Annotated in this window: 56 protein-coding genes and 1 tRNA gene (2 of these 57 running past the window's edge); 21 read left to right on the top strand and 36 right to left on the bottom strand. The window is 66.7% G+C overall.

Annotated features, from left to right (window positions below; translation table 11 throughout):
* Nucleotides 1–846 carry the 5' portion of an AMP-binding protein gene (locus BLQ10_RS04305; RefSeq protein ID WP_091558753.1) on the bottom strand. 843 nt of this gene lie to the left of the window's left edge, so only the first 846 of its 1689 coding nucleotides appear in the window; its start codon is at nt 844–846; the stop codon falls past the left edge of the window.
* Between the two features lie 111 nt (nt 847–957).
* On the opposite strand from BLQ10_RS04305, the gene BLQ10_RS04300 reads away from it, so the two are divergent.
* Nucleotides 958–1236, top strand: coding sequence for a putative quinol monooxygenase (locus tag BLQ10_RS04300; protein ID WP_091558751.1), 279 nt, complete (start codon nt 958–960; stop codon nt 1234–1236).
* Between the two features lie 131 nt (nt 1237–1367).
* Here BLQ10_RS04300 and trxA read toward each other — a convergent pair whose 3' ends face one another.
* From trxA to BLQ10_RS04285, 3 genes are all read right to left on the bottom strand, one after another.
* Nucleotides 1368–1781 carry a thioredoxin gene (trxA, locus tag BLQ10_RS04295; protein WP_091558749.1) on the bottom strand — a complete coding sequence of 138 codons (414 nt, stop codon included), beginning with the start codon at nt 1779–1781 and terminating at the stop codon, nt 1368–1370.
* A 78-nt stretch (nt 1782–1859) separates the two neighbouring features.
* Nucleotides 1860–2405 carry an acyl-CoA thioesterase gene (locus BLQ10_RS04290; protein ID WP_091558748.1) on the bottom strand — a complete coding sequence of 182 codons (546 nt, stop codon included), beginning with the start codon at nt 2403–2405 and terminating at the stop codon, nt 1860–1862.
* Nucleotides 2406–2473: 68 nt separating this feature from the next.
* On the bottom strand, nt 2474–3199 hold the full coding sequence (locus BLQ10_RS04285; protein WP_091558745.1) for a Type 1 glutamine amidotransferase-like domain-containing protein: 726 nt from the start codon (nt 3197–3199) through the stop codon (nt 2474–2476).
* Nucleotides 3200–3364: 165 nt separating this feature from the next.
* Between BLQ10_RS04285 and BLQ10_RS04280 the strand changes: the two genes are divergently transcribed.
* Nucleotides 3365–3799, top strand: coding sequence for a DUF7144 family membrane protein (locus BLQ10_RS04280; protein WP_175558463.1), 435 nt, complete (start codon nt 3365–3367; stop codon nt 3797–3799).
* Between the two features lie 33 nt (nt 3800–3832).
* Here BLQ10_RS04280 and BLQ10_RS04275 read toward each other — a convergent pair whose 3' ends face one another.
* The 4 genes from BLQ10_RS04275 to BLQ10_RS04260 form a co-directional block, all read right to left on the bottom strand.
* On the bottom strand, nt 3833–4267 hold the full coding sequence (locus BLQ10_RS04275) for a VOC family protein (protein ID WP_091558744.1): 435 nt from the start codon (nt 4265–4267) through the stop codon (nt 3833–3835).
* Nucleotides 4267–4809 (bottom strand): GNAT family N-acetyltransferase, encoded by a 543-nt coding sequence (locus BLQ10_RS04270; RefSeq protein ID WP_091558743.1) that lies wholly within the window; start codon nt 4807–4809, stop codon nt 4267–4269. The genes BLQ10_RS04275 and BLQ10_RS04270 overlap by 1 nt, the downstream gene beginning before the upstream one ends.
* Nucleotides 4810–4881: 72 nt before the next feature.
* Nucleotides 4882–5295, bottom strand: a complete 414-nt coding sequence (locus tag BLQ10_RS04265) for a DUF1801 domain-containing protein (RefSeq protein WP_091558740.1) — start codon at nt 5293–5295, stop codon at nt 4882–4884.
* The gene (locus tag BLQ10_RS04260; RefSeq protein ID WP_091558738.1) at nt 5279–6010 is read right to left on the bottom strand and encodes an MgtC/SapB family protein; all 732 of its coding nucleotides are present in this window, start codon (nt 6008–6010) and stop codon (nt 5279–5281) included. The genes BLQ10_RS04265 and BLQ10_RS04260 overlap by 17 nt, the downstream gene beginning before the upstream one ends.
* A 149-nt stretch (nt 6011–6159) precedes the next feature.
* Here BLQ10_RS04260 and BLQ10_RS04255 point away from each other — a divergent pair, with 149 nt between their 5' ends.
* Nucleotides 6160–6636, top strand: a complete 477-nt coding sequence (locus BLQ10_RS04255; protein WP_091558736.1) for a DUF1810 domain-containing protein — start codon at nt 6160–6162, stop codon at nt 6634–6636.
* Here the strand turns inward: BLQ10_RS04255 and BLQ10_RS04250 are convergent.
* The 3 genes from BLQ10_RS04250 to BLQ10_RS04240 all read right to left on the bottom strand — a co-directional run bounded on the left by BLQ10_RS04250 (nt 6633) and on the right by BLQ10_RS04240 (nt 8726).
* On the bottom strand, nt 6633–7784 hold the full coding sequence (locus tag BLQ10_RS04250) for an EAL domain-containing protein (RefSeq protein ID WP_091558733.1): 1152 nt from the start codon (nt 7782–7784) through the stop codon (nt 6633–6635). The genes BLQ10_RS04255 and BLQ10_RS04250 overlap by 4 nt on opposite strands.
* On the bottom strand, nt 7781–7957 hold the full coding sequence (locus BLQ10_RS04245) for a DUF1059 domain-containing protein (protein ID WP_091558731.1): 177 nt from the start codon (nt 7955–7957) through the stop codon (nt 7781–7783). Before BLQ10_RS04245 ends, BLQ10_RS04250 begins: the two co-directional genes overlap by 4 nt.
* A gap of 175 nt (nt 7958–8132) precedes the next feature.
* Nucleotides 8133–8726, bottom strand: coding sequence for a DinB family protein (locus BLQ10_RS04240; protein ID WP_091558729.1), 594 nt, complete (start codon nt 8724–8726; stop codon nt 8133–8135).
* A 120-nt stretch (nt 8727–8846) separates the two neighbouring features.
* Between BLQ10_RS04240 and BLQ10_RS04235 the strand changes: the two genes are divergently transcribed.
* Nucleotides 8847–9422, top strand: a complete 576-nt coding sequence (locus BLQ10_RS04235; protein WP_091558727.1) for a LysM peptidoglycan-binding domain-containing protein — start codon at nt 8847–8849, stop codon at nt 9420–9422.
* A gap of 104 nt (nt 9423–9526) precedes the next feature.
* On the opposite strand, the gene BLQ10_RS04230 is transcribed toward BLQ10_RS04235, so the two are convergent.
* Nucleotides 9527–9608, bottom strand: a tRNA-Tyr gene (locus tag BLQ10_RS04230).
* Between the two features lie 161 nt (nt 9609–9769).
* Nucleotides 9770–10024 (bottom strand): hypothetical protein, encoded by a 255-nt coding sequence (locus tag BLQ10_RS04225; RefSeq protein WP_091558879.1) that lies wholly within the window; start codon nt 10022–10024, stop codon nt 9770–9772.
* Between the two features lie 199 nt (nt 10025–10223).
* Here BLQ10_RS04225 and BLQ10_RS04220 point away from each other — a divergent pair, with 199 nt between their 5' ends.
* A complete protein-coding gene (locus tag BLQ10_RS04220) occupies nt 10224–10715 on the top strand; it encodes a YajQ family cyclic di-GMP-binding protein (protein WP_018773569.1) in 492 nt (163 codons plus the stop codon).
* Between the two features lie 125 nt (nt 10716–10840).
* Here BLQ10_RS04220 and htpX read toward each other — a convergent pair whose 3' ends face one another.
* Both htpX and BLQ10_RS04210 read right to left on the bottom strand, forming a co-directional pair.
* Complete coding sequence (htpX, locus tag BLQ10_RS04215) at nt 10841–11710, bottom strand: zinc metalloprotease HtpX (protein WP_091558724.1); 870 nt, start codon at nt 11708–11710, stop codon at nt 10841–10843.
* Nucleotides 11711–11774: 64 nt separating this feature from the next.
* Nucleotides 11775–13046, bottom strand: coding sequence for an MFS transporter (locus tag BLQ10_RS04210; RefSeq protein WP_091558721.1), 1272 nt, complete (start codon nt 13044–13046; stop codon nt 11775–11777).
* Nucleotides 13047–13145: 99 nt separating this feature from the next.
* Between BLQ10_RS04210 and BLQ10_RS04205 the strand changes: the two genes are divergently transcribed.
* From BLQ10_RS04205 to BLQ10_RS04195, 3 genes are all read left to right on the top strand, one after another.
* A complete protein-coding gene (locus BLQ10_RS04205; protein ID WP_091558720.1) occupies nt 13146–13613 on the top strand; it encodes a Fur family transcriptional regulator in 468 nt (155 codons plus the stop codon).
* A 22-nt stretch (nt 13614–13635) separates the two neighbouring features.
* The gene (locus BLQ10_RS04200) at nt 13636–15135 is read left to right on the top strand and encodes a catalase (protein ID WP_091558717.1); all 1500 of its coding nucleotides are present in this window, start codon (nt 13636–13638) and stop codon (nt 15133–15135) included.
* Between the two features lie 175 nt (nt 15136–15310).
* Nucleotides 15311–15946 (top strand): DUF2461 domain-containing protein, encoded by a 636-nt coding sequence (locus tag BLQ10_RS04195; protein ID WP_091558716.1) that lies wholly within the window; start codon nt 15311–15313, stop codon nt 15944–15946.
* A gap of 8 nt (nt 15947–15954) precedes the next feature.
* Here the strand turns inward: BLQ10_RS04195 and BLQ10_RS04190 are convergent, their stop codons facing one another.
* The 6 genes from BLQ10_RS04190 to BLQ10_RS04165 form a co-directional block, all read right to left on the bottom strand.
* The gene (locus tag BLQ10_RS04190) at nt 15955–16560 is read right to left on the bottom strand and encodes a TetR/AcrR family transcriptional regulator (RefSeq protein ID WP_091558713.1); all 606 of its coding nucleotides are present in this window, start codon (nt 16558–16560) and stop codon (nt 15955–15957) included.
* A gap of 124 nt (nt 16561–16684) precedes the next feature.
* On the bottom strand, nt 16685–18256 hold the full coding sequence (locus tag BLQ10_RS04185; RefSeq protein ID WP_091558711.1) for an amino acid permease: 1572 nt from the start codon (nt 18254–18256) through the stop codon (nt 16685–16687).
* 205 nt (nt 18257–18461) lie between these two features.
* Nucleotides 18462–18869 carry a DUF779 domain-containing protein gene (locus BLQ10_RS04180; RefSeq protein ID WP_091558708.1) on the bottom strand — a complete coding sequence of 136 codons (408 nt, stop codon included), beginning with the start codon at nt 18867–18869 and terminating at the stop codon, nt 18462–18464.
* Nucleotides 18870–18950: 81 nt separating this feature from the next.
* Nucleotides 18951–20474, bottom strand: coding sequence for an acetaldehyde dehydrogenase ExaC (locus BLQ10_RS04175; RefSeq protein ID WP_091558707.1), 1524 nt, complete (start codon nt 20472–20474; stop codon nt 18951–18953).
* A gap of 199 nt (nt 20475–20673) precedes the next feature.
* Nucleotides 20674–22053, bottom strand: a complete 1380-nt coding sequence (locus BLQ10_RS04170) for a GAF domain-containing protein (RefSeq protein ID WP_091558704.1) — start codon at nt 22051–22053, stop codon at nt 20674–20676.
* A gap of 143 nt (nt 22054–22196) precedes the next feature.
* Nucleotides 22197–23633 (bottom strand): FAD-dependent oxidoreductase, encoded by a 1437-nt coding sequence (locus BLQ10_RS04165; RefSeq protein WP_091558703.1) that lies wholly within the window; start codon nt 23631–23633, stop codon nt 22197–22199.
* A 130-nt stretch (nt 23634–23763) separates the two neighbouring features.
* Here BLQ10_RS04165 and rarD point away from each other — a divergent pair, with 130 nt between their 5' ends.
* The 4 genes from rarD (at nt 23764) to BLQ10_RS04145 (ending at nt 27699) form a co-directional block, all read left to right on the top strand.
* Entirely contained in the window at nt 23764–24789 is a 1026-nt protein-coding gene (rarD, locus tag BLQ10_RS04160; protein WP_091558701.1) for an EamA family transporter RarD, read from the top strand.
* Nucleotides 24790–24873: 84 nt separating this feature from the next.
* Nucleotides 24874–25278, top strand: coding sequence for a DUF7793 family protein (locus BLQ10_RS04155; protein WP_091558700.1), 405 nt, complete (start codon nt 24874–24876; stop codon nt 25276–25278).
* On the top strand, nt 25265–26797 hold the full coding sequence (locus BLQ10_RS04150; protein ID WP_091558698.1) for a putative bifunctional diguanylate cyclase/phosphodiesterase: 1533 nt from the start codon (nt 25265–25267) through the stop codon (nt 26795–26797). The genes BLQ10_RS04155 and BLQ10_RS04150 overlap by 14 nt, the downstream gene beginning before the upstream one ends.
* Entirely contained in the window at nt 26794–27699 is a 906-nt protein-coding gene (locus BLQ10_RS04145) for a class I SAM-dependent methyltransferase (protein WP_091558695.1), read from the top strand. The genes BLQ10_RS04150 and BLQ10_RS04145 overlap by 4 nt, the downstream gene beginning before the upstream one ends.
* Here the strand turns inward: BLQ10_RS04145 and BLQ10_RS04140 are convergent.
* Nucleotides 27666–28538: a universal stress protein gene (locus BLQ10_RS04140; RefSeq protein WP_091558694.1), complete on the bottom strand. Its 873-nt coding sequence runs from the start codon at nt 28536–28538 to the stop codon at nt 27666–27668. The genes BLQ10_RS04145 and BLQ10_RS04140 overlap by 34 nt on opposite strands.
* A gap of 188 nt (nt 28539–28726) precedes the next feature.
* Between BLQ10_RS04140 and BLQ10_RS04135 the strand changes: the two genes are divergently transcribed.
* Entirely contained in the window at nt 28727–29497 is a 771-nt protein-coding gene (locus BLQ10_RS04135) for an AMIN-like domain-containing (lipo)protein (protein ID WP_091558691.1), read from the top strand.
* A gap of 204 nt (nt 29498–29701) precedes the next feature.
* Here BLQ10_RS04135 and gabT read toward each other — a convergent pair whose 3' ends face one another.
* A complete protein-coding gene (gene gabT / locus BLQ10_RS04130; protein ID WP_091558688.1) occupies nt 29702–31057 on the bottom strand; it encodes a 4-aminobutyrate--2-oxoglutarate transaminase in 1356 nt (451 codons plus the stop codon).
* A gap of 81 nt (nt 31058–31138) precedes the next feature.
* A complete protein-coding gene (locus BLQ10_RS04125) occupies nt 31139–32569 on the bottom strand; it encodes a gamma-aminobutyraldehyde dehydrogenase (protein WP_091558876.1) in 1431 nt (476 codons plus the stop codon).
* Between the two features lie 146 nt (nt 32570–32715).
* On the opposite strand from BLQ10_RS04125, the gene BLQ10_RS04120 reads away from it, so the two are divergent.
* The 5 genes from BLQ10_RS04120 (at nt 32716) to BLQ10_RS04100 (ending at nt 40302) form a co-directional block, all read left to right on the top strand.
* A complete protein-coding gene (locus BLQ10_RS04120) occupies nt 32716–34158 on the top strand; it encodes a PucR family transcriptional regulator (protein WP_091558685.1) in 1443 nt (480 codons plus the stop codon).
* 112 nt (nt 34159–34270) lie between these two features.
* Nucleotides 34271–35584, top strand: a complete 1314-nt coding sequence (locus BLQ10_RS04115) for an MFS transporter (RefSeq protein WP_254785394.1) — start codon at nt 34271–34273, stop codon at nt 35582–35584.
* Complete coding sequence (locus BLQ10_RS04110; protein ID WP_091558680.1) at nt 35581–36261, top strand: FadR/GntR family transcriptional regulator; 681 nt, start codon at nt 35581–35583, stop codon at nt 36259–36261. The genes BLQ10_RS04115 and BLQ10_RS04110 overlap by 4 nt, the downstream gene beginning before the upstream one ends.
* A gap of 413 nt (nt 36262–36674) precedes the next feature.
* Complete coding sequence (gene ppk2, locus BLQ10_RS04105; protein ID WP_091558677.1) at nt 36675–37505, top strand: polyphosphate kinase 2; 831 nt, start codon at nt 36675–36677, stop codon at nt 37503–37505.
* A gap of 28 nt (nt 37506–37533) precedes the next feature.
* Nucleotides 37534–40302: a cation-translocating P-type ATPase gene (locus tag BLQ10_RS04100; protein WP_254785393.1), complete on the top strand. Its 2769-nt coding sequence runs from the start codon at nt 37534–37536 to the stop codon at nt 40300–40302.
* 77 nt (nt 40303–40379) lie between these two features.
* On the opposite strand, the gene BLQ10_RS04095 is transcribed toward BLQ10_RS04100, so the two are convergent.
* Nucleotides 40380–40916 carry a hypothetical protein gene (locus BLQ10_RS04095; RefSeq protein ID WP_091558675.1) on the bottom strand — a complete coding sequence of 179 codons (537 nt, stop codon included), beginning with the start codon at nt 40914–40916 and terminating at the stop codon, nt 40380–40382.
* Between the two features lie 192 nt (nt 40917–41108).
* Here BLQ10_RS04095 and BLQ10_RS04090 point away from each other — a divergent pair, with 192 nt between their 5' ends.
* Together BLQ10_RS04090 and BLQ10_RS04085 are read left to right on the top strand one after the other, a co-directional pair.
* Nucleotides 41109–41399: a hypothetical protein gene (locus tag BLQ10_RS04090; RefSeq protein ID WP_091558673.1), complete on the top strand. Its 291-nt coding sequence runs from the start codon at nt 41109–41111 to the stop codon at nt 41397–41399.
* A gap of 37 nt (nt 41400–41436) precedes the next feature.
* Complete coding sequence (locus BLQ10_RS04085; RefSeq protein WP_091558671.1) at nt 41437–42264, top strand: DUF1206 domain-containing protein; 828 nt, start codon at nt 41437–41439, stop codon at nt 42262–42264.
* 15 nt (nt 42265–42279) lie between these two features.
* On the opposite strand, the gene BLQ10_RS04080 is transcribed toward BLQ10_RS04085, so the two are convergent.
* The 4 genes from BLQ10_RS04080 to BLQ10_RS04065 all read right to left on the bottom strand — a co-directional run bounded on the left by BLQ10_RS04080 (nt 42280) and on the right by BLQ10_RS04065 (nt 46808).
* On the bottom strand, nt 42280–43281 hold the full coding sequence (locus tag BLQ10_RS04080) for a DNA topoisomerase IB (protein WP_091558669.1): 1002 nt from the start codon (nt 43279–43281) through the stop codon (nt 42280–42282).
* A 152-nt stretch (nt 43282–43433) separates the two neighbouring features.
* On the bottom strand, nt 43434–44897 hold the full coding sequence (locus BLQ10_RS04075) for an FAD-dependent oxidoreductase (RefSeq protein ID WP_091558667.1): 1464 nt from the start codon (nt 44895–44897) through the stop codon (nt 43434–43436).
* Nucleotides 44898–44985: 88 nt separating this feature from the next.
* Nucleotides 44986–46272 (bottom strand): uroporphyrinogen-III C-methyltransferase, encoded by a 1287-nt coding sequence (cobA, locus tag BLQ10_RS04070; protein WP_091558664.1) that lies wholly within the window; start codon nt 46270–46272, stop codon nt 44986–44988.
* Nucleotides 46273–46511: 239 nt separating this feature from the next.
* Nucleotides 46512–46808 (bottom strand): putative quinol monooxygenase, encoded by a 297-nt coding sequence (locus tag BLQ10_RS04065; RefSeq protein WP_091558662.1) that lies wholly within the window; start codon nt 46806–46808, stop codon nt 46512–46514.
* Between the two features lie 301 nt (nt 46809–47109).
* Here BLQ10_RS04065 and BLQ10_RS04060 point away from each other — a divergent pair, with 301 nt between their 5' ends.
* Entirely contained in the window at nt 47110–49068 is a 1959-nt protein-coding gene (locus BLQ10_RS04060) for a hypothetical protein (protein ID WP_175558462.1), read from the top strand.
* 72 nt (nt 49069–49140) lie between these two features.
* Here the strand turns inward: BLQ10_RS04060 and BLQ10_RS04055 are convergent, their stop codons facing one another.
* The 7 genes from BLQ10_RS04055 to BLQ10_RS04025 form a co-directional block, all read right to left on the bottom strand.
* A complete protein-coding gene (locus tag BLQ10_RS04055; RefSeq protein ID WP_091558660.1) occupies nt 49141–50079 on the bottom strand; it encodes an ABC transporter permease in 939 nt (312 codons plus the stop codon).
* Complete coding sequence (locus BLQ10_RS04050; protein ID WP_091558657.1) at nt 50069–50794, bottom strand: ABC transporter ATP-binding protein; 726 nt, start codon at nt 50792–50794, stop codon at nt 50069–50071. Before BLQ10_RS04050 ends, BLQ10_RS04055 begins: the two co-directional genes overlap by 11 nt.
* 44 nt (nt 50795–50838) lie before the next feature.
* Nucleotides 50839–52017: an ABC transporter substrate-binding protein gene (locus BLQ10_RS04045; protein ID WP_091558656.1), complete on the bottom strand. Its 1179-nt coding sequence runs from the start codon at nt 52015–52017 to the stop codon at nt 50839–50841.
* Between the two features lie 282 nt (nt 52018–52299).
* On the bottom strand, nt 52300–53724 hold the full coding sequence (locus BLQ10_RS04040) for a sulfate adenylyltransferase subunit 1 (protein ID WP_091558653.1): 1425 nt from the start codon (nt 53722–53724) through the stop codon (nt 52300–52302).
* Nucleotides 53724–54686: a sulfate adenylyltransferase subunit CysD gene (gene cysD, locus BLQ10_RS04035; protein ID WP_091558871.1), complete on the bottom strand. Its 963-nt coding sequence runs from the start codon at nt 54684–54686 to the stop codon at nt 53724–53726. The genes BLQ10_RS04040 and cysD overlap by 1 nt, the downstream gene beginning before the upstream one ends.
* An 89-nt stretch (nt 54687–54775) precedes the next feature.
* On the bottom strand, nt 54776–55486 hold the full coding sequence (locus BLQ10_RS04030; RefSeq protein WP_091558651.1) for a phosphoadenylyl-sulfate reductase: 711 nt from the start codon (nt 55484–55486) through the stop codon (nt 54776–54778).
* Nucleotides 55483–55652, bottom strand: partial view of a nitrite/sulfite reductase gene (locus tag BLQ10_RS04025; RefSeq protein WP_091558648.1) — the 3' end only. The gene runs 1576 nt beyond the window's last position; the window shows 170 of its 1746 coding nt (coding positions 1577–1746); the start codon falls outside the window, past its right edge; it ends in the stop codon at nt 55483–55485. Before BLQ10_RS04025 ends, BLQ10_RS04030 begins: the two co-directional genes overlap by 4 nt.

Below are 55652 nucleotides of genomic sequence, written 5' to 3'. Positions count from 1 at the left end.
CGAGGCCGGCGAGAACGCCCGGCCCGGGATGATGGTGGCGGCCCCGTGGCTGAGGGCCGCCAGGTTCCCGATCACCATGCCGAAGCAGTGATAGAAGGGCACCGGGATCACCACGCGGTCGTGTTCCGTGTAGCCCAGCTGCTCACCGATCGAGTAGCCGTTGTTGAGGATGTTGTGGTGCGTCAGCGTGGCGCCCTTCGGGAAACCCGTGGTGCCCGAGGTGTACTGCAGGTTGATGGGATCGTGCGGATCCAGCTCCGCCATGCGCGCCTTTAGGGCGGAATGCCCGACGTCGTCAGCCCGCTTGAGCAGCTCGGCGTACGTGCGCTCCGCCTCGTTTTCGGGCTCGCCCGCCGCCAGCCCGTCCAGTCCGGCATTGGGGAGGAAGATAAGCTCGCGCAGGTCCGGGCACACCGCCAACGCCTGCCGCGCCATCCCGGTGTAGTCGCTGTTCCGATCCGACGGCGCGGTGACCAGCATCCGCATGCCGTTCTGCTTGACCACGAACTCGAGCTCGTGGCTGCGGTAGGCAGGGTTGACGTTGACCAGGATCGCCCCGATCTTCCCGGTGGCGTACTGCAGGATGGTCCACTCGGCGCAGTTGGGGCTCCAGATGCCGATCCGATCGCCCTTCGCGACGCCCAGGGCGAGGAGCGCACGCGCCAGGCGGTCGACGTCGTCGTTCAACTTCGAATAGCTCCACCGCCGGGCCTCTTCGCCGGGCACCGCGGCCGCCTCGATCAGGGCGTCCTGGTACGGGAACCGCGCCGCGATCCGTTCGAAGTTCGCGCCAATGGTTTCCTCGAGCAGCGGAACGTCAGTGTCCCCGGCTGTGTAAGCAAGCATGGTGTGACGCTACCAACTGACCGGAGGCAAAAGAAGTGCAAAGCTTGGAAGTCCTATGAAATCTTGGGTCATCTTCCGGCGCCGGCGCGGCGGCCCGGTAGGGTAATTGCCATGAGTGCACCCGTTGACCTTCAGGCCATTTTCATCCCCAACGACGGCGAATTCTTCCGCGTGAAGCTCGCCTTGGACATCGCGATTGACGAGGTGGCCAATGAGCCCGGCTGTATCCGCTACGAGCTCACCGAGGCCAGCGAGGACAAGCTCGTGCTGACCGAACGGTGGGCCAGCCAGGCGGACCTGGACAAGCACTCCAAGGGCACGGCAGTCCAGGACCTGAACGAATCCCTCAGCGCGCTGCTGGCCGAGCCGGTCAAGCTGGAAACGCTCTAGGCATCCGGTCTATAACCAGCGTCTGGTAAAAACGCGCAAAAAACGCGGGGTCACGCCGCGCCCAATCCCGGAGGGATTTATGGGTGCGGAGTGACCCCGCGCTTTTAGGCCGTGGAATTAGGCCGTGGGGTTCAGGCTTCCGGGATCTGGGTCCCGTCCTGGGTGGCCGCAGCGGCGGCGGCCTCGGCCTGGGAGCGGGCCACGTGGGCGTGGACTTCTTCCATGTCCAGGGCCTTGACGGCGTCGACCACCTGCTCGAGCTGCTGCGCGTTCAGGGCGCCGGGCTGCGAGAATACCAGGACCTTTTCGCGGAAGGCCATCAGCGTGGGGATCGAGGTGATGCCCGCCTCGGCAGCGAGCTGCTGCTCGGCTTCGGTATCGACCTTGGAGAAGACGACGTCCGGGTGCTTCTCGGAGATCGCTGAGTATGTGGGGCCAAACTGCTTGCACGGGCCGCACCATTCGGCCCAGAAATCGACGAGGACGATGTCGTTATCCTCGACTGTCGATGCGAACTGTTCACCTGTGATGTCTACGGTAGCCATGAGTCAACGGTACGGGAGCAGGCGGGGATTGTCCCCGGCATTTCGCTGTTGGCACATCCGGGCAGGCGGGCCCGGATGTCACGCCCAGGCGTGCGGGGCCGGACGCCTCGCGCCGGGCAGGGCATTGGTTTCACGCCATTCGTGGATCCACTCGGGCAGCTCCAGATCCGCCGGCGGGGCGCCGAATTCGCGGATGATTTCTTCCTGGCTGACGGGTTTGCCCTTGCTGACCAGCCGGGTGGCGATGTAGGCGCGCGCGTAAACTTCGCCGTCCACCACCATCCGCTGCTCGAAGTAGATGGCCTTCGAATCGAGGCCGATGATCTTGGATTCGATGGTGTACTGCTGCCAGAGCTGCAGCGAGCGGCGGAAGGCGATGGTCTCCCCGGCCGCTACCGGGGTCCAGCCCCGCTGACGCATCTTTTTCCAGGTTCCGCTGCGGGCCATGAGATCGAAGCGCCCGAGGTCCATGAGCGAGAAGTACATGCCGTTGTTTACGTGCATGGCGATGTCGATATCTGTGGGCAGGACCCGCAGCGGCAGCGAGGAGTTGGCCCAGATGCTCAGGGGCGAGCGGCGCGAGGACGTGAACAGCAGCAGGAGGGTCCGGAAAAGGAGGTGCATGAGTCAATGTTACCCACGAGTAACAAACGTGCCAAGGGCTGGTGCCTGGTGGTCAAAGCGCGCCAGGGCTATCTGTGTGCGGACAGAACCGAAACGGTGGCCTTGGGGCCGGCGCCCCGAATCGTCCAGCAATGCCCGGCGCCGATCACGTCCAGCTCGTCCAGGTCCGCATGGTGCAGGACCAGGGCGGTGTTCTCATCCACGGCAGCCGCGCGGTCCAGGAGGCCTTTCGCCACCGCCCCGACCACCCTGCTAAGTGTTCCGGCCTGCGCGGTGTGGACGTCGACGGCGAAGGGCACCAGGCCCAGTCCGTCGCGGATCTCAAGTTCGTCGAGACCCTCCGAACATTCCTCCGAGCACACCTCGGTGCCCCTGATCCGGTAGCCGCCCACGATTGCCCGTGCCGGCGCCACCATCGCGCCGGCGGAGAACCCCATGTACGGCACGCCCTCGGAGACCGCGCGGCGGATGGCCTGCGCGGACCGCAGCAAGCCCGACAGGTAGCCCGGCGTCGGGCCGCCGACGACGATCCCGTCGACGCCGTCGAACGCGGCCGGATCCGCGTCTTTGTTGACACCGAGCAGGACCGGTAGCACCTCGCAGACGATGCGGGATTCCAGCGGCCCCACATAGGCGGGCAGGAACCATTCCGAGCTGCCCTCATGGTCAACGAGAACCACGGCGACGCGGGGAACCCTGCCGCCGGCCCGGATCCGGAGCTCCCTGACAAACCGGTCGAAGACAGCGGGAGTGGTCACGGTATCCGGGCCGCCGCCGACAAGGATGATGGTCATGGCTTCACAGTACCCGGGCCGATCGTCGCGGCGGATCCAAAGTTCCTGTGGCGATTGACGGCCCTGGGGGTGAGGAACATAATCGGAATCGGTACTAGATTCATGACACGACTGCGCCGACCATGAGGCCGACGGCAGAGCATTCAACGGAAAGCGGTCGGCACTATGAGTACTGCCCATCATCCTGTCGCTTCAACTGGGTGGACCGGTTGGGTCAGTTTCGCCGGAGTCATTCTGATCATCAACGGCGTCTTCAGCGCCCTTCAGGGCCTCGTCGCGCTCACCGGGCCCGACACCTACTATTTGTCGACCCCCGGCACGCTGTTCCTCTTTGATGCGAAGGGGTGGGGCTGGTGGAATGTGGTCCTCGGGGTGCTCTTGATCCTGACCGCCGTCGCGCTCTTCTCCGGCGCAACCTGGGCGCGCGTCGTTGCGGTCGTCCTTGCGGGCCTCAGTGCCGTCGTTCAGTTGATGCTCATTCCGGAGCAGCCGTGGTGGTCCTTCATCGTCATCGCCATCGACGTGTTGATCATCTTCGCGATCATCGCCCACGGCGCGGAACTGAAGGCTGAACAAGCGCCTCCGCCAACCAGCCAGTAGGGCACCGACGCAGCCGGTAGGGCGCCGACGCGATCAATCGGCTGCAATCAGCTCCACTTCGTAGCCGTCCGAATTCACGAGGTAGGCGGCGAAGTGGCCGGGACCGCCCGCGTGCGGATATGTGTCCGGAAACAGTTCTGCCCAGCCGTGATGGAAGCTCTCCCCCGCCATCTCGTCCACCTGTTCCCGGGTCCCCGCGCTGAAGGCGAGATGGTTCAGGCCGGGGGCGGTGCGCAGGTGCGCGCTTCCGCTCAAGGCCGGGGACTGCTCGACGACGATATACGTGGGCCCGCGGCGCCAGCTGCAGCCGTGGGCCCAGTCCTGGTAGGCCTCGTAGCCGAGCCGGCCCAGCAGCCACCCCCACTGGTCCTTGGCCCGTTGCAGGTCCGGCACCCAGAGTTCAATATGGTGCAGGGCACCAAAGTCCGCAGGCGCAATCGGAACAGCTGCATCCGGAACAGCCGCCATCAGTACAGGATCCGCTGAAAAAGGACGTGGTCCTGCCAGGAACCGGCAATCCGGAGGTACAGGGGGGCCAAACCGATCTCCTCAAAGCCGGCCCGCTTCAGAATCCGTTGCGACGCGGAGTTGTGCGGGAGCGTGGCGGCCTGCAGCCGGTGCAGGCCCAGCTCGTTCCGCGCGGTTTGGACGGCGAACTCCAGCGCAGCCGAGCCAATCCCCCGCCCGGCCATGTCCTTGTCCACCCAGTAGCCGAGGTGGGCGCTGAGGAACGGCCCCCGGACAATCCCGCTGAGGTTAATCACCCCGATGATGCGGGAGCCTTCCACGAGAACCCATGGCACGTCCGATCCCGCGATGAACAACCCGAGCTTGGATTCGATGCTGGCGGCCTGTCCCTCTACGGTGAAGAATTCCTCGTCCCGCACCGGCTCCCAAGGCGCCAGATGCTCCCGGTTCCGCAGGTAGGCATCGGCCAGGGGGCCGGCGTCGGGCCTGCGCGGCACGCGCACACGCACAGTCTCCGTCAGGGCGATGCTGTTCTCGGTCATCCGGAGACTCTAACGGTCATCCCGAACAGCTTCAATCAGCGTGCGCGGCAATTCGAGAATGGTCATCCTGCTTCATTGGCCCTGCTTCAGTTTCCGCCAGCCGCCGGCCCGGTTGTCCGCAATGATCTGCCGGAACATCGCCGTGAGGGCCTGGCCGGGGATGGCTTCTCCCTGGGCGATGGCGACCGTGCGTGCTGTCTTGTTGTTGTGCCCGCCGGTGATGATGCCCTCCGGGTCCGCGACGATCCCGCCGTCGTAGAGGAAGACGTTGACGTGATCCTTGGCCGCGAGCAGGGCGCAGATGTTGCCGTCGAGGACGAAGTACGGCTGCGTGGTGCGTTTGATGGTCTCCTCGACCGCCGGGTCGGCGGCATGGACAAGTTCACGCACCTGAGCGCAGATATGCTGCTGCCACTCCGGCAGTGCCGCGATGAACGCGTCAACCCGGGCGTCTCGTCGCTCCAGGTTCTCAGGCGCTGTCGTCATCGTCGTCCTCGTTCGGATCCGAGCCGAGCACGGTGACACTTTTCACGCCGGGCACTTCCAGGAGCGACGGGACGAGCTCCCGCAGCGGAAGATGACCGTGGAAACGGATGTTCATGAGAACGATCGGTTTTTGTACATTGCCCGATTTCTTGGTGCTCAGGATTGATGAGCTGAACCCCATGTTGGTGGCCAGCTCCAGCACTTGCCTCAGCACGCCTTGATTGTCCGCGTAGCCCACGTGCAGGACCCGGTTGGTGTCCGGCGTCGGTATCTTCCTCACCGCAGGCGACACCACATACAAGGTGATGAGATGGAAGGCGGTCAGCGAAATTGCCAGAGAAAGCATCCCGGCCCCGCAGGCCATGCCGACGGCGGCGGAAACCCAGATACTCGCGGCCGTGGTGAGGCCCCGGACAACGTTCCGCCCCTTGAAAATCACCCCAGCGCCGAGGAAGCCGATGCCGCTGACAATTTGGGCTGCAATGCGGGACGGGTCCAAGGTGCCCCCGGGTCCCTGAACGGCAGCGAAGCCGTAGGCGGAGATAAGGGTGAAGGTGCACGATCCCAGGCCAACCAGAACGTGGGTGCGGTAACCCGCGCTCTTCTGCCGGACCTGCCGTTCGACGCCGATCAGGGAGCACAGGACAAATGTCGCCAGCAGGAGTCCGATTTCCACCAGTGTGGACCTGGTGAACAGCCCAAATGCGTCGTCCATCCCGCCCTCCGACTCGGCAGAGCGTGGCGCCGGGTCAACTCTGAAGTGCGCCAGCGACTCTCGGAGTTGATCCTACCGCCGCCCCTTGCTGGGGAGTAGTGGCGGGGTTGGGTAGCAGCTTCGCGACCCGGCGACGTAGCCTAGCGAGCATGGAAGACCCTTACGATCTTGAACGCTTCGTGATCGCCCAAGATGCCGGCGGGACCTATGGGCACGCCCTGGCGGAGTTGAGGTCGGGCATGAAGCGGAGCCACTGGATGTGGTTCGTTTTCCCCCAGCTCGCAGGCCTGGGCCACAGCGAAACCGCCCGCAGATATGCCATTTCCTCCATGGACGAGGCCCGGGCCTTCATCCGGCACGACGTTCTTGGGCCCCGCCTGCGAGAGGTGGCCGCCGCAGTGGCTTCCCTGGAGGGCCGGTCCGCGGTGCAGATTTTTGGCAGCATCGACGCGCGGAAGCTGCACTCGTCCATGACGCTGTTCCGGCTTGCCGCCCCCGGCGAATCCGTGTTCCGCGATGTCCTGGACCGTTACTTCGATGGCCTGGAGGATCCCGGCACGGGACGGCTGCTGGAAGGACAACATCTGGAGGGCAAGCCAGGCGATCCGGACCCGGCGGACGGCTAGCCGTCCGCCGTGGCCAGGGCCGTGATCATCCGTTCCATGCGAGCGACGCCGGCAAAGCGGCCGGCGTTGTCCGTCACCAGCAAGGGGTCAAACCGGCTGGCCTGAGTACGCGTCATGGAGCGCGCCAGGGCCTCGCTGATCGGCGTGTCAAGGTTGACCCGCATTCCCGGGCTGACCACGCCCAGGGCCGCCGCGGCGGGGTCGAGCACCGCAACGGGCCGCGAGTGCTCGCCCATCAGCACCACCGACTGCAGGGCGGGGTTGTCATCAAACGCGGCCGCCGCCGTCGCCGTCGTCGCGGCCGTCGTCGCGGGTTCCACGATGTCCCGGATAATGCCCCGGTGCGTCACCGGTGGTTTTGACGCCAGGCGGTGGGCAACGTCAAGGTCGATCGGTTCCCATGCCGGCCCGGGCCGGGCCAGGCAATACCCCTGCACCAGCGGTACGCCGAGCGCGACGAGGGCGTCCAGTTCCTCCACCCGTTCCACTCCTTCGGCCAGGATCCAGGCATCCACCCGGCTGGCAAAGGTTCCGAGCATGGAGATCAGGGCGCGCTTGGCTTCGTCACGGTCGACATCCTGGATGAGTTCACGATCGATCTTGATCAGCGAGGGCCGCAGCGCCAGGAGGTGACGGAGTCCCGCATAGCCGGCCCCGGCGTCGTCGACGGCAATCAACGCACCCGCAGCGCGGAGCTGGTTGAGGTCAGGCTCAAGCTCCAGATAGGAGTCGATCGGGGTTTGTTCCGTAAGCTCAACCACCAGCCCGCCAAGGTTTCCCTGGCCGCGCCAGATTTCACGGATCCCATCCGTCAGCAGCAGCTCCGGCGAGACGTTGAGGGTCAGGAAACAGTTCGCGGGCAAGGTGGGGCGAGCCGCGAGCGCCGCCCGCAATGCTGCGGCCTCGAGCTCGGCCGCCAGGCCATGCGTGCGCGCGGCGGCAAACCACACTTCAGGATTTTTTTCGGCGAACCCCGGAAATCGCGCCAGGGCCTCATAGCCCACCACTGTGCCGCGGGCAGTATCAACAATGGGCTGGTAGGCCGCGGAAAGGCCAACACCTCGGCAGGCGGCCGCCAGATGCTCGTTCCAATCGGGGCCCGAAGCTGCCCCGGAATCGGGCCGGAGGCCGCCTGCCTCGTGAATCAACTAACGGAAACGATGGCTTTGTGAACCGACCGCACGACGTCGGCCGGCAGCTCCTCCAGCCCGTGTGCGGACGCAGCATGGGCCGCCACATTGACCAGAATTTCATCTTCCGTGCTGCACACCCAGCGGGCTTCGCAACCGGGAACCACATCACCACAGGCAAACGACTTCACGAGTGCTCCTTCTTTTTCAACAGCGGACCCTTTTTCAACAGCGGACCGGTCAACCCTACGTTGGCTCTGCGTCGAAAACTGAGATTTTGCTCGCAGAACAATGGAATGTTGCCGGCAGCCTTTCGCCGGTTATGTCCGCCGGCTGTCGTTGACCCGCTGTCGGTCCGGGGCCGGGCTACCGGCTTGGCGCCCCTGCTTCGGCCGCGACGGCGGCCGCCTCGATGCGGGCCCGGTGAACAGCCCACGCCTCGGGTGTGCGCACCGGCAAGTTCGGATCCCCCGGGCGCTGGCCGGCCCTGCCGTCGATGAGCTCGCGCAAGATGTCCGCGTGGCCGAGGTGATGGGCCGTTTCCACGCACATGTGCACAAGAATCTGATGCAGGGTCACGTGCTTCCGCTCGTCCGGCCACCACGGCACCACGCCGGGCGCGTCCAGGGCGAGTTCATCGATGGTGGCGTCGCTGTGCACGGCAGAGAGCCGGTGCAGCTCCGCGATCTGCTCCCGCGTCTCGCTGGGGGCAGCCCACATGTCGGCGTCCGGCTCCGCGTCGTCGGCAAACCATGGCAGTTCCAGGTCGCTGGGCCGGCCAAAAACCTCGCCAAAGTAGCCGAGTTCAACGCTGGCCACATGCTTGATTAGGCCCAGCAGGTTGGTGCCCGTGGCAGTGAGGGGCCGGCGCGCGTCGTACTCGCTGAGCCCGTCAAGCTTGGCCAGCAGGCTGGCCCGCCGGGTGCGCAGGTAGGTGTGCAAGATCGCCTTTTCGTCCATGACCGGCACTATACCGAACCCGAGGAGCCCCTCCCTGCGGAATGAGACTTCATCAAACGTATGGAATAATTGGGCCCAACGGGCCTCGGGGGGAGGCCCCGAAATGACAGGACACCCAGCGTGAGTCACGGTTCCGGTGTAAAACGCGTCCGGCCGGCCGCCGCAGTTGTTCTGGCCGTGGTTCTCGCCGGCTTGCTGGCCGCCTGCGCATCGGGCGCGGACGCCCCGGGCGGAACCCCGGCGGCCGCTGCTCATGGAACATCCCCGACGGCCGCCGCAACCTCCCCGGCGCCCCCGGGCCTGCTGGGGACGACCGAAATAAACGGGTTCTTCCAGCCCATGCGCTACACGGCTGTCGACGGCGACACTTGGGAGGGCATCGCCGCCCACTTCCGGATGACTCCCGAGATCCTCAGGAGTTTCAACGAATCGGCGTCCGTTGCCGCGGGAAAGGTCATCGACCTCAGAGGTGTGGACGTGCCGCAGCTCGGCGCCGGCGGTAGCGTGACCGGCCAGGACGGGCGGGGGCAGCTTCTGTACAGGACGCGCGCCGGAGATACTCCCGCCGGCATCGCGAGCCGCTACGGCGTACCGCTTCATGCATTGCGGATAGCCAATTTGAATTATCTGACCGGCGGAGAATGGATTCCGCCCGCCGGCACAACGGTAGCTATCCCCAATCCGCCCCTCGATTGAGCCGCGGACTATCGTGGGTGGGCCCCAAACCTGGGTGGGCCCGAGGACCCGCGGGCAAAGGAAAAGCCTCCGGAACCGATTGGTTCCGGAGGCTTTTCCAAGGGTGGCAGATGAGGGATTCGAACCCCCGTAGGCGTTGCCAGCTGATTTACAGTCAGCCCCCTTTGGCCGCTCGGGTAATCTGCCGAACTTCAAAAGAAGATCACTCGCGGTTTCCAGTCCCGGAACGCCTGTTTCCAGTCCGTTCCGCTTCCAGCACCCGCGGGCAAGACAACTTTACAGAACTTCCGCCGAAGAATCGAATCGGCGCTTCAATAGGCTAAAGATGGGTCAAAATGCCCGGAAATTCAGGCCTCTCCGAGAATGCGCCCGGCCAGCCGTGCCTCGAATCGTGCCGCCTGCTCCGGGGTGACCTGGTTCAGCTCGACCGCCCGGGCCAGGTCCGCGTGGACCCCGTCCATGCGGGCTGAGGCATCGGGGGCCGGGCTCAGAATGATGGAGGCCGCCAGTGCGGCGGCAGCAACGGAGGTCGCCGTCGCGGCCAGCGTGCTGGCAGCGGCGGCGGTGGTGCGGGTGACGTAGCGGACGGCGTTATGGTGCATGTTCTTGCCTTTCAGCAGCGGTTCCAACTCTTGCAACTCTTCCGAGCCTGGCTTCGTTCCCGCCGTGATTGAGCTATGAGCGGACTGTGAAACGTAGTCCCGCCCGGCCGCCCTCCAGAACGGGGGCATCCGTACTAGGCTGGAATGCAGACATCCCGGCCTCACATCAGGCACCCGGCTAACCATCAGGAGGAAAGTCATGGCAGGCGAATCCACGTTCGACGTCGTCAGCAAGGTAGACAAGCAGGAGGTCGCCAACGCGCTGAACCAGGCTCAAAAGGAAATTGCCCAGCGCTACGACTTCAAGGGCGTCGGCGCCGAAGTTGATTTCAGCGGCGAGAAGATCCTGATGAAGGCCAACTCAGAGGAGCGGGTGCTGGCGGTGCTCGACGTGCTGCAGTCCAAGCTCATCCGCCGCGGCATCTCGCTTAAGTCCCTCGACACTGGCGAGCCCTACGCCTCCGGCAAGGAATTCCGGCTCGAGGCCTCCATCAAGGAGGGCATCGCCCAAGACCTCGCCAAGAAGATCAACAAGCTGATCCGGGACGAGGCCCCCAAGTCCGTCAAGTCGCAGATCCAGGGCGACGAGCTCCGGGTGACGTCGAAGTCCCGCGATGACCTTCAGGAGACCATGAACCTGCTCAAGGGCTTCGACGAGGCCGACCTGCAGTTCGTCAACTTCCGCAGCTAGCGGCTCGCTAGCGGCGCGGGTTTCCTCGCGTCACGCAAAAGCGCTGGCGACACCTGTATTCGGGTGTCGCCAGCGCTTTTGCGCGTCACGGAACTGTTCGCGCGTCGCCAGAGCCGCAGCTAGCTTTAGCTGAGCGGCCGGCCGGCCATCCGCTCCAGCCGGCCGATCCGCTCGGCCATCGGCGGGTGGGTGGAGAACATCTTGGCCACACCCCCGCCGCGGAACGGGTTGGCGATCATCATGTGGGAGGCGTTGACCAGCCGCTGGTCCTGCGGCAATGGCGCCAACTGCACACCCTGCTCGATCTTGCGCAGGGCGGAGGCGAGCGCCAGCGGATCTCCGGTGAGCGCGGATCCGTCCTCGTCGGCGTCGTACTCCCGCGTCCGCGAGATGGCCATCTGGATCAGGGACGCGGCGAACGGGGCCAGCAGCGCCATCGCGATCGCGGCGAACGGGTTTGCGTTGCGGCGGTCCCCGCCGCCGAACAGCAGCATCATCTGCGCCACCGAGGTGATGACCCCGGCGACGGCGGCGGCCACCGACGCCGTCAGGATGTCCCGGTTGTAGACGTGCATCAGTTCATGGCCCAGGACCCCGCGCAGTTCGCGGGCGTCCAGCATCCTCAGGATGCCTTCGGTGCAGCACACCGCCGCGGTCTGCGGATTCCGGCCGGTGGCAAAGGCGTTCGGCGCCATGGTGGGCGAGACGTAGATCCGCGGCATCGGCTGGTTGGCCCGGCCGGACAATTCCCGGACGATCTGGTACAGCTGGGGCGCCTCGGCTTCCGTGACCGGATAGGCCTGCATGGACCGGATGGCGAGCTTGTCGCTGTTCCAGTACCCGTAGGCGGTGGTGCCGATGCCGATCAGGGCCATGATCCAGATCGGCGCGGCACTGCGGGTCCCGGCGGCGATGAATGCCCCCAGACCAAGCAGGACCGCCCACAGGACTCCGAACAGGGCCGCGGTTTTCAGTCCGTTGTGATGCTGGTGCACGGTTCCTCCTGATGCCTTTTAGTTCATGGCCTGTACTTCAATGAACTACCAAGAAAACGAACCGCTACGGTACCGGGTTCCGCGCGTCGTAGCGCAGGAATCCCGACTGCAGTCGGGCTAATGTCCACGCCACGGCGATGCACAACACGCCACCAAGCAGCAGGACCCATCCCTCGTTCAAAAATTTAGTCGCGCCGCCGGCCAGCATGTCCCCGATCCGGGGTCCGCCGGCCACCACCACTACAAACACGCCCTGCAGCCGGCCGCGCAGGTGGTCCGGGGTGGAGGCCTGCAGAATGGTGGTGCGGAAGACGGCGCTGACGGAATCCGCGATCCCGGCGAGCGCGCAGCACAGGGCGGCGGGCAGCAGCCACATGGTCACGCCGTCGCCTCCGGAATGACCGGCGAGGACCACCACCAGGCCGAAGGCCGCGACCGAGGCGCCCCAGCCCATCACGGACCACACCACCGCGGCTCCCTGCCGGCGGACGCCGCCCAACGGGCCGGAGAACAGGCCGGCCAGGAACGCCCCCACGGCCATCGAGGCCAACAGGATCCCCACCGTGGCCTCGCCGCCGCCGACCATCACCGCACCAATGGCGGGCAGCAACGCCCTTGGCTGGGCAAAGATCATGGCGACGAGATCGATGACGAAAGTCATGCGGAGGTTGGGCCGGGTGCCAAGGAAGCGGAATCCCTCGAGCACGGAACGCAGTCCGGCCGGCCTGGCGTCCTTTCCGGGCGGCATTGGCGGCAGCTTCAGCAGCGCCCAGAACGCAAACGCAAAGCTGACGACGTCGATCGTGTACGTCCAGCCGAACCCGATCCACGCCACGAGCACTCCGGCCAGCAGCGGGCCGGCCGTCATGGTCAGGCCGAAGGTCATCATGTTCAGGGCATTGGCGGCCGGCAGGAGCTCCTTGCGCACCAGGACGGGGATGATCGCGCTGCGGGCCGGCTGGTTGATGGCCTGGGCGCCGCTCTGCACCGCTACGATCGCGTACAGCAGCCACACGTTGCCCACCTGCAGCCACGCCTGGAGCGCCAGGGCGACGGTGCTGAGCCAGAGGACGGAGGACGCCAGCAGGGCCACTGTGCGGCGGTCGTGGGCGTCGGCGATCGATCCGCCCAGCAGGCCGCCGAACACCAGCGGCACGAGGGCGAAGATGCTCAGCAGCCCCACGTAGAAGCTGTCCTGGGTCAGCCGGTAGACCTCGAGGCTGACGGCCACGAGCGTCAGCTGGCTCCCCAGCGCCGAGACGGCTGAGCCGAGCCACAAACGGCGGAAGGCGGGGCTTTCGCGCACGGGCGTGATGTCCGCCAGAAGATTCTCCACCGGGCAACTCTAGTGGCGAACTGCGAGCGCCTTGGACGCGGCCGGAAATGTTTGCCCGCCTTATTGTGATGCAGTCATAATAAGTGCTTGAATGAGGGTATGACGGATTCCTCGGGCACCCTCGACGCATGGGCATCCGCCCTGCGTGCCCACGGCCGGCGCGTGACCAAGCAGCGCCTGGCCGTGCTGTCCGCCGTCGAACATCACCCGCATTCGCCGGCGGAGGCGATCCTTGCCGCCGCCCGGCAGGAATTGCCGGACCTGACCGCCCAGTCCGTCTATGTGGTCCTGGGGGATCTCACCGATCTGCACATGCTGCGCCGTTTCGAACCCCCGCACTCCCCCGCGCTGTACGAGACGCGGGTGGGAGATAACCACCACCATGCCGTGTGCATCAGTTGCGGCCGCGTGGAGGACGTCGAATGCGCCGTGGGCCACGCGCCCTGCCTGACCCCGCACTGGGACGCGGACGCCAAACCGATGACCATCCAGATCGCGGACGTGCTGTACCAGGGCATCTGCCAGGACTGCCAGCGCACCCAACAGCTTCCTTCCGAACGAAACTAAGAAACCCAACCAAAGGAGAACGATGACTGAGATCATCTCTGCGCCCGCCGTGTCCACGACACAGTCCGGTGCTCCCGTCACTTCCGACGCCCACTCCAAGTCCGTCGGCGCCGACGGCGCCATCATCCTGACCGATCACTACCTGATCGAGAAGCTCGCGCAGTTCAACCGCGAGCGTGTCCCGGAGCGCGTCGTGCACGCCAAGGGCGGCGGCGCCTTCGGTAGCTTCAAGACCACCGAGGACGTCTCGAAGTACACCAAGGCCGCCCTGTTCCAGCCCGGAACGGAAACGGACATGCTCATCCGCTTCTCCTCCGTCGCCGGCGAGAACGGCTCCCCCGACACCTGGCGCGACCCCCGCGGCTTCGCCGTGAAGTTCTACACCACCGAGGGCAACTACGACCTCGTCGGCAACAACACCCCGGTCTTCTTCATCCGCGACGGCATCAAGTTCCCGGACTTCATCCACTCCCAGAAGCGCCTCCCCGGCACCCACCTGCGCGACGCCGACATGCAGTGGGATTTCTGGACCCTCTCCCCCGAGTCCGCCCACCAGGTCACGTGGCTCATGGGCGACCGCGGCCTGCCGGCCTCCTGGCGTGAGATGCAGGGCTACGGCTCGCACACCTACCAGTGGATCAACGCCGAGGGCGAGCGGTTCTGGGTCAAGTACCACTTCAAGTCCAACCAGGGCGTCAAGTCGATGACCGGTGACGAGGCCGAGGCCCTGGCCGGGGCTGACGCCGACTTCTACATCCGCGACCTCCAGGAAAACATTGCCGCCGGCAACTTCCCGTCCTGGGACCTGCACGTCCAGGTCATGCCGTACGAGGACGCCAAGACGTACCGCTTCAACCCCTTCGACCTCACCAAGGTGTGGCCGCACGCGGACTACCCGCTGATCAAGGTCGGCACCATGGAGCTGAACAAGAACCCGGAGAACTACTTCGCGCAGATCGAGCAGGCCACCTTCGCGCCGTCGAACTTCGTGCCCGGCATCGCCGCGTCCCCGGACAAGATGCTGCAGGCCCGCATCTTCTCCTACGCCGACGCGCACCGCTACCGCGTCGGCACCAACCACGCGCAGCTCCCGGTGAATGCGCCCCAGAGCCAGGTCAACAACTACAGCCAGGACGGGCAGGGGCGTTACACCTTCAACGCTCCGTCCGTTCCGGTGTACGCACCGAACTCCGTCGGCGGCCCGGCTGCCGTGGAGCCTGGCATTGCCGGCGGCGGCTGGGAGAACGACGGCGAGCTCACTCACTCCGCGCACTCCCTGCACCCCGAGGACAACGACTTCGGCCAGGCCGGCACGCTGTACCGCGAGGTGTACAACGACGGCGAGAAGGCCCGCCTGCTCGAGACCGTCACCGGCGCCGTCAGCGGCGTCAAGAACCCCGGCATCAAGGAACGGGCCATCCAGTACTGGACCAACGTCGACGCCGAGTTCGGCGCCAAGCTGCGCGCCAACCTCGGTGCCGGCCAGGTTGAGTCCGACGCCGAGGCCGCCAACAAGGTCTGATAGCTGCGTCGAGGGTTGCCTGAACGGCCGGCTGCTTTGAAGCTTGCTGAACCGGTGACCGTCTGAGCCAATAGAACGCCCCGCCACGGACCTCCGTGGCGGGGCGTTCTGCCGTTATCCACATGGGTGCGCGTGCCCCTCGCCACCGTGTACTGCGGCTCCGTAGGATTTGGACATGACCGCATTTGCAGGCATTCCGGATGACGCCTTCCGGTTCTACGCCGATCTTGAACAGAACAACAACCGGGACTGGTGGCTGGAGCACAAGCCGGTCTACGACGCCGCGGTGAAGGGGCCGCTAACCCAGCTGCTGGCCGAGCTGGAGCCACGCTTCGGCCCGGCCAAGCTCTTTCGCCCCAACCGGGATGTCCGGTTCTCGCCGGACAAGTCGCCCTACAAAACCGCGCAGGGGGCCTTCGCGGCGCTGGACGAAGGGGTAGGTTTCTATATCCAGCTCAGCGCCGACGGCCTGCTGATCGGCGGCGGCTGCCACACCCACACCCCGGCCCAACAGGCACGCTTCCGCGGTGCCGTGGACGACCCCGCCAGCGGCGAGGCCCTGCAGGGGATCGTGCGCAAGGTCGAGGCAGCGGGGTTCGCAGTGGAAGGCGAACGCCTGAAGACGGTGCCGCGGGGCTTCGAGAAGGACCATCCCCGGGCTGAGCTGCTCAAGCACAAATCCCTCACGGCCGGGGTCAACGTGGGCCAGCCCGGCTGGCTTGCCGGACCCGGAGCGGTGGAGGAAGTGGCGCGGCGCTGGGAAGATTTGCGCCCCCTCGTCGACTGGGAGGGCCGCTACGCCGCTCCCTGAGATTCAGCTCAGATGTGCTGGCCGTCGGTGGCCAGACGCCTGTCGAGGTTGTTGAAGAAGACCAGCATCATCAGCTCAAAGGCCTTGGTGGCTTCCTCGGGCTGGTTGTTGACGACGAAATCGAACTGGAGCCCATAGAACGCTGCGGTGAACAGGCGGGCGTCGGTGTCCGCGAACTCCGGCTGGATCCCTTGGATGATCAGCCAGTCCCGGGACTTCTCGTGCAGCATCCGGAAGTGCTCCTGGGCGGTGCCGCGCGGCGCCGCGGCCACTACGTCCTGCGCTGTCGCCTCAAATTCGAGCCGGGCCAGGTGCCGGTTGCGCTGCGCCATGGTCCACTGCCAGGACTCGAGGAGGAAGGCCCGCCACGCGTCCCTGTCGATGTCCCTGACGTCGGTGGCACGGATGCTGTCCAGCCGGGATTCGATGCCGCGGATGATCTCCTTGATCAGCTGTTCGCGGTGGCCGAAGTGGTACACCAGGACGTAGCTGCTGACGCCCAGCCCGTCGGCGAGGCTGCGGAACGTCAGCTCCGCCAGCGTCTTGTCCATGAGGTAGTCGAGAATCGCCGACAACAACTCTGATTTGCGTTCCGGTCTTGCTGGGCGGGCCATGTGTCCATCTTAGGGAGCGCATGCCAAACGCCGAAGTCGCCGGAACCGTGCGAGCACGCCGGAAATTTCCAGCGAATTCACACGGTTCCGGCGACTTCGAATATCGGGACCGACTGCTCCCCGGTCAGGAGCGGATAAGCGCGTCCTCGTCGTTCTCCGCGGCCGGTTCGGCCGCGTTGACGGCGCTTTCCGTGCCCGGGCCGTTCACGGAGGCGCGGGCCGCCGCGAACTTTTCGTTCAGCCGGGAGTGGCGCTGGCCGTAGGCGAAGTAGATCGCGATACCGATCACCAGCCAGATCGCGAAGAAGATCCAGGTTTCCACGGCGAGGTTCGTCATGAGGTACAGGCACAGGACGGCAGAGACGATCGGGAGTACCTTGCCGAACGGGACGCGGAAGGCCGGCTTCAGGTCGGGACGCTTCTTGCGCAGCACCAGGATGCCGAGGCTGACCATCACGAAGGCGGACAGGGTCCCGATATTGATCATTTCCTCCAGCAGGTCCACGTTGGTCAAGCCGGCAACGAGCGCCACTCCGGCGCCGCAGATGATCTGGAGGCGGGCCGGTGTCCCGCGCTCGGCGCTGGTCTTGGACAGGGAGCGTGGAAGCAGGCCGTCGCGGCTCATCGCGAGGACCACGCGGGACAGGCCCATGAGCAGCACCATGATGACGGTGGTAAGGCCCACCAGTGAGCCAAAGGCGATGACCTTGGCGGCGTCGGTATTGCCGACGGCCTCGAAGGCGGTGGTGAGCGTCGGGTTCTTGGCCTCAGCCAGCTGCGTGTAGGACACCATGCCGGTCAGTGCCAGCGACACCAGGATGTACAGCACCGTGACGATCGCCAGGCCACCGAAGATGCCGCGGGGCAGCGTCTTCTGCGGGTTCTTGACCTCTTCGGCCGAGGTGGCGACGACGTCGAAGCCGATGAAGGCGAAGAAGACCAGGGCGGCGCCGGCGAAGATTCCGAGGGTTCCGTACTGGGCGGGGGCCGCACCGGTCAGGAAGCCGAAGAAAGACTGCTTGAGGACATCCGCGGTTCCGGTGCCTCCGGTCGGCTCGGACGCCGGGACGAACGGAGTGTAGTTCTCGACCTTCAAGTAGGTGAAGCCGACGACGATCACGAAGAGGACCACCGCGATCTTGATGAGCGTGAAGATGTTGCCGACGCGGGCAGAGAGCTTGGTCCCGAGAACCAGCAGCACCGTGAAGATAGCAACAATCAGGAAGGCGCCCCAGTAGAGGTCGACGCCGCCCAGGGAGATCGATGGCGGAATGTCCACGCCCATGAGCGCAAAGACTTTGCTGAGGTAGATGCCCCAGTACTTCGCGATCACGGCGCCGGCCGTGAAGAGTTCGAGGATCAGGTTCCAGCCGATAATCCACGCGAGGATCTCACCCATGGTCGCGTACGTGAAGACGTAGGCGGAGCCTGCCACCGGGATCGCCGTCGCAAACTCGGCGTAGCACATGATGGCGAGCGCACAGGTGACGGCGGCGATCGCGAAGGAGATGGTCACGGCCGGGCCGGCAAAATTCGCGGCGGCCTTGGCGCCGACCGAGAAGATCCCGGCGCCCACGGCAACCGCGACCCCCATGATCATGAGGTCCCACGTGCTTAGCGAGCGCTTCAGCTTGCGTCCGGGTTCATCGGCGTCGGACATGGACTGCTCGATGGATTTGGTCCGGAAAAGGTTCATAGGAAAGTCCGCAATCTCGATAACTGGTTTGGAAACAGACCTATTAATAGTAGTGTCCATCCAGTGGGCGGCCCGATTTGTCCCACATAGTGAGACGCCATTCCGGGCGGGGGCGTCCGCGGACCAGCCTCAAAACACCCCGGATCCGGCCCGGATCCGGCCCGGATCCGGCCCGGAACCGGCCCGGATGGGCCTCGGATGGGCCTCAGACGGGCCAGTCCATCAGCGTCGAGCGGATCAGGAACCGCTTGCCTTCCGGGGCTTCGACGGAGAACCCACTCCCCCGGCCCGGAACGACGTCGACAGTCAGGTGCGTGTGGCTCCAGTAGTTGAACTGCTCCCGCGACATCCAGAATTCCAGCGGCTGGGGCTGCAGCCCGTCAGAGACGTCGAACAGGCCCAGCAGAACGTCCGAGTCCCCCGTGATGAACTCCCCTGCCGGATAGCACATCGGTGAGGAACCGTCGCAGCAGCCCCCGGACTGGTGGAACATCAGCGGCCCGTGCTGGAGCCACAGGTTGCGCAGCAGGTCCACGGCCTCCGGAGTGAGCGCCACCCGGGAGAAGTCCTCGCCGGGGCGGGTGACGGCGGCGTCGAGCCTGGTTTGGGTCATCGGGGGTCTCCCTGGCTGGTCCGGAAAGTGGTGCGGGCGGGGCGGATCACTGCCGATCCGCCCCGCCCGGGTCAATGCGGCTTAGAAGAAGCCGAGCTTGTTTTCGTTGTAGCTGACCAGGAGGTTCTTGGTCTGCTGGTAGTGATCCAGCATCATCGCGTGGTTCTCGCGCCCGATGCCGGAGGACTTGTACCCGCCGAACGCGGCACCGGCCGGGTAGGCGTGGTAGTTGTTGACCCACACGCGCCCGGCCTGGATCTCGCGGCCGGCACGGTAGGCGACATTGCCGTTGCGGGACCAGACGCCGGCGCCGAGGCCGTAGAGGGTGTCGTTGGCGATCCCCATGGCGTCGCTGTAATCACTGAAGCGCGTCACCGACACGACGGGTCCGAAGATCTCCTCCTGGAAGATGCGCATCTTGTTGTGGCCTTCGAAAATGGTCGGCTGCACGTAGTAGCCGCCGGCCAGGTCTCCGGACAGCTCGGCGCGGGCGCCGCCGGTGAGGGCTTTGGCACCCTCCTGCTTTCCGATGTCGATGTAGGACAGGATCTTCTCAAGCTGGTCATTGGAGGCCTGGGCGCCGAGCTGGGTCTCGGTATCCAGCGGGTTGCCCTGAATAATCTTCTGGGTGCGGGCCAGTGCGTCGGACATGAACGAGTCGTAGATGCCTTCCTGGACCAGGGCGCGGGACGGGCAGGTGCAGACCTCGCCCTGGTTGAAGGCGAAGAGCGTGAAGCCTTCAAGGGCCTTGTCGTAGAAGGCGTCATTGTTCTCGGCAACGTCGTTGAAGAAGATGTTGGGGCTCTTGCCGCCGAGTTCCAGGGTGACCGGGATCAGGTTCTGGCTCGCGTACTGGCTGATCAGGCGGCCGGTGGTGGTTTCGCCGGTGAAGGCGATCTTGCGGATCCGCGGGCTGGAGGCCAGCGGCTTGCCGGCCTCCACACCGAAGCCGTTGACCACGTTGACCACACCGGCCGGCAGGATGTCGCTGATCAGTTCCATCAGCACCAGGATCGAGGACGGCGTCTGCTCGGCCGGCTTCAGCACCACGGCGTTGCCCGCGGCGAGCGCCGGGGCGAGCTTCCAGACGGCCATGAGGATCGGGAAGTTCCAGGGAATGATCTGCCCGACGACGCCGAGCGGCTCGTGGTAGTGGTAGGCGGTGGTGTCGTCGTCGAGCTGGGAAAGGCGGCCCTCCTGGGCGCGGACGGCGGAGGCAAAGTAACGAAAGTGGTCCGCGGCGAGGGGAATGTCCGCGTTGAGGGTCTCGCGGATCGGCTTGCCGTTGTCCCAGGATTCGGCGACGGCGAGCATCTCGGTGTTCTCATCGATCCGGTCGGCAATCTTGTTCAGGATCGCGGCGCGCTCGGCCACGGAGGTCTTGCCCCAGGACGGCGCGATCTTGTGGGCGGCGTCCAACGCCAGTTCGATGTCCTCGGCGGTGCCGCGGGCCACCTCGCAGAACGCCTTGCCGGTCACCGGGGTGATGTTCTCGAAGTACTGGCCCTTGACCGGGGCAACCCATTCGCCGCCGATCCAGTTTTCGTAGCGGTCCTTGAACGTGACTTTCGAGCCCTCGGTACCGGGCTGGGCGAAAACAGTCATTGCTAGCTCCTTTGCTGTGCAAGATGGGGGCAGCAAGGCGCTTCCGGCCCCCGTTGCACTCAGCGTAGGGGCGCTAAGGTTGCAGTCAGGTTGCAACCGTCCCCACCTGCCCCCTAACCTCGCAAGCTCGGCCAGGGAACCCGGCAGGCGTGGGCCCATGCCTGGTCACCACCCGGATGTCCCGGCACGCTGCAACGGCTCAGGCGCGCAGCTCCCGGTCCAGTCGTTCCAGATCGGCGACGACGGCGGCCCGCTTGGGCGAGCGGGGCGCCAGCAGCTTGAGCGCGGCGGTCCGGACGTCGACGTCGTCCCTTGCCTCGGGCAGCTCGGCGTACTTCAGCAGCGATTCGGGACTGCCGTCGGTCAGCAGGACCTCGCGCATAAGCGCGGAGACCCTGGCCCGAAGTTCCACGATGCCAGGGGCTTCGGAGCGCGGCAGGACGGCGCCGCGGTAGATTTCCAGCGCGATCCGGTGTGCTCCGCGCTGCAGGCAGTTCAGCACCTGCCCGGAGTCCGGAACGAGGTCCAGCGGCAGCCGGTAGGGGCGTGATTCCGGGACGGCGCCGGGATTGAGCTGGTGCAGGACCTTGCGCAGGCGCACCATTTCCGCACGCAGCGTCATGGTGGAGGCTTCCCCGGGGTACAGGAGGGCGCACAGCTCCTCGGCGTTCAGCCCTCCGGGGTGGGTGCTGAGCAGGGCCAGGATCTCACTGTGCCGTGCGGACAGGGCCACGGTGCGGCCGTCGATGCTGAGCAGTGCCTGATCACGGCCGAGCAGCTGCAGGCTGTTGCGGTACAGGCTGTTGGCAGCCGGCACCCCCACCGTTTTCGGCGCGGCCGGGCTTCGTCGCCGGGACGGCGAGGACTGGCCCGCGGCCAGCTGCAGCCGTTCCACCCGCAGGTGCGCCTGGGCCGCGGCGACCGTCGCTTCAACTAGCGACAACGTATGCGGGGCCACCGCCGACTCCGTACCGGTAATGTCCACGACCCCCAGCAAGGCGCCGGAATCCGGATCGTGGAAGGGCACAGCCGTGCAGCTCCACGGATGCACCGAACGCTTGTAGTGTTCTGCACCGGAGATCTGGATGCCCCGGCCGAGGGCCAGCGCGGTGCCCGGGGCGCTGGTGCCGACTGTCGCCTCGGACCAGTCGGCGCCCGGGACAAACATCATGCCCTCGGCCCGACGCTGCAAGGCGGCGTCGCCTTCCACCCAGAGCAGCCTGCCGACCTCGTCCCCCACGGCCACCAGCATCCCGCTGTCATGGCTCGGCAGGACGAGGAGCTTGTGGATCACGGGCATGATGGCCGCGAGCGGATGCTGGCGGCGGTACTCTTCGAGTTCTTCGCGGTCCATGGCCAGCGGCGCCTCGGGGTTGTCCGGGTTGGCCTGCAGTTCCACCGACCGCCGCCACGACTCCTGGACCAGGCTGCTGAGTCCGCGCAGGTGCAGGTCCGCGGGGAAATCGGGTCCCCGCAAGTCCAGTTCCTCGTGCCCGGCACTGGCATGCTGCTGGCGCAGCGCTGCGGAGACCCCGCCTGCTGGCGGTAACAGTGCTGCCGGATGGACCAGATTCCTCATTGAACTCCCACCGGACGGGCTCGACGGCGTGCCGGAGGCCGCCACGTCCGGCCCAGTCTAGTTCCGGGCGGGAAGTTTGGAAACGCACGTCTCTGTTCCTCAGCCAGCACAGCCGGCCGCCTCAGCAGCGGCCCCGGCACGGGCTAGTCGCGCGAAATCTCAATCATGTGTTCGCGCGGCACAACCTTGATGCGCTCCCGTTCGATCCCGTTGGCGGATGCCGCCGCGGACCACTCCGCTCCGAGGGCGAGCTCGTGGGCGTCGAGCTTGATCCACCCTTCCCACGTGGTGTACTCGATGCCCCGCTCCTGGAGCAGGTCGATGATGGCCTGCGGGTCCGGGTTCTGCGCCGGCGGCAGGGTCAGCCGGTCCTCCAGCAGGAAGCCGATGGTCTCCAGCGCGTCGCCCTTGGTGTGGCCGATCAGCCCGACCGGACCGCGCTTGATCCAGCCCGTGGCGTAGATCCCGGGCACGGCGTTTCCCTCGGCATCGAGCACCCGGCCGCCCTCGTTCGGGACAACGCCGCGGCGTGCATCGTATTCCAGCTCATCCAGCGGCGAACCGTGGTAGCCGATCGCCCGGTAGACGGCCTGGACCGGGTAGTCGATGAACTCCCCGGTGCCCTTGACATTCCCGGTGCCGTCCAGCTGCATGCGTTCGAACTTGATGCCGGCGACCTTGCCGGGGTTCGCGGCGTCGTCATGGATCTCGACGGGGCTGTGCAGGAAGTGCAGGTGCAGCCGGCGCGAGGACGGTTCCTCGGCCTCGGCATGCTCCTCGACGAGCCAGTTCGTCAGGGTGTTGACCATGGTCCGTACCTGGTTGTTGCTGCGGATGGCCTCGTCCGAGGCCTCGTCGAAGTCGAAATCCTCCGGGTACAGGACGATGTCCACGTCTTTGGCGTGGCTGAGTTCGCGCAGCTCCAGCGGCGTGAACTTCACCTGGGCCGGGCCGCGGCGGCCAAAAACGTGGACGTCGGTGACCGGCGAATCCTTCAGGGCCCGGTAGACGTTGTCCGGGATTTCGGTGACCAGGAGTTCATCAGCGTGCTTGACCAGCATGCGGGCCACATCGAGGGCCACGTTGCCGTTGCCGATCACCGCAATCTCCTTGGCCTCCAGCGGCCAGTCCCGCGGCACATCGGGGTGGCCGTCGTACCAGGAGACGAAGTCTGCCCCGCCGAAGGAACCCTCCAGGCCGATCCCGGGAATATCCAGGTCCGCGTCCTTGATGGCGCCGGTGGAGAAGATGACGGCGTCGTAGAACGCCCGGAAGTCATGCAGCGTCAGATCCTGGCCATAGGTGACGTTGCCGAGGAACCGGATGTCGCCGCGATCCAGGACCTTGTGCAGCGCGTTGACGATCCCCTTGATCCGCGGATGGTCAGGAGCCACCCCATACCGGATAAGGCCGTACGGTGCCGGATATGCCTCGAAGAGATCGATGCTGACCTGGAAGTCGCCGTCTTTGACCTCATTGGACTTCGTCAGGATGTCCGCGGCGTAGACGCCGGCCGGACCGGCGCCAACAATCGCGACACGGAGGGGACGAGTGGATGGGGATTCGGCCGAGTTGGACACCGGGAGCCCTTCTGAGTCTTAGGGACAGCGCCAGTAGATACAGCGCACAGGCCCCTATTCTAAATGTCGCCGGCTGGCTCGCGCTCCGATCGGCAGGAATAGTCGCCGCACAGGTGGTGTTATTGATCTTGTGCCTAAGCCCGATGGATCCTTCTCCCCCGCCCCACTGACAGCGACGAGCGCCGCAGCCGCTGCAACAGGGTCTGCGCCGGCCCGGCCGGCTGGACCGGCGCAGGTAGACAAGGACACGACGGCGGGGATCCTGTTCGGCATCGGCGCTTACGGGCTCTGGGGACTGCTGCCCCTGTATTTCTTTGTGCTGGCACCCGCCGGCGCCGTCGAGATCGTGGCCAACCGGGTGGTCTGGTCACTTCTGTTTTGCACCCTGCTGATCACCGTCACCCGCTCCTGGCGGGTGCTCGGCGCCGCATTCCGCAACCGCACGGTGATTGGCCCGCTGTCCATCGCCGCAGTTCTGATCGCGGTGAACTGGCTGACGTATACCTACGGCGTGACCACCGGCCAGGCCGTCGAAGCCTCTTTGGGCTATTTCATCAACCCGCTGGTCTCCGTGTTGCTGGGAGTCTTTGTCCTGAAGGAGAAGCTGCGGCCGCTGCAGTGGGCCGCCGTCGGCATCGGTTTCGTTGCCGTCGGAGTGCTGACGGTCTCCTACGGCAAGCTCCCCTGGATCGCGCTGACGCTGGCGCTGAGCTTCGGACTGTACGGATTTGTCAAGAAGCATGTTGGCCCGCGGGCGGACGCGATCACGAGCCTCACCGTGGAGACGATCGTGCTGGCGCCAGTGGCCGCGGCCACGATGATCTTCCTCGCGGTCAGCGGGGCGGCAAGTCTGGCCTCGAACGGTGCGGGGCATTTTTGGCTGCTGGTGGCGTCGGGCGTCATCACCGCGGTCCCGCTGCTGTTCTTCGGGGCCTCTGCCCGCCGGCTGCCGATGACAACGATCGGCCTGCTGCAGTACTTCGCACCTGTCCTGCAGTTCATCGTCGCGCTCGTCGTGTTCAAGGAAACCATGACCCCGGACCGCTGGGTCGGTTTCGGCGTCGTCTGGCTGGCGCTGCTCGTGCTGACGGTGGACATGCTGCACACTGCCCGGAAGAACTCCGTGACCCGAAAATTGGCCCGCGCCGCCGCCTAGCGCTACTACACCGACGGGTTACTGCCTGCGCCCCCTGTGCATTAGTGTCATCATGAGTGCAAACCGTTGGGGCGACATTGAGGATTGCTGGTGCCAGAAGAGGATCGTGAAACTCCGGGCAGGCGCGACATCTCGTCCCTGGACTTCGACAGCAGCGGCATCCTGCGCCTCGAGTGGGCCCGGGACGTCGTGATTGATGCTCCCAACGCCCAACTGGCCATGGATCGTGTCAATGAAGTGTGCGGCGGCCGGCCCACGCCGCTGCTGATCGACATGGCCACCACTGATTCCGTCAGCAGGGCCGCGCGGGCCGTGTTCGCCAAGCGCTGCGACGCCTCGGCAATCGCGCTCCTCGGCTCGTCCGCCGTGGACCGGGTTCTCGCCAATTTCTTCCTGGGCGTGAATTCGGCGCCGGTTCCGACACGCTTTTTCACCAACAGCGATGAGGCGGTCCGCTGGCTGACCGCGCAGGGTCATGACAGGGCGTGAGGATGACCGCCGCCTCGAGGAACTCGTGGACGGCATCGTCGTACTGTCCTCGGGCGATCTGTCGAACCGCCTGCCAGTCTCACCGGCACGGGACGGCATTGACGCCGTCACCACCGGCATCAACCTGCTGGCCGAAGAGCTCCAAAGCATGTACGAGGACCTGGAAGTCCGGGTCGCCGAGCGGACCGCTCTCCTCGAGGCGGCCAAAGCCGAACTCCGGCGCGTCATCAACACCGACGAGCTGACCGGCCTGGCGAGCCGCTCGCTGCTGCAGGAAAAAGCGGCCGAAGCCGTTGCCGGGGCCGGCGCGGGACACCAGCCGGCCCTCATCCTGCTGGACCTCGATTCCTTCCGGCTCATCAACGACAGCCTCGGCCACGCCGCGGGGGACGCCGTGCTGCGCGAAGCGGCCCAGCGGCTTAGCCAGGCGGCCGGGGCCGGCCACCTGATCGCACGCCTCAGCGGCGACGAGTTCGCCGTGCTCGTCGCGGACCAGGACACGGAGGCCGTGCTGCAGATCGCGGCCCGGCTCGGCGAATCGCTGAAGGACAGAATCGTCGCCGGCGGGGTCGCAGTCGGCCTTACGGCAGGAACCGGTGTCCGGCTGGGGGAACCTGGCCTGCGCAGCGAGGAACTCATCCGTGATGCCGACATCGCCATGCATGAGGCCAAGAAACGCGGCCGGGACACCCTCCTGGTCTTTTCCGCGGCCATGCACGATGCCGCCAAGCAGCGCGTCCACCAGGTGGCGGAGCTGAGGACGGCGCTGGCGATGGACCAGCTCGAGCTGGAATACCAGCCCATCATGGACCTGCGCACCGGAGCCATTGCCGGCGCCGAGGCCCTGATCCGCTGGCGCCACCCCGCTTTGGGCCTGCTGGCGCCGGATACCTTCCTCGACGCCGCCGACGAGGCCGGGCTCACCGTGGAAATCGGCCACTGGGTGCTCCGGAACGCCATCGCGCAAACCGGCCGATGGAAGTCCAATCCCGGGCTTCCGGCGGACTTCAGCACGCACATCAATCTCTCCCCTGCGGACCTGCACCACGTCGATCTGGCGCCCTATGTCGAAAGCCTGTTGGCCCGGCACGGCGTCGACCCCTGCCAGGTCTCAATCGAGATCACCGAAACCGCGATCATGCGCGGCGGCCCGGAAGTGGCAGCCACCATGCAGTCGCTCAATGATCTCGGCGTCCGGATCGAGATCGACGACTTCGGCACGGGCTATTCGTCCATCAGCTACCTGCGCACCCTTCCGGCCGCGCAGGCAAAGATCGACAAGTCCCTGCTCCACGGACTGACCACAGACCGGCAACAGGAGGCATTCGTCGCGGCCATCCTGCAACTGATCCATTCGGCCGGACTGGGCGCCGTCGCCGAGGGCATCGAGGACAGGGAGCAAGCGAACAGGCTGCGGCAGCTGAACTGCGAATTCGGTCAGGGGTACTTCTTCAGCCGTCCGCTGCCGGTGTCGGACATGACGGATCTGCTCGCGCACAGAGATGGTCCCCTCGCGTGAGCGGACCGGTTCCGGCGGGCACGCCCAAAACGGACACGCCCAAAACAGCCACACACACAAGCGGGACGGGCCTGCACAGTGCGGCGGACACGCTCCGGCTGGCAGCCAGGGTCGCGGTACTGTCCCTGCACCGTCCCAGCAGCCCGGACCGACGCTGGGATGCCTTCTGGCGCGGAGTCTCCCTTGGTTCCCTCCGGGAACCGATCATCTGGGATGCCGCCCCCGGCGCCGGGAACGAAGAGATCCGGCACCACCTGCAGGCAATGGCCGGCGCGATGGATACCAGCCTTCCCATGATCGATCTCGGCTGCGGGAACGGCTCCATCACACGGCGGCTGACAGAAATCTTCCCCTCGGTCCTAGGCGTCGACGTCTCACCCGAGGCCGTGGCAGCCGCGCATTGCGCGCAGCCGCATGTCCCGGGCCTCAGTTTCCGGAGCCTGGATGCCACGCAGCCGGCCGCGGCAGCCGGGCTGGCGCGCGAACTCGGCGACGCCAACGTCTTTGTCCGCGGCGTGTTCCACATCCTTAGCCGGCGACGGCAGGCATGCCTCGCGGGCTCCATCGAAGCCCTCCTCGGCACCCGGGGACGGATCTACCTCGTCGAGACAAACGTCGCGGGCGGCGCGCTCAGCTACCTGCGGGGGCTGGGCGCCACGGGCGAGAAGATCCCCGGACCGCTCCGCCAGGCCATTTCTGCCCTGCCGAAACCGGGCCAATTCGGTGCCGGGCAACGCTCGCGCGTGTTTCCCGCGGACCGCTGGACCCTCATCGCGGAGGGTGCCACCGTCCTGAGGACCAACCCGATGGAGGCCGGTGGACCGCCCGGCAGCATTCCCGCGTACTGGGCGGTCCTGGCCCCGCGGCCTCAGACCTCCGGGAACGTATCCACTCGCTGGTAGTCGCGCGGGACCACGACCATCGGAACGGGGAGCGCCCGCAGCACCTTGTAGGCCGTGCTGCCGATGAACAGCTTGTACTTCTCCGCCAGGCGGGAGGACCCGACAATCATGACCTCGCCGTCGTCCCATTCCAGATCGTCGATTGCTTCCTCGATCGTGCGGCCGTGGGCGACCTCCACACTGACGTGGTGGCCCTCTGGCAGACGGGCCGCGGCGGCGGTCAGAACGGTGTTGGCGTGGATGTGGGCAGCGTTGACGTTTTCCCCACCGTCTCCCTCTACGTCCAGTTCCACGAGGGAGACCAGCCGAAGGGGGACGCCGCGGCGCTCGGCGGATTCGATCGCGACATCGATCGCCGCCTCCGCTCCGACGCGCTGGCCCACCGCGAGGGTCAGGCGCGTGACGGCTTCGGTCCTGCGGTAGCCGCGCGGCGCCAGGGCCACCGGAACCGGGGCGGCGTGCAGCAGGGCGTTGGCCACGTTACCTACGGTATGGCGCTTAAACAGGCCACTGCTTGCCGCACCCACCACAATCAGGCCGGCCCTGTACTCGAGTGCGGCTTCGATCAGGCCAGCTGCGAACGATTCCGCCTGGCGGACATGGAAGTGCGCCTCCAGGCCCTCAGGGACCAGTTCCATTCCCTGGCGTTCCGCGGAAAGGACCTGCTGCTCCGCGGCGCTGACCCGGTTTCCTTCCGGGTTCATCGCCACATAGGGCGTGTGCCGGTCCACCACATAGACCAGGTCGAGATGCGCTCCCTGTGCGCGGGCCATGGCCGACGCCAGTGCGATGGCGTCCGCGCCGCGTTCGGTGGGTGTATAGCCGACTACGTATCGCATGTGTGAACCCCTTATGGGTCTGTGGCAGACGCCAGCTGCGCCCGGGGATTCCGGGCGACGTCGGCCGGTCTGCGCTCCTGCAGTGGATAGGAACGACTCTAGTCCAGCGGGGCCCGAAAGGTGGTGACTAATGGCCCTGAGCAGCACATTCTTCCTGGCCTAGGCTGAGATGGTCGAGGGAGCCCGTCATGACCGCCATTCGCAACCGCAGGACCGGGTCGCGGACCGCGGGGCTGGGAACTCTGACGCTCCTGCTGGTCCTGACTGCCTGCACGCCGCCGGCCCCGCAGCCCTCCGCCGGCAGCCAGCCGCCGTCGCAGTCCCCGTCCGCCACCGCGGCGGCCAGCCTGTCGGCGACCGGTGACGCTGACGAAACGGCACCGCCGCAACCCGGCGACAAAGTGATCTCCTCCACGGTCACCCACAACTGGTCAGTGCCGGGGCCGACCCCTCCGTTCCACACGGACCACGAGAACCCTGTGCCGATTGCGCCACCGCCGGCGGCACCGCTGCCGACGCTGTACGCGATCGGCGCGGGCCAGCACGCCTCCGACACTCCGCCGTATGACCAGCTGAGCTTCCGGTTCGCCGGCGGATTCCCCAGCTACGACGTCGAGATGGTCCCCGAGCTCGTCAATGACGGCAGCGGCCTGCCCATCCCGATGCCCGGCACGGGAACCATCCTCGAGGTGACGTTCCGCGGAGCCCAGTCGCACACCGCGGACGGCACGGCCAGCACCGTGACCAGCGCGCCTGCACCGGCCATCGGCTACCAGGCGCTCACCAGCTACGCGCCAGCCGGAGACTTCGAGGGCGTGCTGAGCTACGGAATCGGCGTCGGACGTCCGATGAGCACGATCCCTGAGACAAAGGTGCGGGTCACTGAGGTGGAGAAGATCGACCAGGGCCAGCACCTGTACGTGGTGGCGATCCAGCTGGACGCGACCGCCTGGAAGTAGGGCCGGCAGAAGCCGAAAAAAGACGGAACGGCGGAAACAGCGGAGACGGCGGAACAGCCGAACGGCGGAAACAGCGGGACCAAAGAAACAACGGAGGAGCCGCGGACGATGTGTCCGTGGCTCCTCTGTTGTGTCGCCCGCCGTTTCCGGCGGGGCCGGTCTCCGGGAAGGGATTGCCTTCCCGGCAGCTCATTGGGCCGTGGGCTAGGCGTTCGCCTTGACGGCCGCGGCCAAGACCGCGAGGCCGTCCAGCAGCAGCTCGTCGCTGATTACCAGCGGCGGCAGCAGCCGGATGACGTTGCCGTAGGTCCCGCAGGTGAGGATGATGACGCCCTCCTTGAGGCAGGCTGCGGCGACGGCCTTGGTCAGCTCCGGGTTGGGCTCCTTGGAACCGGCCTGGACGAGTTCAATGGCCAGCATGGCGCCGCGGCCGCGGACGTCACCGATCACGGACTGCTCAGTTGCGAGTTCGCGCAGCTTGCCGAGGGCGATCTCCTCGATGTGCTTGGCGCGGCCGTTGAGGTCGTACTGCTCCATCGAACCGATCGAGGCCAGCGCGGCAGCGCACGCCACCGGGTTGCCGCCGTAGGTGCCGCCGAGGCCGCCCGGGTGGACGGCGTCGAGGAGGTCGGCGCGGCCGGTGATGGCGGAGAGCGGCATGCCGCCGGCGATGCCCTTGGCCATGGTGATGATGTCCGGGACAACACCTTCGTGGTTCACGGCGAACCATTCGCCGGTGCGGCAGAAGCCGGACTGGACCTCATCAGCGATGAAGACGATGCCCTTCTCCTTGGCCCAGTCCGCCAGCGCGGGCAGGAACCCGTCGGCGGGGACAATGAAGCCGCCCTCGCCCTGGATGGGTTCGATGATGATCGCGGCAACCTGCTCGCCGCCAATCTGCTTCTCGATCATGGTGATGGCGCGCTTGGCGGCCTCGGCACCGGTGATCTCCGGGTTTTCCTCGCGGTACGGGTAGCTCATCGGCATGCGGTAGACCTCGGGCGCGAACGGGCCGAAGTTGGTCTTGTACGGCATGGCCTTGGCGGTCAGCGCCATGGTCAGGTTGGTGCGGCCGTGGTAGGCGTGGTCGAACGCGACGACGGCGTCCCGGCCGGTGGCCAGGCGGGCCACCTTGACGGCGTTCTCGACAGCCTCGGCGCCGGAGTTGAACAGCACCGTGCGCTTTTCGTGGTCGCCCGGGGTGAGGCGGTTCAGCTGCTCGGCCACGGCGACGTAGCCTTCGTACGGGGTGACCATGAAGCAGGTGTGGGTGAAGTGCTCCACGGCTTCCTTCACGGCGCCGACGACGGCGGGGTCCGAGGCGCCGACGCTCGTCACCGCGATGCCGGCGCCGAGGTCGATGAAGGAGTTGCCGTCGACGTCGTGGATGATGCCACCGTCGGCGTCGGCCACGAAGACCGGGACGCTGGACGCGACGCCGGCGGCGACGACCGCCTTGCGGCGCTCGGTAAGGGCAACGGACTTGGGACCGGGGAAGTCGGCCTGGACGCGGCGTTTCTGCTCGAGCCGGTAGGTGATGTCATGTGCGGTGGTGGTCATGGGAAAACCTTTCTAAGCGTGCGGTTGAGGCGCGCGAGTTATGCGTCAGGGTGGGCTGGGCGGCCGCGTTACGCGACGGCGTTATGCGTCCAACGCACTCATGACGTGCTTGATGCGGGTATAGTCCTCGACGCCGTACATGGACAGGTCCTTGCCGTAGCCGGACTGTTTGAAGCCACCGTGCGGCATTTCGGCGGTGAGAAGAATGTGGGTGTTGATCCAGACGGCGCCGAAGTCGAGGTCCCGGCTAAGGCGCATGGCGGTGCCGTGGTTGGACGTCCAGACGCTGGAGGCCAGGGCGTACTCGACGTCGTTCGCCAGCTCCACTGCCTCGTCCTCGGTGCTGAACTTCTGCACCGTGATGACCGGGCCGAACGTTTCCTTCTGGACAATGTCATCGGTCTGCTTGGCGCCGGTGACAATCGTGGGCTCGAAGAAGAAGCCCTTCTCGCCCGCGCGGTGGCCGCCGGTCTCGATCTTGCAGTTCGCCGGCAGGTGCTCGACCACGGAGGTGACCGCGTTGAAGTGGTTGACGTTGTTCAGCGGGCCGAAGTAGTTGTCTTCGTCGTTCTGCGAGCCCGTGTGCAGGGTCTTGGTGTGCTCCACCATGGCGGCGACGACGTCGTCGTGCACCGAATCCTGAACCAGGACCCGGGTGATTGCCGTGCAGTCCTGGCCGGCATTGAGGAAGGCGAACTCAGCGATCGCCGCGGCGCTCTTCTTGATGTCGGCGTCGGCGAACACAATGGCCGGGGCCTTGCCGCCGAGTTCCAGGTGGGCGCGCTTGAGTCCCCTGGCGGCGCCCGAGGCGACGGCGATGCCGGCGCGGACGGAACCGGTGATGGAGACCAGGCCCGGGACCTTGTGCTCCACCATCATGGCGCCGGTCTCGCCGGTGCCCAGGACAACGTTCAGGACGCCGGCCGGGAAGATCTCACCGGCGAGCCGGGCCAGCACCAGGGTGGATTCCGGGGTGGTGTCCGAGGGCTTGAGGACCACGGTGTTGCCGGCGGCCAGGGCGGGGCCGATCTTCCAGATGGCCATCAGGAACGGGTAGTTCCACGGGGCAACCTGGGCGACGACGCCGATCGGTTCCCGCCGCACGTAGGAGGTGTGGCCTTCGAAGTACTCGCCGGCGGACTTGCCTTCCATGATGCGGGCGGCGCCGGCGAAGAAGCGCAGCTGGTCGGCGCCCGCGGCCACTTCCTCGGAGGCGATCAGGGAGCGGACCTGGCCGGTGTTGCGGTGCTGGGCCTCCACGAGCTCGTCGCTGTTGGCCTCGACGGCATCCGCGAGCTTGAGCAGCATGAGCTGCCGCTGCCCGGGCGTGGTGTGCTTCCAGGTCTTGAAGGCGTTTTTGGCTGCCGTCATGGCGGCATCGACGTCGGCCTGCACCGAGATCGGCGCCTGTGCCACCACGTCGCCGTTGGTGGGGTTCACGATGGGCAGCAACCCTGTGCCGGCGGGGGTGACAAACTCGCCGTTGATGAAGTTCTGCAAGGTTTGAACCACGGTGTACAACCTCTTTCTTACTGCCAATGACGGATGTGTGACTGGTCACGAGCCTATGCCAGCTGGGCAAGTCAGGGAATAGGCACCTGCACACCATGCCCGCCACCCTTTAGTGCGCTTGACCAGCACCCGGCTATCCTTAATCCATGGCCATTTCACTCGCCGCCCTGCTGGGAGTTCCGTCCCTGAATCTCACCAAGGCCGGCCTCGCCGAAACCACCTGGCACCAGGACATTCTCTGGGTGGCCGTCACCGAACAGGAGGATCCGCAGCGGTTCCTCAACGGCGGCGAACTGATCCTGACGACGGGAATGCGGCTCAAGAGCGCCGCGGAGCAGCGCCGGTTCGTGCGTCAGGTCCAGCGGGCAGGTGCGGTGGGAATCGGGTTCGGGGTCGGCCTGACGCACGACGCCGTGCCGCCTGCCCTGATCGCCGAGGCCAACCGATGGGGGCTGCCGGTGGTGGATGTGCCGTACGAAACGCCTTTTATCGCGATCGGAAAGCTCGTGGCCGACGCCCAGTCTGCGGACCACCTGGTCAAACTCGAGCGGCTCATCGCCGGGCACCAGATCCTGGCCCGCGCCCTGCTGACCGGCGGCGGCCTGGCCGAACTCCTGAAACACCTCGGCTCGATGCTGCGCACCGAGATCATCCTGACCCAGTTCACCGCCCAGCTGTACAACAGCGTGCCCGGCCACCCGGCGCCCAAGGCGGAGGGCTGGGCGTCCTACCCCATCCCCACGGGCCGCCGCGACGCCTGCACCCTGTGGGTGAAGCAGCCGTTCGAGGACTCGGGCATCGTGGGGTACGCCCAAAACCTGATCAGCGTTGAACTCAACAACATGGTCAAGCAGCGGCAGGCCCAGCGGGCGCTGGCCGGCCAGGTCCTCGACGACGTCATCCACGGGACGCTGGAGGCCAGCGAAGCCACCCGGCGCCTCGCCGGGGTCGGCATCAACAGCACCCGCAAGAACGTGGTCCTGCTCGCCGAATCGGCCGCCCACCAGAAACAGCTGGGGAGTTCTTCCCTGCCCCAGCCGCTCGAGGCGGCGGTCAGCGCCGTCGTCGGGAAGGACCTCGTGGTGGTGATGCCCGACGACGGCAGCGGCGCCAGCGCCCTCGCCCGCAGCCTCAGCGACCACCTGGCCGAGGCCGGGATCCACGCGACGATCGGCCTTGGCGGGGCCTACACCAAGCCCAACGGCCTGCGCTGGAGCTACTTCGAGGCACGCGACGCGGCCAGCCACGGCCTGCCGGTCAACGAGCCCGAGCGGCTGAGCCTGACCTCGCTGCTGCTGGCCAGCGAGGACGTTCCGCTGGCGGACATGGCCAACGAATCGCTGAACCCCCTGCGCGCCTTTGACGCGGCGCACGGCGCAGAACTCATGGCCACGCTGGAAAGCTATCTCCACAACAACGGCTCGGTGGCCGCCGTCGCCGAGGAACTCACCCTGCACCGCAATACGGTCCGCTACCGGTTGGCGCAGATCACCGAGCTCACCGGCTACGACCCCGCCCAGACACCGGACCGGGTGCAACTCTGGCTCGCGCTGGCGGTGCAGCGGCTCAGCGCCCGGCACCCGCGCTGACAACCACTGCCTGCACCGGCGGCGCCTTCGGCGAACGTGTCACTTGCCGAGATATTCGCCACTAAAGACTGAGTCTCAAACATCAAACGTCTAACCTTTGAAGATGATGAGTATGGCTAGCGGCACGGCGGTTTCCGCACTTTCCCAGACAGCTCCACCCGGAGCGGTCCGCCCGCGCGGCGTGATCGTGGCCGGCGTCGTGGCGCTCGTGCTCATCGGGCTGAACCTGCGCGCCGGCATCACCGGCGCCGCCGCGCTCTTCCACGATCTGCAGGCTGTCCTGGGCTACGGCCCGCTGATCGCAGCCCTGATCCCCTCGATCCCCACGCTGTGTTTCGCGGTGGCCGGTGCTGCCACGTCCTGGCTTACCCGGCAGCTGGGACTGGAAAAGGCCATCCTGCTCTCCCTCGTGATGCTGGCGGCAGGGCTGCTTCTCCGCGGAGTTCCGTCCACCGGGATGCTGCTGGCCGGCACCGTGGCGGGGATGTCCGGGCTGGCCATCTGCAACGTGGCCATGCCCTCCTTCATCAGGGTGCATTTCGCGGACCGCACGTCCCTCATGACCGCCGTCTACACGTTGACCATGACCACAGGCGCTACCGTCACCGCCGTGCTGATCGTTCCGGTGGCGCAGGCCCTTGGCTCACCCTCGGCGGGCGTCGGTTCAATCGGTTTCCTGGCCCTGGGCGCCTGCCTCGGCTTCATTCCGATCGCGGTGCACGCCCACCGCAACGCGTCCGCCGGAAAGGCCGCCCGGGTTTCCCCATGGCCCCTGCTGCGGACCCGCACCGGCGCGCTGATCACCCTCGGCTTCACGGTGCAGGCACTCCTGGCCTATGCCGTGCTCAGCTGGTTCCCCTACATGCTGGCCACGATGGGCCTCACCGCCTCCGGCAGCGGGCTCATGTTCGGACTCATGCAGCTCGTCTCCGTCCCCGCCGGCATGGTGCTGGTCGCCATCGGCTCACGCCCCCGGATGCTGCGGACGGCGTTCTACCTGGCCACCGTGACCATGGCCCTCGGCGTCCTGGCCATGCTGGTCCTGCCAGCTGCCTGGGCTCCACTGACCGCGGTGCTGCTGGGCTTCGGTCTCGGCATCTTCCCGCTGGTCATGGTGATGATCAGCCGCAGCGGCCGCACCACGGCCGAGACCACCGCGCTGTCCACCGTGGCCCAGTCCGCAGGGTATCTGTTCGCGACCCTCGGGCCGTTCGGCATGGGCCTGCTGCACAGCGCCACCAACTCCTGGACGCTTCCCTTGGCCCTCCTGCTGGCAGTGGCCCTCGGCCAGATCGCGGTAGGCCATCTCCTGTCGGCGGGACCGAAGCAGCTGCGGGCCAAGGAGCTGCGGGCCAAAGAACTGCGGGCCGCCGCTTCGCACTCCTCAGACGGAACTTCGCCCGTTTCAGAAGGAACACTGCGATGACACTCACTGCCTCGCACCGGCCACCGTTGGCGGAGGAGATCACTGCCAAGCTGCGGGCCCTGATCCACTCGGGCGAGTGGCCGCTGCAGCAGCGCATTCCGGCCGAACCTGAATTGATGGCCGCGTTCGGGGTCTCCCGCGGCACGCTCCGCGAGGCCATCAAAGCGCTCGCCCACAGCGGAATGCTCGAGGTCCGCCGCGGGGACGGCACGTACGTCCGCGCCACGAGCGAGATCGCAGGCGCCACGCAGCGGATGTATGAGGACCACTCCCAGGAGCACATCCTCGAGGTCCGGGTCGGGCTGGACACCCAGGCGGCCCGGCTTGCTGCCCGTCACGCGACGGCCGACGACCTCACCGCCCTGCGCGGCTTGCTCACCGCACGCCGTGCCGCCTGGTTGGCCGAGGACTATCCCGCGTGGGCCCGCGCCGACTGGGACTTCCATGTGCTCGTGGCGCAGGCGTCCGCCAACCCGCTGCTGTATGAGCTGTACGTCAGCTTCGGCAGCGTTTTCCACAATGATCTGCTCCGCCAGCAGCGGCGGGGAGGTTTCAACGGCCTGCCGCTCGAGGGCCACGACGAACTCGTGGCCGCGATTGCCGCCCGGGACGAGACCGCCGCCGTCGAGAGCGTCACCCGGAACCTGAACTCCTGCGCGGAATGGCTCCAAGAGTAGCCTCTAGGGTTTTCCCAAGGTGGCCGGAAGATGCTTCTGTCTCAGTGGCGGCCGCCACTCGCGCACCGGCCTCGCGGCCAGGCTCGCGACCACGCGGATTCCCGTCATCATCGGCGTCAACGCCGAGTCCAGACGGCCGGCCCCTGCGCCCAGCAGCAGGGGCCGGCTCGACTGTGGCACGTGGTTCCGCGGGCACGTCAATAGGGTCTTAGTGCCGTAGACCGGGCCCCGACCTCGGTCAACACTAAGAGTGGTAGGACGCTATACGAGGGTGCCCGCGACAAGGGTGCCTGCACTTCAGGCCCAGTCCCGGGGACGAAGATGCCGGCCTCAGCGAATGACGGTCTCCTCGGGTGCCAGTCTTGCCGGGTGTTGTGAATTGCCCCAGCAAGTACGCCGCCAGGAGGTCGACAGTGGGCAAGAAGAAGAAAAAGAACAAGGGCTCCGACGGTCAGGACGAGCAGTCCACGACAAAGATGCGGCGCAAGGAGTACGAGGCGGAGATGACCGTCCTCCAAGGCGAGCTGGTCGCCCTGCAGGAGTGGGTAAAGTCCACCGGAGCCAAGATCTGCATCGTGTTCGAGGGCCGCGACACGGCAGGCAAGGGCGGAACGATCAAACGCATTGTCGAGCGGGTGAGCCCCCGGGTGTTCCGGGTGGTGGCGCTCCCCACACCGACGGAGCGGGAGAAATCCCAGATGTACCTCCAGCGCTATATGTCGCACTTCCCGGCGGCCGGCGAGGTGGTCATCTTTGATCGCAGCTGGTACAACCGTGCGGGCGTGGAGCGCGTAATGGGCTTCTGCACCCCGGAGCAGACCGAGAAGTTCCTCACTTTGGTCCCAATGGTTGAGAAGGCGATGGTCGACTCCGGAATGATCCTGCTCAAGTACTGGCTGGAGGTCAGCCCCGACGAGCAGACCCGGCGGCTAGAGAGCCGCATGGACGATCCTCGCAAGACCTGGAAGCTGTCGCCGATGGACCTGAAATCCTACAGCCGGTGGTACGACTACTCCAGGGCCAGGGACGCCATGTTCGAGACAACGGACACCGCTTGGGCGCCCTGGTACGTAGTGAACAACGACGTCAAGAAGCGCGGCCGGCTCAACATCATCAGCCATATTCTCAGCCAGGTGCCCTACGAGCCGTTCCCGGGGCTCGACGTCGAGCTCCCCAAGCGTCAGAAGGCCGGCGACTACCGTGAACCCACCCTGGCCGTCCGGCACATCCCGACACCGTTCTGAGCAGCGTCCCGGCGATGAGGAGGAAGTCATGACCGACAATCCCGGAGCAGCAGCAGAGTTGGCTGCGACCGACGTGGACGCGACGTGGTACGCGTTGGCACCCGCGGACGTGGCGGCCGAGCTGCAGGTGGACCCGGCCGGCGGGTTGAGCGCGGCAGAGGCGGAGCAGCGGCTGCAGGAGTACGGCCGGAACGCCCTAGCCGCCACGAAGCCGGAACCGGTCTGGAAGCGGTTCTTCAAGCACTACCGGGACTACATGCAGATCGTGCTCGTGGTCGCCGCCTTAGTCAGCCTGTTGATCGGGGAGTATGGGACCGCCATCGGGCTGGCCGTGCTGACGCTGTTTAACGCCTGGTTGGGCTATCACCAGGAAGGCAAGGCCGAGGCGGCCGCCGCTTCCTTGGGGCAAATGATGAAGGCGATGGCCAAGGTGCGCCGCGACGGTGACATGGCGGAGATTCCCGCCGAGCAGCTTGTGCCCGGCGATATCGTGGTGGTCGATGCCGGCGACCGGGTCCCTGCCGACGGCAGGATCATCCTGGCGGCAACCCTCCAGATCGAGGAAGGCGCACTGACCGGCGAAAGCGTCGCTGTCGAAAAGGACACGGCGGCCATCAGCCGGCACGATGTCGGCATCGGAGACCGCCTGAACATGGCGTTCATGAACACCAACGTGACCCGGGGCCACGGCGAGATCCTCGTGACCACCACGGGCATGGGGTCCGAGGTCGGCCATATCGCCCACATGCTGTCCGGCCAAAAGGAGGAGAAAACCCCCCTCACTAAGCAGGTGGACCGGCTGACGATTTTCATCATCATCGCGGCCCTCTTCGCGTTCGTCGCGATCGTAGTGATGGGCCTGGCCCAGGGCGAATCCTTCGCGGTGCTCTTCGGGATCGGCGTGGCCCTGGCGGTCGGCTCGATCCCGGATGCGCTGCCTGCCGTCGTCACCACCATCCTGTCGGTGGGATCGGTCAACATGGCCAAGAAGAATGCCATCATGAAGGTCCTGCCGGCGGTCGAGACGCTGGGCTCCACGTCGGCCATCAATTCCGACAAGACCGGCACCCTGACCCTGAACCAGATGACTGTGCGGGAAATCGTGACAGTACAGCACCACTACACCGTCAGCGGTGAGGGCTACAGCTTCAACGGCCAGATCCAACGGACCACCGGCGACGCCGAACGCGACCTGGACTACGTGATGTTCCCGTGTGCGCTGTGCAACGACTCCGACATCGAGGACGGCGAAGTCATCGGGGACCCCACGGAGGCTGCGCTGTACGTGCTCGCGCAGAAGGGCGGCGTGGACGTCCGGGAGTTCCGCAGGAACAATCCGCGGGTGGCGTCCGTGCCCTTTGACTCCGACTACAAGTTCATGGCCACCTTCCACGTGATGCCGGGCGCCGATGGCAGGCCCGTGGTCAGGGCCTACGTGAAGGGCGCACCCGACGTCGTGCTCAACAGGTCGTCCTCCGGGCGGATGCCGGGCGGCCGCGCCGAGTCCCTCACCGAGGAAATGCGGGGGAAGGTCCTGGCCGCGAACGAGCGCATCGCCAGCCAGGGCCGGCGGGTGCTCGCCCTGGCGCAGCGGGAGTTCGACCCGTCGACGTTCCAGCCGTCAGGGGATCTGATGGCGCTGATGCAGGATCTGGAGATTTCGGCGCTGATTGGCGAGGTGGACCCGCCGCGAGCCGAGGCGGTGACTGCCATCGCCAAGGCGAAACACGCCGGCATCCGGGTCCGGATGATCACTGGTGACCATGCCATCACCGCGGCGGCAATCGCCGACGAGCTGGGTATCCGCGGGCGCGCGGTCACCGGCGCCGAGTTCGCGGCCTTGAGCGACTCCGAGGCCGACAGCCAGGTGGATGGGATCGGGGTGATCGCCCGGGTGGCACCGGAGCACAAAGTCCGGCTGGTCGAGGTGCTCAAGCGCAAAGGCAACGTCGTCGCGATGACCGGCGACGGCGTGAACGACGCACCGGCCATCGCCGCGGCCGACATCGGGATCGCGATGGGCATCACCGGCACCGATGTCGCCAAGGGAGCAGCGAAGATGATCCTGGCCGATGACAACTTCGCCACCATCGTGACCGCGGTCGAGCAGGGCCGGCTCGTGTATGACAACCTGCAGAAGTTCATCCGCATCCAGGTCGCCAACCTGTTCATGTTCATCTTGGCCTTCATCGGCTCGTCGGCGTTCGCGATCGCCGGCACGGCGCTGCTCAGCCCGGCTCAGGTGCTGTGGATCCACATGGCGATCGTCGCCCCCATTGGGGCCGTGATGGGCCTGGACCTCGCGACGCCGGGCATCATGGACCGCAAGCCCCGGCCGTTCAATCAGCCGATCATCGTCCGGTCGATGATGGTGCGCCTGTTCGTCGTCGGGCTGTTCATGGCGGCCGCCACACTGCTCCTCGTGCAAGTTGGCAAGGCCAGCTACGGTTCACTCGAGGTCGGCCAGACCATGGCCATAGTTGGCCTGGGGCTCATGAACATTGCGGTCGCCCTCAATCTGCGTTTCCCCGAGGAGAGCGCGTTCGGGCCTTCCACGGTGTCCAACCCGAAGCTGCTCTGGGCGTTCGGCTGGGCGGTTGTCGGCTCGATGCTGATCACACAGATCCGCGTGCTGCAGGAACTGTTCGGCACCCTCCCGCTCACCGGTGAGCAGTGGCTGATCTGCCTGGTGCCGGCCGTGGTGCTGCTGCTCCTGGGCGAACTGTTCAAGGTGATCCTGCGGGCCAGGCGCGCGGGCGAAAAGGCCAAAGTCGAGGCTGCGCCTGTTCCTGCCTGAGCGCGTCTGCAACTGCTGAGGACCGGAACGCGATGTTCCGGCCCTCAGCGGCATGTGGTGGTCCTGAAGTGCGGGTGCTAGCGGATGAGGCCCTTGAGGACGTTCTTCGGGCGCTGCATTTCGCCGTGCTTGGCGCCGAGAACAATCACCCAGCCGGCGAAGACGGGGATGGCCCACTGCAGGATCTTCAAGTGCTGCTGCGCGGAACGGAGTTCCTCTGAGGCCTCAGGCTTCGGCTCGGTGGCGCCCTTGGCACCCTCGGCGGCCAGCTTATCCACCTTGGCTCCCTGCAGGCCGGCATACAGGGTCACAGCGGCACCGGCGAGGGTGACGACGGACTTGTAGACGCTCAGGCGCGTGACGCCGTCCTGCTTGGCCATCCGTCCCTTGTTTTCCCAGATGACGGCGAGTCCGGAAAGAAAGTGCGCCCCTAACGCCGCCGCCTGGTACGGCGCCCACTTCTTCCAGCCCACGCTTGACAGGCGGGTACGTTCGGCCGGGTCGTTGGCAACAGCTGAGGCACCGTTGAGCCCTATGGCACCCATCAGCGAACCGCCGAACCAGGCGGCTGCCGTCAGGTCGTGAATGGATCGGGCAACAAGATTACCTGCCATGTTGAGCTTCCTATCGTCTGTCTTCGGATCCGAATCGCGGGAGCAGCACCTGACGCTGGTGCCGCCGGGTGCGTGCCCACAAACGCGGGCTTAGTTGCGCTATAGTAAGCACACTTAGCAACAAGTCGGTAGTGTCGACGACCTAGGGCGGCCCACCCGTGAAGGCGCGGCGCCTGCGCGTAAGATCGGGCCATGAAACAAACGGGGCAGCTCTTCGGTTGGTCCTTCGGAGACAAGTCCCGGGCCGACGAGCCGGGATACCTGGACAACCTCCGGGAGGCCGCGCTGGCTAACGCCGAGAAGGACGCCGCCTCGCGCGGTTTCGACTTGGAAGCCGGGGCGGAAACTTACGCGGTGATCGAAAAGGGAGAGACCTTGATCGAACTGGACTCCGCCCCTGGCGGACTCATTGTCCGGTGCACCGTAACGATCGTGGGTCCCGGCGCGGGCGACGTCCATGCCGAAGGCCCCATGAACGGCTAAGAATCGAACAGTGAACAAGCGGATGGGAGCGGGGCGGATGTCGTCCAACGAAACTGCTATCGGGGAAGCGGCCGACGCAGCGGAGGCGGCATCGAACAGTACCGTGCTCGACGTCGTCGCGCGCGCAGGATTCGCCGTCATGGCCCTGCTCCACATCGTGATCGGTTCGATTGCTATCGCGCTGGTGCTGGGCGCCCCCGGCCAGGCCGAACCGACCGGCGCGATCGAGCAACTCGCCGCCAACCCCTGGGGGCCCGTGGTGATGTGGGCCGGGTTCCTCGGATGCGCTGGCCTTTCGCTCTGGCAGCTGAGCGAGGCGACCCTGCGTGCCCGCCATCTCCCGCGCGGGGAACGGCTGGGCAAACTCATCTCCTCCGGCTTCCTCGCCGTCGCCTATGGCAGCGTCGGCTTGAGCTTCGCGGGCTTCGCGCTCGGCAACCGCGGCGATTCCGGAGACTCGACACGGGACTTCAGCACGGCGCTGGTGCAGAGCACCTTCGGAGTCCCGTTGCTGATCGCCCTCGGGCTGACCATCATCGGGATCGGCGTGTACTTCATCGTCAAGGGGTTCGGGAAGAAGTTCAAGGAGGAACTGCACCACTTCGAAGGGACCCACCGCGGCAAGCTGATCAGCGTGCTCGGAGTCACCGGCCACGTCGCGAAAGGGCTGGCGCTGATCCTGACCGGGCTGCTGTTCGTCATCGCCGCGGCGACCAACAACCCCAGTTCTTCCACCGGCCTGGACGGCAGCCTCAAGGCACTCCGGGACCACCCCTTCGGCCCGTACCTGCTCCTGGCGATCGGTGCTGGCTTCATTGCCTACGGTTCGTTCGCCCTGGTACGCGCACGTTTTGGCCGGATGTAGCCACCTTCCGGAGGGTCAGCTTGCCGCTTTCCGCAGCGGCACCACATCGCCTTCCTGGTACAGCAAGGCGCGGATCTCGGACTCGGCGGAATCGGGCCGCTTCGGGTCGATCGTCTCCCCCGCCGCGAAGTGGTCCAGTAGCCGCGGATCCACATAGCTTTTCCGGGCGATCGACGGCGTGTTGCCCAGGACCGCGGCCGCGTCCTGCATGGCGCGGCTCACCGCGCTCTTGCGGGCGGCCACCTTCGCTTGCGGGCCGCTCTGTGCCAGGCTGACCGCTGCCGCCGCCGTCCCCCGCAGGGTGCGGAAGTCCTTGGCGGTGAAGTCCTCCCCCGTGCGCTCCTTGACGTACTCGTTGATGTCCGCGCTCGACACCGGATGCCAACTGCGGCCGTCCTTGTAGGCCAGCAGCCGGGCCTTGCCGCCGCGCCGCTTGAGCTGACGCACGACGGCGGCGAGGTCGGCGTCGTCGATCCGCGACTCCCAGGTCTTGCCGCTCTTGGCCGGGAAACTGAGCCGAAGTTCGTTCTTGCGCACCTTGACGTGGGCGCAGAGTAAAGTGGCGAGGCCGTGGCTGCCGTTTTCGTTGGTGTAGCGCTCCGAGCCGACCCGCAGCGACCCGCTGTCGAGCATCCGAAAGGCGGCCGCCAGCACCCGTTCCCGGGTCAGCCCTTCGGAACGCAGGTCCATGGTCACCAGGCGGCGTGCGGCCGGTAGGGTTTCGGCCAGCTGGAGCGAACGGTCGAACTTCAGCCGGTCCTTCCGCTCCCGCCAGCTCGGATGGTAGATGTACTGCCGCCGGCCCACCGCGTCGACTCCCGTGGCCTGGATGTGTCCGTTGTCGTACGGGGCAATCCAGACATCCGTCCAGGCCGGCGGGATCCCGATGCCCTCCAGCCGCTCCCGCACGGGTCCGGGCGGCAGGGTGGACCCGTCCAGGTCCTTGTAGCTGAACCCCGTCCCGGCGGGGACCCGGCGGTATCCGCGGCCGGACGCGTTGCTGTGACGGAGCCTCATTGGCCGGTCCCTGGCGAATCGTGCTCATCCATGACGGTAAGCCTACTGACTACTGCCCGGGTTTCCACGCAAAGCAAACAACGCGGGGTCACTTCGCGCATAATCCCGCCTGGGATGCGCGCGAAGTGACCCCGCGTTGTTCTGCTTGGAGGCTAGACCTCGACGGCGGCGCCGCGGGAGATCTCCACCATGTCCTCGCGGGGGACCACCTTGATGCGCTCGCGCTGGACGGCGACCCCGTGCGATTCGCCGGCCGCAGTGGCCTTCTCACCGAGGGCGCGCTCGTGCTCGTCCAGGGCCAGCCAGCCTTCCCAGCTGGTGTACTCGACGCCGCGGGCCGCCAGGAGTTCGACGATCGCCTCCGGAGCGGGTGTGGCGGCCAGTGGCAGGTTTTCGCGGTCCTCGAGCAGGTAGGTCACGGTTTCGAGGGCGTCACCCTTGGTGTGGCCGATCAGCCCGACGGGCCCGCGCTTGATCCAACCGGTCGCGTAAATCCCCGGCACGGGGGTGCCGGCGGCATCCAGGACACGGCCGCCGTCGTTCGGGACGACGCCCTTACTGTGATCGAACTCGATCTCGGGGAGGGCGGAACCGAAGTAGCCGATGGCGCGGTACACGGCCTGGACCGGGTAATCGACAAACTCGCCGGTGCCGCGGGCGTTGCCGGTGCCGTCCAGTTCGGTGCGCTCGAATTTGATCCCGGCGACGCGGCCGGGAGCCTCGGCGCTGTCGTACACCTCGACCGGGCTGTGCAGGAAGTGCAGGTGCAGCCGGCGGGACGCGGTGAGTTCGGAGAGGTCCTCGGGCTGTTCGGCGATCCAGTTAGTGAGCGTGCCCACCATGGTCTTGGTCTGGTTGTTGCTCTGGATCTGCCGGTCCGACTCGGCGTCGAACTCGAAGTCCTCGGCGTAGAGGATGATGTCCACGTCCTTGGAGTGGGAGAGTTCGCGCAGCTCCAGGGGCGTGAACTTGACCTGGGCCGGCCCGCGGCGGCCGAACACGTGCACGTCCGTGACGGGCGAGGACTTCAGCCCGGCGTAGACGTTGTCCGGGATTTCGGAGACCAGGAGGTCGTCGGCGTGCTTGGAGAGCATGCGGGCCACGTCCAGGGCCACGTTGCCGTTGCCGATCACGGCGATTTCCTTGGCCTCCAGCGGCCATTCGCGGGACACGTCGGGGTGGCCGTCGTACCAGGACACGAAGTCGGCGCCGCCGTAGGAGCCCTCGAGCTCGATGCCGGGGATGTTGAGGTCCGCGTCCTTGATGGCCCCGGTGGCGAAGATGACGGCGTCGTAGTGGTTGCGGAGGTCATCGATGGACAGGTCCGTGCCGTAGTCCACGTTGCCGAAGAAACGGATGTCGCCGCGGTCCAGGACCTTGTGCAGGGCGTTGACGATGCCCTTGATGCGGGGGTGGTCGGGGGCCACGCCGTAGCGGATCAAGCCATAGGGTGCCGGGTAGCGGTCGAAGAGGTCGATGCTGACGGTGAGCTCGCCGCTCTTGACGGCCTCGCTCTTGGTCAGGATGTCCGCGGCGTAGACGCCGGCGGGACCGGAGCCGACGACGGCGACGCGCAGCGGGCGGGCGGCGGTTCCTACAGGGGTGTTCGTTGACACGGCTGTGTTCCTTTTTCTTCTGCATCCGTTGCTCCACAACTGCCCTTTTGAGGCTTGATAACGGCAGTTATGGAGCAATCGACGGGCTTTACGGGGTCAGTACGCGGGTCTTGGTGGTGCGCGGAGCGTTCGGGGCGGTGGTGCTGTAGTCCGCGGTCTTGAAGTGCGACGGCGCGAACGGGCTGACGCGGACCACGTCGCCGATCACGATCACGGCGGGGTTCACGACGCCGGCGGCCTCCGCCTGGTCCGCGATGGTCCCGAGGGTTCCGATGGTCACTCGCTGGTTAGGCAGGTATCCGTTCTCTACGATGCCAACAGGCGTGCCCTGAGGCAAACCGGCCCGGGCCAGGGAGGCTGCGGAATCGCGCAGCTGGCCCACGCCCATGAGCAGGATCACAGTGTGGTCGGCACGGGCGGGGACCTCGGAGAGTTCCTCGTGGCCGGTGACCACGCTGAAGCCCTTGGCGAGCCCGCGGTGTGTGACCGGGATGCCGGCGGCGGCCGGGACGGAAATGGCCGAGGTAACGCCGGGAACCACTTCGACCTCGACGCCGTGCCGGCGGCAGAATTCGGCTTCCTCGCCGCCGCGGCCCAGGACATACGGGTCGCCGCCCTTGAGCCGGACCACGCGCTGGCCCTGCAAGGCTTCCTCGACCAGGATCCGGTTGATCCCGGCCTGCGGCACCGGATGGTGGCCGGGGGTCTTGCCGACCTCGATCACGCGGACGTCGGGGGCCAGTTCGGCCAGGAGTTCACGCGGGCCGAGCCGGTCCGCCACCACGACGTCGGCCTGGCCAAGGAGCCGGCGGCCGCGGACGGTGATGAGTCCGGTGTCGCCGGGACCGCCGCCCACGAGGGCCACCGATCCGGTGGTTGCACCCATTCCGGAACCACGGTACCGGCGCAGCGGCAGGTCTCCGGTGTCCAGGGCGGTGGCGACGGCGTCGCGCAGGGCCATGGCGCGGCGCGGGTCTCCGCCGGCGTTGACGGCGATCTTGACGTCGTCAACCACGGCGACGGCGGGCGTCCAAGCGGCGGATGCTTCGTGGTCGGAGGCGTTGACGCACCAGACGCGCTGCGCCTCGGCGTCGGCCGAGACCTGCCCGTCCACGGCGGCGTCGCCGGTGGCGGTCTGGACGAACCAGACGCCGTCGACGTCGGAGGGGCGGTACGGGCGGGGTTCCCAGTTCAGGAGGCCGGCGTCGGCAAGTTCAGCCAGCGCCGGGCAGGCGACCGGTGCCACGACGGTGACGCGGGCTCCGGCGTCGAGCAGCCCCTTGGTCCGCCGGGCGGCCACCGGTCCGGCGCCAACCACCAGCACGGGACGGCCGAGGAGCCGCAGCGCCGTGGGGTAAATGTCCTGAATTGCCATGCATCGACGATAGGGCGGCGTCACAGAGCGGAACAACGGTGCGGAAACACCAGTTCACGCAAGGTAATGCCGCGTCACATTGTGGCAATTGCGGCACCGGGCAACGGTCCGGGGCACTTTGACGGCCGGGTCGGCCGCTTTGGGCGGAAACCCCGGCGTGTCGGGGTCAATGTGCCCCCGCTCCGGACGCTGAGGGGCGATCGCAGGGCCGCAGCCGGGGGCAACCGGGACGGGCGCGCCTATTTCACGGCAATGAGTTCGATCAGCTTGATGTCCGGATCCTTGGCGAGCATGGCCGGACCGTGTTCGCCAAGGGCGGCGGGGATGGCGCCGCCCAGGTGGGCCTGCCGGTCCTCCTCGGTATCGAAGGTGTCGAAGATGCCGAAAGTGTTCTCATTGACCCGGAAGGCGTACCAGGAACGAGTTCCTGGTTCGTTGAGCACGATCTCGCGGCCCCCGTTCAGGAAGTCCCACACGTCCTGTTCCTTCCCCGCTTTGGCTTCGACCAGGGCCAGCACGCCAAATTTTGCTGCCACAGCTATCTCCTCGGATTAAGTCTTGGAATCGGGCTCGAATGGGCCGCAACCCGGCCTATAGGCGTGAGTGTAGGCCCGCGGTTTCGGCGGAGCAAGGGTCCGCCAGCGGACCGCAGAAAGCCCGACGGCGAGCATCGCCGCTTAGCATTTTGTGTTCCGGCAAGACCCCGCACACTTATCCGGTGTGATGAGCCATACAATTTACTCCGGCCGGGCTCTCCGGTCAGTCTCAACATGGGGGAAGGGGACTTAGTTGTCTCTGCACGAAAACGGCCGTACTCGTACGCGCCGCCCTGGCCGTATGACCAGGGCACTAGCCACAGCCGGGAGCATCGCACTGATCGCCGGTCTGCTGATGGCTCCGGCAGCACAGGCGCTGCCGATGGAAGTAACGCCCGCCGCTCCGACAAACGTCAGCCCGCCGGTTATTGAGGGCGACCCTGTTGCCGGTGGCACTCTCACCTCGACGGGCGGCCAGTGGAACGGCGCCGGCTGGATCAAGTACAGCTGGATCGTCGACGGTGTCACGGTTCAAGCGGCCGACCACGCGGTTGGCGAAGCTGAGGTGTTTCACATTGATCCGTCCATGGCAAGCAAGTCGGTCCAGCTAACGGTGCTGGCGTCGCTGGAGGCCCAGGGGCCCGGCACCAAGCTGGCTGCCACGCCGGTAACGGTTCGTCCGGGAACCTTCGTAGGGGTCAGCTGGAGCAACGCTGTAGCCGGCAAACCCGTCGTCGGGCAGGCGCTGTCGCTGAGCGCACCGAAGTGGAGCAACACTGCGGTCCAGAGTGCCGCAATCGGCTACCAGTGGTACCGCGGAGCTGGCTTCATCACTGGTGCGACCAAACCGAGCTACACGGTGGCTGCCGCCGACGACGCTCAGAAGCTGTGGGCCAAGGTGACGCTCTCCGCGCCGGGCTTCACCTCAGTGGTACTGACTTCTGCCCAAGTCACCGTCGGGAAGGGAAGCTTTGTGACGGCGCCGGTACCGACAGTCAGCGGTATCGCCAAGGTGGGCCAGCTGCAGACTGTCAATGCGGGCACGTGGGCGCCGACCGGTGCCACGCTCTCCTACCAGTGGTACCGCGGAACGGCAGCCATCGTTGGCGCAGTCAGCCGCACCTACACCACCGCTGCACTCGACTACGGGAAGACGCTCAAGGTCAGGGTGCGTGCAGCCAAGTCCGGCTACACAACGCTGGACCGCTACTCCGCCGCCCGCTCGATTGCTGCCGGGACCATCGCGGCCACCAGGACGCTGACGGTGGTCGGAACCCACCGCTATGGACAGACGGTGAAGGTTTCTCAGGGTTGGACTGCCGGTTCAACCATCCGGTACCAGTGGTACCGGAACGGCGTCGCGGTCAGGGGCGGGACCGGTTACGCCCTGTACCTTAACAGCGGCTACATCGGCGCCCGGGTGAACCTAAAGGTCACAGTCTCCAAGGCCGGATACACGACCCGCTCGGCCACCACTGCGGCAATCACCGTGGGCAAGGCCGTGATCACGTTGACGTCAGCCCCCAGGGTCACCGGAGCGCTGTCCCTTGGATCGACCCTGACAGCCTACGTCGGCACCTACGCGCAGGCACCGTCGGCCTACGCCTACCAGTGGTACCGTAACGGCGCCGCGATCTACGGCGCGCGCTACCGCACCTACCGTCTCACTGCCGCGGACAACGCCAGCTCCATCACGGTCCGCGTGTCCGCCAGTCTGATCGACTTTGATACGCGGGTCACCATGAGTCCGGCGCTGAAACTGCCTGTCTGGGCTGTGACGGTACTTCGTGGTGACGGCACATACCGTGTCGGAACGCAGATCAAGCCCGGTCTGTACAAGGCAACGGGGACCGGCAGCGGATGCTACTGGGAGAGGCTCAGTGGCTTCTCCGGCAGCCTGAGCCAGATCAATGCCAACTACTTTGGAACGGCCCGGACATACGTCCAGATCCTTCCGGGAGACGTCGGATTCAGCTCCCACGGCTGCGGCTCGTGGACGACCGTTCCTTCCACCGGGGCCAAGTCCACACGGATCACAACCGATGGCACTTACCGCGTCGGCATCGACATCCTGCCTGGCACCTACTACGGATATGGAGCAGGAGCGTCCTGTTACTGGGCCACGCTCAGCGGTTTCAGTGGCGAAATAGTTGGCGACATCATCGACAACTACTTCGGTGCGGCCAGGACCATCGTCACAATCCCGGCCGGAACAAGGGGTTTCGAGGTCCATGGCTGCGGCACGCTGACGCGCGGCTGACATACGGACAGCAGAAAGCCCGACGGCGAGTATCGCCGTCGGGCTTTCGTTGTTTGGTATTGCTGAGGTGCTTTAGCGTGTGCTGCCGGCGAGCAGGCCCCGGCGGCGGAGCAGCCGCTTTTCGATCGGGGCGAAGACGAGCAGTTCGATCAGGATGCCGACGGCGAGGATCAGCAGGATCGCGGACATCGCAATGGTCATGTCGGACAGGTCACGGCCCTGGTTCAGCATGGAGCCCAGGCCAAAGCCGATGGTGCCGCCGACGGCGATGATCTCGGCCGCCATCAGCGAGCGCCAGGAGAACGCCCACCCCTGTTTGAGGCCGCCGAGGTACCCGGGCAGGGCCGCCGGCAGGATGATTTGCAGGGCCAGCTGGAGCCGGGACGCACCCAGGACCTTTCCGACGCTGCGGTACTGCGGCGGAATCTGGTCCACACCGGAGATCAGGCCGTTGATGATCGAGGGAATGGCACCCATGAAGACTACGAAATACACGGTGGCGTCGGTGAGGCCGAACCAGAGGATGGCTGCCGGCACCCAGGCCACGGACGGCAGGACCTGCAGCCCGGAGATCAGTGGCCCGAACGCGCGGCGCAGCGGTGCCACCTGGGCCAGCAGGAGCCCCACCGGAGTTGCGATGACCACGCTGATCAGGAAGCCCACGACGCCGCGCTGCAGCGAGGTCCAGACGGCCTCCTGCAGCTTGCCCTCGCCCCACAGGGTTCCGATCTGGCCGATGACATCCAGCGGGCCGGGCACGATGTCGCGCCGCTTGAAGCCGAGGGACACGTACAGCTGCCAGAGGATGACCAGCACCGCGAGCGCAGCCACCGGCAGCAGGATCCGGCTCCAGTCGATGCCGGCTTTGCGTCCGGCATCGGACTGGAGGGAATCGAGGCCCGCCTCGAGCTCGCGCAGGTCTTCCTTGCCGCTGGAAGAACGGGTCAGGGCCGCATGTACTTTGCGGGTCTCAGCCGGGGCTTCCGCCACGGGGAGTTGGTTACTTGGCATGGCGGCGGATCTCCTCGCGTAGCCGGGCGGTGATTTCGCCGGTGAGCTGGCCGGCCAGTCCGGCGTCGGTGCGGTGTTCCTCGCTGACGTGCCATTCCCGCACCACGCGGCCGGGCCGGGAGGAGAGCAGCAGCACGCGCTGGCCAAGCCGGACGGCCTCCCGGACGTTGTGGGTGACGAAGACGATGGTCCGGCCGGTTTCCTTCCAGATGCGTTCGAGCTCGTCATGGAGGAGGTCCCGGGTAATCGCGTCCAGGGCCGCGAAGGGCTCGTCCATGAGGAGCAGCTGCCGGTCCTGGGCAAGCGACCGGGCCAGGGACACACGCTGGCGCATCCCGCCGGAGAGTTCGTGGGGCCGTTTGTCCCCCGCACCGCCCAGGTGCACCAGGTCCAGCAGCTCCCCCGCCCGGACCCTGCGGCCGGCTTTCCCGACGCCGCGCAGCTTCAGGGCCAGCTCGATGTTCTCCCGCGCGGTCAGCCAAGGAAACAGTGCCGCGTCCTGGAACATGAAGGCGGCGCCGTCGCTGGGCACCTCGAGGGCCCCCGACGTCGGGGCCTCCAGTCCCGCCATGATGTTGAGCAGGGTGGACTTGCCGCAGCCGGACGCACCGAGCAGGGCGACGAACTCGCCCTGCCCGATGGTGGCGTTGACGTCGTCCAGTACCGGGGCGCCGTCGCCGAAGCGCTTGCCCAGGTTTTCCAGTACGACTGGCATGGTCTGGTCCTTACTGTTGTGGCGGATGGCTGGAGGCCCGGGAGCTAGTCCTTGCCGAGCCCTTCGGCGGAAATCTTCTTGCCGGCCACACTCTCGCCCAGGACACTGTTGAGCGCTGTGAGGTCGAAGATGCCGTTGATGTCGGCCTGTTTGGTGGTGCCGGCGTCGACGCCGTCTTGGAGCAGTTTCTTGTAGGTGCCGGCGAGCGGGTCGGTGGTGAAGACGATGTTCTTCAGGGACCGGTCGATGACGTCGGCCGGCAACGCCTTGCCGGCGGCTGCCTTGAGTGCGTCATTGAGGACCGTGGCCTTCTCCGCGGCGGGCGCCGCATTGAGCCAGTCCACGGATTCAACATGGCCCTTGAGGAGCGCCTGCACGGTGGCCGGGTGCTCGGCCGCGAACTTCTTGTTGACGATCAGGACCGTGGTGACGAACTCGCCCTTCTCCCACAGGTCCTTCTCGTCGACCAGGACCTTCGCGCCGGCCTGAAGCACCAGGCGGGAGGCCCAGGGCTCCGGCAGCCATGCGCCGTCGAGCTTGCCGTCCTGGAACAGTTTGAGGGTCTGGGCGTTCTCGGTCGGGTTGATCGCGACATCGCCGCTGCCGTCCGTGGAGGTCTTGAACCCCTGCTTGCCGAGCCAGGCCCGGAGGGCCACGTCCTGGGTGCCGCCGAGCTGCGGGGACGCAAGCGTCTTGCCCTTGAGGTCGGCGGCCGAGTTGATACCGGGTTTGACCACCAGCTGCGCCCCACCGGCCGTGGCTCCGGCGATGATGCTGATGGATTGGCCGTTGCTCTTGACGTAGGAGTTGATGGCCGGGTTGGGGCCGATGTAGGTGGCGTCAATGGCGCCGGCGTTGAGGGCCTCGATCGCGGCCGGGCCGGCGTTGAAGGTCTGCGTGGTGAGCTTGGTTGCGCCCAGGTCCTTGGCGATAAGGCCCTTGCTGACGCCGACCAGGGCCGGGGCGTGGGTGATGTTGCCAAAGTAGCCGAGCCGGAGTTCGGCGGCCGGCCCGGCGTCCGCCGCGGCCGCTGCCGGGGCGGTTTCCGGGCCGCGGGACAGCGAGGATGCCACGGCTGCGCCGGCGCCGATCAGGAGTACAAGCCCCGCGACCAGGGCGATCTCTAGGGTGCGTTTGCGCTTGGGTTTGCCGGTCTCGCCAGCGACAATCCGGGTGGTGCCGGGCTGCGTGCCGGGCGCGGGGTTTTCGGGGGTGCGTGACATGGGTGAAGTCCTGTTCTGGGGTGAGTGCGGAGGGCCGGGCTGGTGGTCTAGGGCCGGCGACATCGCCCCTGGGAGTCCCTGCGGGGGAGGCCGGGGAACCGTTCCGTCGTCTTCATTCATTCACCATAGGGAGTGTCATAATCGCGGTTCAACGGCCCGGAAACCGGGGGTCACGCGGGTTCACGCAACGTCACATTTGGCCCCAAAAGACGGCAGCCTGTTTCCTGGCCTGCGGCGCATGGCGGCGGGCGGGGAAACAGGCTGCGCTTGTGGGCCGGTGGGCTAGATCGAGTAGCGCTCGTCCTCGTGGTCGCCGGGGTGGTCCTTGACCAGGCCCGCGGCGAGGGTGCTGCCGTCGAGCGGATCGATCACCAGGAAGGCCCCGGTGCGGCGGTGGTGCAGGTAGTTCTCCAGCGGAAGCGGGGCGGAGAGACGAAGCTGCGCGTGCCCGATGTCGTTGAGTTCCAGGGTGGACGTCGGCTCCAGGCCGAAGCTGGCGAGGTCCAGCTTGCCGGTCACGTTCCGGACCAGGGCCTGGACTGTGCGGGTGCCGTGCTTGACCAGCACCTTGGCCCCCTCGCGGAGCGGCTTGGGCGAGAGCCAGCACAAGGCGGCGTACAGGTCCGCCGAGGCTTCCCGGATGGTGCCGGCCGCCGCGATCGTGTCACCGCGGGCGACGTCGAATTCGTCGGCCAGGCGCAGGGCCACGGACTGCGGGGCGGCCGCCTCGGCAAGCTCGCGGCCCGCGAAGTCGATCCCGGTGACGGCGGTGGTGCGCGGGGCCTGGCCCGGCGTCAGGATGCTGACCTGGTCCCCCAGCTTCACGGAGCCCTCAGTGATCTGGCCGGCGTAGGCGCGGTAGTCGCGGTACGCCTCGGGATCCAGGCCGCCGGCGACGGCGTCCGGAGCCAGCGCGCCCTGCGGCCGGATGACCAGCTGGACCGGGAGGCGGAAGCTCTCCAGGTGGCTTTCGAGTTCGTCGGCGGCCGGCAGGGTCTCCAGGACTTCCAGCAGCGCCGGGCCGTCGTACCACGGGGTCCGCTCCGAGCGGTCGACGACGTTGTCGCCGTCGAGCGCGGAAACGGGGATGACCCGGAGGTCAGCGACGCCGTCACGACCGAGCCCGAGCTCACGGCCGACCTGCTGGACGTCCGCCTCGATCCCGCGGAACACGTCCTCGCTGAAGTCCACGAGGTCGATCTTGTTCACGGCGACGATCACGTGCGCCACGCGCAGCAGCTGCAGCACGGACAGGTGCCGGCGGGTCTGCTCCAGGACACCCTTGCGGGCGTCGATGAGCACGACGACGGCGTCCGCGGTGGACGCGCCGGTCACCGTGTTCTTGGTGTACTGCACGTGCCCGGGGCAGTCCGCAAGGATGAAGCTGCGGCGGTCCGTGGCGAAGTAGCGGTAGGCGACGTCGATCGTGATGCCCTGCTCGCGCTCCGCGCGCAGGCCGTCGGTCAGCAGGGCGAGGTCGATCGCTTTTGTGCCGGTGGCCCCTTCGCCGCCGAAACCGCGGTCCGCGGAGGTGCGGGCGACGGCGTCGAGCTGGTCGGCGAGGATCGCCTTCGAGTCGTGCAGGAGCCGGCCCACCAGCGTGGACTTGCCGTCATCGACGGAGCCTGCGGTGGCGAAGCGGAACAGGGTGGTGGGCAGCGCCGCGGCAACGAGGTCCGGGCCCGGGAGAAACGTTTCCGTGCTCATTAGAAATAGCCGTCCTTCTTGCGGTCTTCCATGGCGGCCTCGGAGATGCGGTCATCGGCCCGGGTGGCGCCACGTTCGGTGATGGTCGAGGCGGCAACCTCAATGACGACGTCGCGCACGGTGGCGGCGGCCGATTCCACGGCGCCGGTGCAGGACATGTCGCCGACGGTCCGGTAGCGGACGGTCTTGGTGATGACTTCCTCCTGTTCGCGCGGCTGGGAGACTTCGCCAACGGCGCGCCACATGCCGTCGCGGGCAAAGACTTCGCGGTCGTGGGCGTAGTAGAGGCCCGGCAGCTCGATGTTCTCGCGCTCGATGTAGCGCCACACATCCAGTTCGGTCCAGTTGCTGATCGGGAAGGCGCGGACGTGCTGGCCCACGGTGTGCCGGCCGTTGTAGAGGTTCCACAGCTCGGGGCGCTGGTTGCGGGGGTCCCACTGGCCGAACTCGTCGCGCAGGCTCAGGATCCGTTCCTTCGCCCGGGCCTTGTCCTCGTCCCGGCGGCCGCCGCCGAAGACGGCGTCGAACTTGTTGCGCTGGATCGCATCCAGCAGCGGGACGGTCTGCAGCGGGTTCCGGGTGCCGTCGGCACGCTCGGCCAGCTCGCCGGAGTCGATGAAGTCCTGGACGGAGCCGACAACGAGCTTCAGGCCCAGCCGTTCCACGGTGCGGTCGCGGAAGTCGATGACCTCGGGAAAGTTGTGCCCGGTATCCACGTGCAGCACCGGGAAGGGCACCTTGCCCGGCCAGAACGCCTTGGTGGCCAGGTGCAGCATGACAACGGAATCCTTGCCGCCGGAAAACAGCAGCGCAGGCTTCTCGAACTCTGCGACGACCTCCCGGATGATGTGAATCGCTTCCGATTCCAAGGTGTCCAAAGACGACAGGCGAGCCGACCGCAGAGCCGGAGCGGCGGATGCCGCCCCGGGAGTGGCATCGGGCCTGCCGTAGCTGGACGGCATGCTGCTTGCAGCATTGCCGTCCAGCGAAGGGGCGGGGGCGGCATCTGCTGCGAAGGCGGTGGTGACCGTCGTCGTCGTGCTCAAGTTGCTCATACGTGTAGTCCGCATTCTGTCTTGTCGGTTCCTGCCCAGCGTCCGGCGCGGGGGTCGTCGCCGGGCGCCACCTTGCGGGTGCAGGGCTGGCAGCCAATGGACGGGTAGCCCTGTGAAAGCAGCGGGTTGACGGGAAGGAGGTTGTCATCGGAATACTGCACCAGCTGGTCGAAGCTCCAGGCCGCCACGGGGTTGACCTTGACCAGGCCATTGGCCTCGTCCCAGGTGATCAGCGGCGTGTTGGTGCGGGTGGGCGCCTCGTCGCGGCGGACCCCGGTGAACCAGAGCTCGTAGCCGGCCAAGGTGCGCCGCAGCGGCGCCACCTTGCGCAGGGCGCAGCACTGCGCGGGGTCGCGGGCGAAGAGGTCCTTGCCCAAGAGCCGGTCCTGCTGCTCCACGGTATTCTCCGGCAGCACGTCCACCACGTTGACGCGCAGGTTGGCCGCCACCTCGTCGCGGGTCGCGTGCGTCTCCGGAAAGTGGTAGCCGGTCTCCAGGAACAGGACGTCGACGCCGGGAAGCTGGTCCGCGACAAGCGCCGGCAGGACCGCATCCGCCATGGAGCAGGCGACGGCGACCATAGGCAGCTCGAAATTGCGGGCCGCCCAGGCGATGACATCGCGGGCCGGGGCGTCCCAGCCGAGTTCGGCGGCGCCGGCCTCGGCGAGGACCTTGAGCTCGTCGTGGGAGCGGAGCACGGCGGTCACTGCAGATCACCCTCTTCGGCGGCGAACGCCCACTCGGCGAAGGTCTGGCCTTCGACGCGTTCCGCCACGAACTTCCGCACTACGCGTTCCACGTAGTCCGGCAAGTCCGCAACGTACACCTTCAGGCCGCGGACGGTGCGTCCGAGGCCGGCCTCTTCGCGGTTCG

The organism is Arthrobacter sp. ok362 (assembly GCF_900102785.1).
Classification (GTDB): Bacteria; Actinomycetota; Actinomycetes; order Actinomycetales; family Micrococcaceae; genus Arthrobacter.
Note: the sequence above shows the minus strand (reverse complement) of the source record. Positions and strands in the feature narration are given on the sequence as shown.

Coding starts and splice junctions, on each gene's coding strand:
- BLQ10_RS04300 (WP_091558751.1), top strand. CDS start 958: ATGAGTGCACCCGTTGACCTTCAGGCCATTTTCATCCCCAACGACGGC.
- trxA (WP_091558749.1), bottom strand. CDS start 1,781: ATGGCTACCGTAGACATCACAGGTGAACAGTTCGCATCGACAGTCGAG.
- BLQ10_RS04290 (WP_091558748.1), bottom strand. CDS start 2,405: ATGCACCTCCTTTTCCGGACCCTCCTGCTGCTGTTCACGTCCTCGCGC.
- BLQ10_RS04285 (WP_091558745.1), bottom strand. CDS start 3,199: ATGACCATCATCCTTGTCGGCGGCGGCCCGGATACCGTGACCACTCCC.
- BLQ10_RS04280 (WP_175558463.1), top strand. CDS start 3,365: ATGAGTACTGCCCATCATCCTGTCGCTTCAACTGGGTGGACCGGTTGG.
- BLQ10_RS04275 (WP_091558744.1), bottom strand. CDS start 4,267: ATGGCGGCTGTTCCGGATGCAGCTGTTCCGATTGCGCCTGCGGACTTT.
- BLQ10_RS04270 (WP_091558743.1), bottom strand. CDS start 4,809: ATGACCGAGAACAGCATCGCCCTGACGGAGACTGTGCGTGTGCGCGTG.
- BLQ10_RS04265 (WP_091558740.1), bottom strand. CDS start 5,295: ATGACGACAGCGCCTGAGAACCTGGAGCGACGAGACGCCCGGGTTGAC.
- BLQ10_RS04260 (WP_091558738.1), bottom strand. CDS start 6,010: ATGGACGACGCATTTGGGCTGTTCACCAGGTCCACACTGGTGGAAATC.
- BLQ10_RS04255 (WP_091558736.1), top strand. CDS start 6,160: ATGGAAGACCCTTACGATCTTGAACGCTTCGTGATCGCCCAAGATGCC.
- BLQ10_RS04240 (WP_091558729.1), bottom strand. CDS start 8,726: ATGGACGAAAAGGCGATCTTGCACACCTACCTGCGCACCCGGCGGGCC.
- BLQ10_RS04225 (WP_091558879.1), bottom strand. CDS start 10,024: ATGCACCATAACGCCGTCCGCTACGTCACCCGCACCACCGCCGCCGCT.
- BLQ10_RS04220 (WP_018773569.1), top strand. CDS start 10,224: ATGGCAGGCGAATCCACGTTCGACGTCGTCAGCAAGGTAGACAAGCAG.
- BLQ10_RS04205 (WP_091558720.1), top strand. CDS start 13,146: ATGACGGATTCCTCGGGCACCCTCGACGCATGGGCATCCGCCCTGCGT.
- BLQ10_RS04200 (WP_091558717.1), top strand. CDS start 13,636: ATGACTGAGATCATCTCTGCGCCCGCCGTGTCCACGACACAGTCCGGT.
- BLQ10_RS04195 (WP_091558716.1), top strand. CDS start 15,311: ATGACCGCATTTGCAGGCATTCCGGATGACGCCTTCCGGTTCTACGCC.
- BLQ10_RS04190 (WP_091558713.1), bottom strand. CDS start 16,560: ATGGCCCGCCCAGCAAGACCGGAACGCAAATCAGAGTTGTTGTCGGCG.
- BLQ10_RS04185 (WP_091558711.1), bottom strand. CDS start 18,256: ATGAACCTTTTCCGGACCAAATCCATCGAGCAGTCCATGTCCGACGCC.
- BLQ10_RS04180 (WP_091558708.1), bottom strand. CDS start 18,869: ATGACCCAAACCAGGCTCGACGCCGCCGTCACCCGCCCCGGCGAGGAC.
- BLQ10_RS04175 (WP_091558707.1), bottom strand. CDS start 20,474: ATGACTGTTTTCGCCCAGCCCGGTACCGAGGGCTCGAAAGTCACGTTC.
- BLQ10_RS04170 (WP_091558704.1), bottom strand. CDS start 22,053: ATGAGGAATCTGGTCCATCCGGCAGCACTGTTACCGCCAGCAGGCGGG.
- BLQ10_RS04150 (WP_091558698.1), top strand. CDS start 25,265: ATGACAGGGCGTGAGGATGACCGCCGCCTCGAGGAACTCGTGGACGGC.
- BLQ10_RS04140 (WP_091558694.1), bottom strand. CDS start 28,538: ATGCGATACGTAGTCGGCTATACACCCACCGAACGCGGCGCGGACGCC.
- BLQ10_RS04135 (WP_091558691.1), top strand. CDS start 28,727: ATGACCGCCATTCGCAACCGCAGGACCGGGTCGCGGACCGCGGGGCTG.
- gabT (WP_091558688.1), bottom strand. CDS start 31,057: ATGACCACCACCGCACATGACATCACCTACCGGCTCGAGCAGAAACGC.
- BLQ10_RS04120 (WP_091558685.1), top strand. CDS start 32,716: ATGGCCATTTCACTCGCCGCCCTGCTGGGAGTTCCGTCCCTGAATCTC.
- BLQ10_RS04115 (WP_254785394.1), top strand. CDS start 34,271: ATGGCTAGCGGCACGGCGGTTTCCGCACTTTCCCAGACAGCTCCACCC.
- BLQ10_RS04110 (WP_091558680.1), top strand. CDS start 35,581: ATGACACTCACTGCCTCGCACCGGCCACCGTTGGCGGAGGAGATCACT.
- BLQ10_RS04100 (WP_254785393.1), top strand. CDS start 37,534: ATGACCGACAATCCCGGAGCAGCAGCAGAGTTGGCTGCGACCGACGTG.
- BLQ10_RS04095 (WP_091558675.1), bottom strand. CDS start 40,916: ATGGCAGGTAATCTTGTTGCCCGATCCATTCACGACCTGACGGCAGCC.
- BLQ10_RS04090 (WP_091558673.1), top strand. CDS start 41,109: ATGAAACAAACGGGGCAGCTCTTCGGTTGGTCCTTCGGAGACAAGTCC.
- BLQ10_RS04085 (WP_091558671.1), top strand. CDS start 41,437: ATGTCGTCCAACGAAACTGCTATCGGGGAAGCGGCCGACGCAGCGGAG.
- BLQ10_RS04080 (WP_091558669.1), bottom strand. CDS start 43,281: ATGAGGCTCCGTCACAGCAACGCGTCCGGCCGCGGATACCGCCGGGTC.
- cobA (WP_091558664.1), bottom strand. CDS start 46,272: ATGGCAATTCAGGACATTTACCCCACGGCGCTGCGGCTCCTCGGCCGT.
- BLQ10_RS04060 (WP_175558462.1), top strand. CDS start 47,110: ATGACCAGGGCACTAGCCACAGCCGGGAGCATCGCACTGATCGCCGGT.
- BLQ10_RS04055 (WP_091558660.1), bottom strand. CDS start 50,079: ATGCCAAGTAACCAACTCCCCGTGGCGGAAGCCCCGGCTGAGACCCGC.
- BLQ10_RS04050 (WP_091558657.1), bottom strand. CDS start 50,794: ATGCCAGTCGTACTGGAAAACCTGGGCAAGCGCTTCGGCGACGGCGCC.
- BLQ10_RS04045 (WP_091558656.1), bottom strand. CDS start 52,017: ATGTCACGCACCCCCGAAAACCCCGCGCCCGGCACGCAGCCCGGCACC.
- BLQ10_RS04040 (WP_091558653.1), bottom strand. CDS start 53,724: ATGAGCACGGAAACGTTTCTCCCGGGCCCGGACCTCGTTGCCGCGGCG.
- cysD (WP_091558871.1), bottom strand. CDS start 54,686: ATGCCGTCCAGCTACGGCAGGCCCGATGCCACTCCCGGGGCGGCATCC.